This window comes from Acinetobacter sp. CY05, assembly GCF_059515805.1.
The window spans coordinates 288,358-343,573 of sequence record NZ_JCAKMW010000001.1 but is presented as its reverse complement, the minus strand read 5'-3'; the positions used below and the strand labels follow the sequence as shown (position 1 = coordinate 343,573).

Genomic DNA, 55,216 nt, shown 5'->3' with positions numbered 1-55,216 from the left:
CTCAAACCAAAGATAATGTGTGTAGTATTATTGCAGTGGTGGATCAAGAATCTAACTTTGTGGCTGATCCACAAGTCGCAGGTTTAGGGGTGAAAGCAGTCAAGGAAGTTGAAGATCGTTTAGAAGAAAAGTTTACTGAAAAATTAGGTGAAAAGATTGGCGGTACAGTGGCAGGTTACTTCCAAGATGTGCTACGTAACCAACCTACCCCTGACAATAATTATTTAAGCCAAATGCGTAAAGTCAAAACTGAGCGTGAATTAGATGAATTATATCGTGAAATTTTTGACTATATGTCCAAGCATTACCATGTCAGTGCCTTAACCGGCGCCGCAAAATTGGTGGGTCAAGATATTGGCGAAAAAATGAATCCCATTACCACCTTAGGTTCTATGCAAGTGCATATTAGTTATGCCAAAGAGCATAAACGCCAAGGGGGCAATATGGCAGAGTTACGCACTGACCTGTATAGCCAATATGGCGGCTTATATTATGGTATTCACCGGTTGATGATGTATCCAACCGACTATGACCGTGCCATTTATCGCTTTGCCGACTATAACTCGGGCATGTATTCAAGTCGTAATGCCGCCTTTCAGAAAATGTTAAATAGCGTGGCCGAGATTGATCTTGATTTAGATGGCGACTTACTGCTTTACAGCAAAGATGGTTCTGAGCGCCCCCAAAAAAGTCAGTCTGAGACCGCTTTAATTAATCTATTTGCTGTGGAAAAAGTACTGATCACACCACGCCAAATTCGTTCTGACTTAAAGAAAGAAAAAGACAAGAAATTTGAAGACACAGCAACTTATAAGGAAATCACACGTTTGTATCAGGAAAAAACTGGTAAAGACCCAATGTATGCGGTGATGCCAGAAGTCGTGATTTCAGGGCCTAAACTGAGCCGTGATTATAATACCAATTGGTTTGCGAGCCGCGTAAATGGACGCTATGAAACATGTATGCAACGTGCCAAACGTATCAAAATTTAGCCCTGTTTGATTTTGATGGCACCTTATGCTGCCAAGACAGTTTTACCGGCTTTATTTTTTACGCCTTAAAAAAACGCCATATTGTGCGGCAAGGGATTAAAATTTTACCTAAAATTCAAGCTTATTATTTACAGTGTTACCCTGCCGATCAAATGCGGCAAACATTGTTTTATCATATGTTTAAAGATCAAGATGCGGCCTTTCTCCAGAAAATTGCCACTGAATACGCTGAGCAATTGATCAAACATTTAGATAGTCAAATGTTAATTCGTTTAAAAGCCCATCAGGCGCAGGGTGATCGCGTGGCGTTGGTTTCTGCTTCTTTGGATCTCTACCTAAAGCCCCTCTGTGATTATTTAGATATTGATTTAATCTGCACCCAACCACAGATTGTACAAGGCAAATTTACTGGGCATTATCAAACCCCTGATTGTAGCGGGGAACAAAAAAGCCTGCGCGTACAAGCAACTTATGATTTAACTCAGTTTGCGAATATTTATGCCTATGGCAATAGTCATGAAGACGAAGCTTTGCTGGCGCTTGCCGACTACCCGTTTATGCTTGGACGAGATCTAGATTTACCACCTTTAGGGTTAAAATCAGCATAAAAAACCACCCAATTGGGTGGTTTTTACTCGCAAGTCATAGCAAGCTTATTTTTTAAATGGGAACGCGTATTTCACAATACGTTTTAACACGCTGCCATATTGTTTCACTAAACTAGCATTGTTGTAGTTTAAGCCATATTTTTCACATACTGCTTCTACTTTTGGTGCCATTTGGCGATAACGACGTGCCGGTACATCAGGGAACAAATGATGTTCAATCTGATGACTTAAGTGACCTGTTAAAATATGGAACGCTTCTGAACCAGTGAGGTTTGATGAACCACGAATTTGGCGCATATACCAATGACCACGGCTTTCATTTTGCATCACACTTTTTGGGAACACTTCTACATCTTTGGTAAAGTGACCACAGAAAATAATACTAAATGTCCAAACGTTACGAATACCATTGGCCACCATATTTCCTGTCAGGACAGGCAATGCCGCTGGACCTGCAATCACTGGGAAGAAGACATAATCTTTAAACAATTGTTTAGAGATTTTCTTTTGCAGCGGACGCCATTCTTCTTTAAGTTGTTGTTTGCTCTTGCGTCCCATCCAGACTTTACCAATTTCTAAGTTCTGAATTGCCACGCCCCATTGGAACAAAGTACAAAATGGGATGCTATATAAAGGCTGTAATAAATGTCCTGGCTTCCACCGTTGTTCTGGAAACAAACGTACTAAACCATAACCAATATCATCATCCATCCCTTTAATATTGGTATAGGTATGGTGTTTATAGTTATGGGTTTGACGCCAGTTATCTGCGGTACCTACAATATCCCATTCATAAGTCTGACCATTGAACTTTGGATCATTCATCCAGTCGTATTGACCATGCATGACGTTATGACCCAGCTCCATGTTCTCTAGAATCTTGGCTACACCTAATAAGCCTGTGCCTAACACCCAAGCTGGTGGGAACCAACCTGCAAATAAGCAGGCACGTCCTGCAATTGAAGTATAACGAATGGTTGAGTAAACTTTACGGATGTATTTGGCATCTTTTTCACCAATATCATCCAACACTTCTTGTTTAATGGCATCGAGTTCACGCGCCAAGTTGTCCAATTCCGCCTGAGTTAATTCGCGGTTTTTCGGATTTTTAAAATATTCGATTTTAACGGGCATATTCATAATTTTTAGGCTCCATTACAGATCAATAATTAGATCCGACTGCGCGGAATTAACACAAATTTTTAATAAATTGCCAGGTTCGGCATTTTGACCACCATTGACAATATTTTTGGTGCTGCCTTCAACCTTGTTACATGCGCATTTATTACAAATACCCATGCGACAACCATGCTTTGGCTTAATATTTTGTTGCTCAAGACTCACTAAAATTGACTGACCTTTAGGAATCGTCACAACTTTATTCGATTGAGTGAGTGTCACATTAACAAAACCTGTTTCAGCGCTTGACTCAGTGCTCATACTAAATGCTTCAGTATGAATGGTATGCGCCTCTGCAAACATCTGTTGTGCTTGTTTGGCAAAACCAGATGGCCCACAGGCATACACAATGGCATGTTGAATCTCGCCAAGCGATGCTAAATGCTGTGTATTTAAGCGTTCAGCTTGTGGCGCCTCTTGGGTACATAACAGTTCAAAATTAAAGTTGACGTATTGCTGTGCCCACGTTTGAAATTGCTCAACAAAGGCCGCATCAGCTTGGGTTTTGACCCAATACAAGAGCGTTACCTTCTGATCGGTCATTTGCTGGGTATGTACTAAGCTTTGCACTAAGCTGTACATTGGCGTGATGCCACTGCCTGCTGCTAATAACACCAAAGGTGCAGTGCTTTTAGGCAAAGTCATTTCACCAAAAGGTTGACCTAACTCTAAAATATCGCCCACTTTTGCGTGTTGGGTTAACCATGTGCTGACCTTACCACCAGCGACTTTTTTTACCGTGAGCAGGACATGTCGATCATCAATTTTCGTTAGGCTATAGCTGCGTTCATAACGCACCCCATTGACCACCACAAACACAGGATGATGTTGACCTGCTTGACCCATATTAAAGTGTTTATTGACTTGTAATGTGAAACTTAAAGTATCTTGTGCTGTTTGATCTTTATGAACAATTTTACCCAAGGCCTGCTCTACCGACCAAAGTGGGTTAATTTTTTGTAGCCAAAAATCGGCATCACGTGGCTCTAACACCGCATTCAATAACAGATTAAGAGGAGATTTTTTTACTGTTGTATGCATATTGATGCACCAAAACCGACGAAACTTTAATTATTATACACATGTATATATATTTGTATATATATTAGATCAGATTTTATCCAATCGATAAACAAATCACAATCCAGCAGTAAAACTCGCTATAATGCAAAAGATGTCTTTATATTCCTCATTCTTATGAACCCGTCTTTGATTCATGCCAGTACCGATGTGCACACTGCTGAACCGCTGTCTACACAGCCGGTGATTACGCGTTCAGCAGGACGTAAAGCCACCATTACCAAAGAAGAATTATTCCAAGCAGCACTCAATTTAATTGGCCCAACCAAAAGCATTGCTGCTTTAAGTTTACGTGAAGTAGCACGTGAGGCAGGTATTGCGCCCAATAGCTTTTACCGTCATTTTAAAGATATTGATGAACTCGCAATTGAATTGATTGAACGTTCTGGGATTGTATTACGGCAAATTTTGCATCAAGCGCGTTTAAAAGCCTCTAGACAAAGCAGTATTATCCGTACTTCAGTTGAAGTGTTTATTGAACAGCTCGATGCCGATGAAGGCAACTTAAGCTTATTATTACGTGAAGGTTATACAGGTTCTAAATCTTATAAAGAAGCGGTAGAACGTCAGTTAAATTTTTTCCAACAAGAACTGCAAGAAGACCTGATTGTGTTAGAAAAAATTAACCGCAGTAAAATTGCGCATCCTGATTTAGTGGCCAAAGCCATTACCCAGTTGGTGTTTAATATGGGCGCTAAAGTGATTGATATGCCAAGTGAAGAACGTAAAGTGGTGGCTGAGCAAACCATGATTATGTTACGCATGATTTTAGAAGGCGCACGCCATTTAGATGAAGCCAAAATTCGTTAATATGTGCTTTATTAGGTAATAAAAAAAGCAGCTCGAAAGCTGCTTTTTTTGATGCTCGTTATGGTTTAACTACCACCATGACTTGAATCGCTTCAGGTGTTACGCCTAGGCCATCGAGTAAACTTAAACCTTCTTTTTGCAATTTTTGTAGACGTGTAATTTCATCTTCACGAATACTTGGGTTAAATTGTTTCAGGTAAGTTAAACGATCAATTTCGTATTGCCATTTACCACCATACACTTCTTTCGCTTGTTGCTTAAATTGAGGTAAAGCTGCTTTGGCTAGTTCTAAAGCTTGAGCATAACGTGCTTCAATCACATCACGACGGGCTTTCACCACTTGGCGGCAACTGTTGCTATCTAAATGATGTAAGTATGGCTTTAACACTTCAGGTGCAACCTTTTGTGATAAATCCTGACCTTTTTCACTTAATAATACACGTACCAATTGTTGCGGTAAGCTGGCTGGCAAGTTCAAGGCTTTTGGTGCCACCACATCGACTTTAAACCATACTTCGACCAATACAGAACCTTGTGGCAGTGCCGCTGATTTTAAAATCGCAACATTGGTACTCCCAAAGCCTTGTGTATTGATCATCTCCATCACGCTTTCGGTAAATGGATGCTCTAAAGTTAAATACTGTGCATCTTCGCGAATTTGGGCTTGATCACGGTAGAAGGTCGCGGTCATGCCTTCTTCATCAAGGGTTAAACCTTGCACTTGCATTTGATCAGTTGGCTTGATGATCACCGTACCATTACTTTGCTCATCAAAATCAATGTTGGTTGAGGCCATAAAGCGCTTCATAAACATTGGCAAGGTGGTGTTATCATCATAGTCTTCAAGTGCGTTCACAATCTCTTGCGCCACCATTGGACGGCATGAGTTGTACTCAAGCAAACGGTCACGACCGGCTTGTAATTCACGCTCTAAGGCTTCACGCTGTACAGACACTTCCTCAAGCAAATCTTCAAAACGCTGACCTTGATCACTCAATAAGCAATCTTTTAAGTCCACAATAAAGTTTTCTTGTAGGGTTTGCGCCGTTGGTGAAATATTACTAAAGATATTTAAACCTTCGTTATACCAACGGAACATGCGCTCTTGTGCAGTCCCCATCAGGTATGGCACATGAATTTGAATACGATTTTCTTGACCAATACGGTCTAAACGACCAATACGCTGTTCTAACACATCTGGGTTAGCAGGCAAGTCAAATAAAATTAAGTCAGAGGCAAACTGGAAGTTACGCCCTTCTGAACCAATTTCTGAACAGAGTAAAATTTGTGCACCATATGAGTCTTCCGCGAAATAAGCCGCAGCTTGGTCACGTTCTAATAAACTCATGCCCTCATGGAACATGGCTGTACGAATACCAGCATGTAAACGTAATACGTTTTCTAAAGCTTCAACCACAGGGCCACTACGGGCAATTAAAAGCACTTTTTTGTGTTTTAAATCGACACGAAGTTTTTCCATCAGCCACATGACGCGTGGATCATGTTCCATCCAAGCACCGTCAAGCTGTGCTTCTTCTGGCCACATTTGTTCACGTAATTTACCATCTTTTGACCAGTTTTCCGGTGCAATCAGTGGCGCAGGCTGACAATCACGACCTGGGAAACCTTGAATCGCTTCACGCGTATTACGGAATAAAATACGCCCTGTACCATGACGGTCGAGTAATTCATGAATCGCACGGAAACGTTGCTCAGGCTGATCTTCAATACGATGACCGAGTAAAGCTTCAAGTGCGCTTAAATGCTGCTCTTCAAGCGGCAAATCCGACATCAACACTTCAGCAATTTTAGCGGTATGTTGATATTGTTCTTCTTCATCTAAGAAGCGATCAAGCGAGCTAAAGCGCTGTGGATCAAGTAAGCGTAAACGGGCAAAGTGACTTTCGACACCCAATTGTTCAGGGGTTGCTGTTAATAGTAAAACGCCAGCGGTTTGCTGTGCTAGTTCTTCAACAAGATCGTAACGGTCGTTACCACCTTCGTCTTCACTCCACATTAAGTGATGCGCTTCATCCACCACCAATAAGTCAAAACCTGCTTCTAAGGCTTGTTCACGCAAATCATCATGGTCAATCATCAGATCGACAGAGGCAATAATGCGTTGTTCAGTTAAAAACGGGTTTTGTTCTGGGTCGTGTTCTTTGATCGATGCCGTGCGGGTTAAGTCAAACAGCGAGAACTCAAGATTAAAACGACGACGCATTTCAATCATCCACTGATATTGCAGTGAATCAGGCACCAAAATCAAAATACGTTCAGAGCGACCGGTTTTGAGTTGTTGATGGATAATTAAACCAGCTTCAATGGTCTTACCTAAACCCACTTCATCGGCCAGTAACACACGCGGTGCAAAACGCTGACCAACTTCGTGTGCAATATACAATTGATGTGGAATTAAACCGACACGTGAGCCGACTAAACCACGTAAACGGCTGCTTTGCATATTGGCTTGCATCAGCATCGCTTCAATACGTAAGTCATACCATTCTTTATAGTCAATTTGGCTGGCCAAAAGACGCTCTAAGGGTTTAGACAGCTGAATAGTCGCGCCAATACGGGTTTCGTTTAACGATTTACGTTCATCTGTACCATCTTCTAATGTACGAATCACGTTGTAACGCAATACGCCACCACGATCTTCAAACGACTCAACTCGCCATGTGATGCCTTCTTGGTCATGCAGTTCATCACCCGCATTAAACACAATACGAGATAAAGGCGCATTACTACGTGCGTAGACACGGGTTTCATCGCTCTTTGGGAATAAAATGCTGACCGATCGCTCATCTACATCAATAAGAACACCTAGACCGAGTTCTGTTTCTGTGTCTGACAACCAACGTTGACCAATAGCAAACTGCTGCAATTTTTCCACCTTTATCTGTAAAATTATGACGGCGCTCAACACTTTATTGGAGCAGAAAACGCCATCTTATCGCAATATATTGTGACATAAAGCCCACCAAAAAGTGAGCTTTGTTGAGGTTATTTGTTTGGGTGTTTAAAACGGGACTGGGCAATCAAATGCCACAGGTTTATCACGAAATGGATGCATAAAACTTAAATGTGCCGCATGTAAACATAAACGCGGCATTAAGCATTGTTGTTCTGGGCTGGCATATAAAGTATCACCGACTATCGGGTGTCCTAAATATTGCATATGCACACGAAGTTGATGCGAACGACCCGTAATCGGTTTAAGTTTAACGCGTGTGACTGGCTGGCCTTGAATCTCAAAATGCTCTAGCGCCTGCCAATGGGTTAAGGCTGGTTTGTCATGTTCAGGCGCAGCAATATGCAGTGGCGGACGACTTGGATCATAAATCACTGGCACATACACAATGCCTTCGCCTTGTAGCGTACCTGCCACCAAGGCTTGATAGACTTTTTCGGTTTGGCGTTCTTGGAACTGACGTGCAATGGATTTTTGCCCCATTTTATTTAAGGCAAAGACTAAAATGCCTGAAGTATCCCGATCTAAACGGTGAATCAGTAAGGTATTTGGTTCAATGACTAATAAGCGATTGATTAAGCAATCTTGTAAATCCTCGGTTTTACCGGGAACCGTGAGTAGGCCTGCGGGTTTATGAATGACCATAAAATCCCGATCACGATGAATCAGGTGTTCAGTTAGAAAATTACTCAAGATTCCAATCCAAGCTGATCACAAAAATAAGGCGGCAATGATAAAAAGCTTAAGGCATAATTACAATGCAGAATTACATAATTGCTGGGCTTTTTTTCGCTTTTCAGCGAAAAAGCAGCATTAACGCGAATTTAACAAAAACTGCATTAATGCTTGTACGCTGTTATGCTCGTAAAAATCCTCATAAACAATCTCAGCACCATTGGCACGCCATAAACCAATCAAGCTCACAATGGCCACAGAATCTAAACCATAAGCACGTAGATCTTGTGTGGGATCAATTTCTAAAGCTTCTAAGTCAAGCTGTTCCGCAATGGCCAATAAAATTCCTTTGGGTGACAAAATCTGTTCACTTGGCGCACTTAATGACCATAAGCGTTTTAAGCTATAGCTATTGATATGCTGAAAACCTTGTGCAGTTAAACTATCTAACCCTTGAATATGTTGTTCTTGGTTGCCCAATAAAATCGCATCTTCAATCAGGCAAATTTGCTCGGTCACGCTATATAAATGCGGCAGAATTTGTTTCAGCATTGGGGTAATTTGTCCCGCAATCATTAACTGCGGATAGTGTGACAATAACTCACCTAAACGTTGCATGCCTTGAGTTAAATCATCACCATAAATATCGACTATAGGAATATCTAAAGCTTTGGCCTTTTTGACTAAAGCCCTGAGGTTTAGCAATAACTCATGCTGTTGATTGTCTTGCTGACGTAAATCATGTAAACCCACCAACAATAAAACCGCTTTTGTCGAATCAATAGCCCATTTGGCGTGAGAAGGACGCAATTGGATTTTTTTGGGCATGGGGTACAACATCAATTTTCTCAGCAAACAAAAACGCCATTATAGCAAGCTTGAGCTAAAAAGATTTTTAAATGACTGGACAAGTTAGTTTAAACCAATAAAAAGGCCCGACGTCCTGTCGGGCCTTTTGTGGGTATGGGGTTACTTGAGGTATAACTCCTGTCGTACCTAACTTTCCATGTGTTGTAGAACTTATCATTGTTGTTTTTGGTTCTGGAAACTTCCTGTTCCCTATGGGTTTAAGATAATAAAAATCTAAGCTCAGATATATAGGCAATTATCGCTTTATTTTGTACGCTCAGGCTTACAATACTTAAGCACCTTGTTGGCCTAAAAACTGCTGAATTGCATGCTGGGCAATTTGTGCATCTTCATAAGATTTAACTCCAGAAACACCCATCGCACCCACCAATTGACCTTGATAGATAATCGGCTCACCACCTTCTAACATGCCTGAAAAGCTCTGCATGGTTAAAAAGCCCATTTGCCCCGCTTTAATGATATCTTCAAATAATTTTGATGGACGACGACTCATCGCGGAGCATTTGGCTTTTTCTAGACATAAGTTGGCCGTCATAGGTGATGCGCCATCCATACGCTTCATGGCAAGTACACTGCCCGTTTCATCCACCACCGCAATACTGACATTAAAATTATGCTGTTGAGCATATTGATAGGCTTGTTCTAATAAAAATTCGGCATCTGTGAGAGTTAAATAATGTTTAGTTTGCATAAGCTTTCTCAGCATAAAAATGTATAAAAAAGCCCGTTGATACAACGGGCCTTTGACAATAGTAAAAAGTTAAGCTGACGCTTTCATGGCAGCAAAGGTTTCACGTGCGGCTTGAATGGTAAATTCAATATCTTCATCCGAATGCGCGCTTGAGAAAAAGCCTGCTTCAAAAGCTGAAGGAGCTAAGTTTACACCGCGTTCTAACATGCCATGGAAGAATTGACGGAATGCCGCCACATCACATTTCAGCATTGAATCAAAGCTGGTGATGTCATCTTGATCAGTAAAGTACAGACCAAACATACCGCCTACTTGTTGCGTTTTAAAGGCAATACCGGCTTCATCAGCAGCAGCTTGTAAACCTACCAGTAACTTAGCCAGTTTGGCCGTTAAGTTTTCATAAAAACCCTCGGCACGTAAATGTTTAAACATTTCAATACCCGCACGCATTGCCAATGGATTACCTGACAATGTGCCTGCTTGATAGACAGAACCGAGTGGTGCGATACATTCCATCACTTCGCGTTTACCACCAAAAGCACCCACAGGTAAGCCAGCACCAATGATTTTACCTAAAGTGGTAAGATCAGGTTTTACGCCATAATGCGCCTGTGCACCGCCTAAGCCAACGCGGAAGCCAGTCATCACCTCATCAATAATAAAGACCGAGCCATGCTCGTCACACACTTCACGAATCGCTTGTAAGAAACCTTGAATTGGTGCGACCAAATTCATGTTACCTGCGACAGGTTCCACAATCACACCGGCAATTTCAGAACCAAATTTAGCAAAACATTCTTTTAAAGTTTCAATGTCGTTATACGGCAGAGTTAAAGTATGTTTGGCAAAATCGGCTGGTACGCCTGCTGATGTCGCCTCGCCTTCACCTTTAGTTAAAAGGCCTGAACCTGCTTTAACCAGTAATGAATCTGAATGACCGTGGTAGCAGCCTTCGAATTTAACGATTTTGTCACGCCCTGTATAACCACGCGCTAAGCGAATCGCGGTCATGGTCGCTTCTGTACCTGAGTTGGTCATACGTACCAATTCAATCGATGGCATGATTTCACAGATAATATCGGCCAATGTGGTTTCATGTACGGTTGGAGCACCAAAGCTTAAACCATCAACCGCAGCCGTTTGTACAGCTCGAATAATATCAGGATGGGCATGACCTAAAATCATTGGCCCCCAAGAACCCACATAGTCGACATAACGTTTACCGTCGACATCAAATAAATAAGCACCTTGGGCTTTTTCAATAAATACAGGTGTCCCACCAACGCCATTAAAAGCGCGTACAGGTGAGTTCACCCCACCTGGAATATGTTTGCTGGCTTGTTTAAATAATTGTTCTTGCTTTGCAGATAAACGCATGTTGTATTCTCAAATAAAAATTAAATAAAAATTTAAGCTTGGTCGGCAAATAGTTCTGACCAATCATAGACACGTTGGCCAACCACAGACATCGAGCGACCCAATACATCACTCACCACAGCACACAGATCAGCACCCGCAGCAATGACTTCTTTTGAATTTTCAACAGTTAAACCACCAATCGCACAAATCGGCACATTCAACTCAGCTTTGGCTTGTTTTAAGGTGTCTAGACCAATATTGCCCGCTTCTGGTTTAGTGTCTGTGGCAAAAATCGCACCAAATGCCACGTAATTCGCGCCATCTGCGACAGCTTGTTTGGCAAGTTCTAGCGAGTTATTGCAACTACGCCCAATAAGGACGTTTTTAGGTAAACGTGCCACTGCTTCTACAATCGAACCATCATCTTGACCCAAATGTACGCCTACACCGTAATGCACCGCTGCTTCTAAATCATCATTAATCACAAAGGGTACTTTGTATTGGGCACATAAATGTTTCATGTACTCAATTTCATAAGCTTGCTGGTCTTTTGGCACTTTTTTGCGACGATATTGCAATACAGCCACTTCATAAGTTGCCATTGCGCCTTCTAACTTAGCAAGCAATAGCTCAATTGGATCATCATTGGTAATTAAATATAAACCGCGCATGTGCCAAATACTCTAAATTTAAACAATGCCGCATTATGGCACTGTTCTGTTATAAGCAAAAGATCGTGGCTGAAGTGGTGGCTTTATTCGCAGTTAATTTTATCTAAACTCTGATTTTTTAGACTAATCTTGCCGCGTAGCACATCGGCCAACATGCGCCAATCCGAGATAAAACTGTATACAGGCTGTTTAAAACTGGCAGGACGATTACGTTCATATTTAAAATGTCCAAGCCATGCACAGGCATAGCCTGCGGCAATACCATACAATATATAACGTGGCTTTGCTTGGATGATGGCTGCCGTTACACTCACCAAAGCTAAACTACTGCCTAAAACATGTAAACGACGGCTGCTGATATTGCGATGCTCGCTTAAATAAAAACGATAAAACTGCTGATAATTTTGAATGGGCAACTGCGCTTGTAGCAAAGCGTTCATGTTTAAATCCTTTTGTTATTGTATATCGTGCTATCTAACATGCGATAAGCTGTGCTCAAAAGCAACACAGCCGACCTGTTCTTGATCTGCTTTTTGGTTACAATGAGGCATCCATTTTTATAAAAGTGATTGATATGCTTGAAGTCGAACTTAAATTTCAGATTCCTGAGGGGCGTCGTACTGCGTTAATGAAAGCCTTAGATCCGAAAAAATCTGAACAGCTTCAACTTCAAGCCAAGTATTACGACACTCAAGATAAAAAATTAGCTCAAGCACGCGCTGCGATTCGGCAGCGTTTAGAAGGCGACAGATGGGTACAAACCTTTAAAGCCAGCCGCAGTCATTTGGCCCGTTTTGAACATAATCATGATTTAGGCATATTAGAGCACTCGCCAGCATTGGATTTAAGTATTTACCGTGCTGTGCCCGAAGCCGAACAATTACTGAAAGACGCCTTAGCGGATAATCTTGATCAATTGCAACTGATCTTTGAAACCGATATTGAGCGTACTTTACGCGTCATGCCCTATGGCGAGAGTCACATTGAAGTCAGTCTAGATATTGGTGAAATTCGTGCTCAAGGGCGCATCATGCCCATTCATGAGGTCGAATTTGAATTAAAAGCGGGCTCAGTACAAGATTTATTGACTTTTAGTTTTGAATGGGTAAAAAAATATCAACTTTGGCTCGATGTACGCAGTAAAGCTGAATTTGGCAATTTGTTAGCAGACGACCTACAAGTGAGCCCGGCTCAGCTGGGTAAAGCCCTGCAATTTTCTAAAAAAGAAACTGCCGATCGTAATGTACGTCAATTAATTTCCCAACAAATGCAGCACTTATTGCCCAATATTGCTGCTATGTCAGCAGGTGTTGCCAATGCTGAACATATTCAGCAAGCCCATCAAGCGTTGCATCAATTACATTTAAGCGTGTTATTGTTTAAAGATTGGAGTGCCGATATCTCTGACAAATGGGCGCATCAATTAGCTGCATTTAAAGGTCAATTTGAACAGCTGAAGCATTTACAACATATGCAAAGCACCTTAGAACAATTGCTGCAAAGTCCCACGACGAGTGCCAGTCTCGCACAAGACTTGCTCTATGCAACGGAAAAGCTCAATAACTTAGTTCGCTCAACGCAAAATGTGCATCACTTCTTAGAGTTGCTGACCTTTAGTTTAGGACATGCCGAGCCAAACTCTTTATTTGATTTAAAAACCACCGCGCAGCACACCTTACAGCAACACTACAAACAATTGGCTGATGCCTTACATCAGGCAAGCCCTGAAAACTTAAACTCCATTGATGTGCTTATTACAGCCTTGCAGCAACTTAAGTTTAGCTTTCCCTTACTCACGCAAATTTATGATGTGAAGAATTTGCAAAAATATGCCAAAGCGTTGAATGATGCCGACATTGCTGCTGAGGAATATCATTTACTTCATTTAGCCAGTCAATATTTACAAGACACTGAACTGGCCGCCAGTGACTGGTTTGCTTTAGGTTGGCTCACGGCTAAACAAGAAGTGTATGCTGAACGCGTGCTAGAGGTGACAGGGCAATTTTTACTCAGTCGTAAATTTTTAAAATAAGACCACTTTTGCTTACATGCAGTGGCTCAATTTTTGTATATAGTGATACATATACTAAAAAAGAGCCGCTAAAATGTCTGAGATAGAACTAAAATTTCAAATTCCTACCGCACAAACAAAAGCATTAACCAAGGCCATTTTACAGCTAAAGCCTACTCTTTTAAGCTTAGTCGCACATTATTATGACACCCCCGAGCTTGAATTAGCCCAAGCCAATATCTCATTGAGGCAACGTCTGGAAAATCAAGTCTGGAAGCAAACCTTAAAAGCTCCAAGTTCACAAGCCGCCACCCGTATTGAAATTGATATTGCCTTAAAACAAGCACCTGAAAATCTTGATCTAAAGCTTTATCAACAACATCCTCAAGCACAAGCATTATTAAAACCAATTCTGCATAGACAAAAATCTCTGGTACGACAACTCAGTACCGAGGTGCAGCGGCAAATACTCGAGCAACAACAGCCAAATAGCACAATTGAAATTGCTCTAGATCAAGGTTGGTTGATCACAAAAGATAAAAAGGTCAAGATTTCAGAAATTGAGTTTGAGCTTAAAAGCGGTCCAATCACTGAGCTCATTAAGGTAATACGTCCTTGGGTGCAGAAATATAGCTTATATTTAGATACGCAAAGTAAAGCAGAACGCGGTTATGCGCTGCTAGACGCAGATCAACAGCCAGCGACTTATCAAAGCAATTTTCTCTTACAGAAAAAGCAATCTACTGAACAAGCTCTACGTCGTATGGTCAATCACTGTCTACAACATCTATTGCCCAATGCCAGTGCCATTGCCCGCAATGATTACCATGCAGAACATGTACATCAAGTAAGGGTTGCTATTCGACGCTTAAGAAGTGCCTTTAAAACCTTCCAACACTGGACCATAACTGACTTAGCGCCATGGCAACAACAATTAAGGCAAATCTTTCAACAGTTAGGTACGACACGCGATCAAGATGCGTTAAATGAAAGCTTAATCCCACTCCTCCAACAAGCAGGCTCACCGCTGGATCAATTGCCTCAGACACCTACAAAAAGCGTGAACTTAAGCCACTTGTTTCGTGAATCAACCACGACCTTGCTTTGGTTAGATTTAATTGCTTTTAGTCAAAGCCAAGTTGCCCAGCCACCAACTTCACTGCAAACACAGGTTAATCAACGTATTGGCAAGTTACATCACAAAGTTGTGGCGCAACAGCATGTCTTTATGGATTTATCGATTGAAGAAAAGCATCAATTACGCAAACAGGTTAAACAATTACGGTATAGCTTAGAGTTAACACGTGGCGTGTTAAAACCTAAAGTGGTTAAAGCGTATTTAAAGGCGTTAAAACCGCTGCAAGAAGTGCTAGGAGAGTTTAATGATCTAAGCGTGGCTGAAACCTTAATTGTGCCTGCACTTCAACAAGAGCCGCGTTATTGGTTTATGTTGGGTTGGATTAGGGCACAGCAAATGCATGTCTTAACACAGGCAGACCTTGCCTTAAAACGCTTTGCCCAACAGGCAAAACTTTAAGGCAGACGAATCAGCTGCGAAAATAGAGGCTGTGCCTGATCTGGGCCTTGTGTTAAGTGTGCAGTCTTGGGATTGACATGGGCACGCTTTTTCCATTCGTCAAGACTGATGCTTTGATCCAATTGACCATGAACATACAGATAATCAGGTAATAACCCCGGTAATAAAACACGGTAATCACGCGGCACGTTGCCCATAGCATATTCAATCAAGTCAAATAAAATCGTAGTGCAATTACTGACTAAGGTATTGTACCAACGTGGCTGATGATTGAGGCGATTGGCTTGATTGAGATATTCTAAAAATAACATCTGCATTTCAGTGGGCTGCATACGTATAGGATAAATATAGACCTCCTCATCACGAATATTACTGCGCGCATAAATGACATCGTTCTCATCGCCTACCACTAAAGCCAATTCGTATTGCCGAAAAAAGCCACCCAAGACTGAAAAGCCTTCATGTTGTTCTTGGCGTACTTCTAAAGAAAATGCCAAATGTTGACCATCTTGAAACCCAAAGCTGATAAACGCGTGTGCCACTAGACCTTGAATAAAATGTGAAACAATTAAATCCACACGCTCAATATTTTCTAAAGCATAGCGCCGAGTTTCCCATTGGGTGGTGTATTGCTCATCACTGTGCCAAATAAAATTACGTACGTTTTGAATCTCGACTTGGCCATCGACAAAACGATAATTGGCTATACGTTCAACATTGGCTTGCCATTGGCGGTCATTTTGCGGTTTAAGTAAGAAAAAATAGCCCACCACTACAGTAAAACTAATGAAATATAGGGCTTGTACATATTTTAAATGCGCTTGGCGAGGCGCACGTAAGTAAAAACATAAGCTGGCAAAAATCAGCCATATCGCTATGAGTAAATAACTGAGTGCTGCTGAAATGGGTTGTTGCACCCAAATCAACAGCATCACCCACAGGCTGGTGGCCATTAAAAAAACAGCATAGCAAAACGCGATCCATGGTGGCATATGTAGTCTTTGTTGTTGTTTTATTGCCTTTAGCCTAGCATGCGGAGCTCGGCTCAAGTGTTATGATTTTAGCGATTTTTGGCAAAAATCTTCCATGTGCCGTTATCGGCAATGGGGTCACTATAACTGTCATTGCGTTGTTTACGTGGTTTGTCTCGTGCATCCACCAATTTAAAATGCGGCTCTACACTTAATACAATGCCATTGACGTAAAAGCGCGTGCGGGTATAGTCACTTTGCCCATGCTGAAACACATAGGTACGTAAATCAATAAATTCACGGTGTGCCACCAATGCTGCGGTGCTATCGGTTGCCAGCCAATCTTGCATGGCAAAAATTTGATCTTGCTCAAACTGACCACATTTTTCAATGAGGCTGGCTACCCCACGAAAAGTTTTAGACTCTTTGGCCCGGGTTTTGTTAATCCGAATCCGATCCACATGAAAATAAAATAACGGTAGATTTAAGTGACTCGGCAGATGAATAGCATCCATGACCTCGCCTTCTTCTGCCATAAAGGGTTGGAATAAATCTTGTGCCCGACTAATGAGGTCTTGCCACTGTGCAGCATAGCGCTCTACCTCTTGCGCTGTCCCATAATAAATTGGCAAGCCTTCGACATGTGCCAAGTCTTGCGGTGGCCAAATGTGTTGACGTAATAGCGCAATGTCGTTTTTTAAACTTTGTATAGCAATTGCATTGTCCTTCATCGTATCCCTCTTTTTAAAATACTTAGGCTATTTTTAGATTAAGGCAAAGGTTTAGTTTCTGCAAGGCTTTGCCTATAATGGCGCTTTAGATATTGATGTTTAGGAACAGTTCATGGTTCAAAAGATTGAAGCAACCGATGTAACCGAAGAAGAAGCGTTAAATGCGGCTTTTTTTGAACGGGCTGATGCGTTTATTAAACAAGCCAACGAATTTTGCCATATTGAAAAAGGCTCAACTGTTAAACCGCATGACCTCCGTGGTCAAGTCAGCTCTGCAATGCTGTTTGCTGCATCACGCTTTAATACTTGGGTGGCTGCCAACAACTTTAAAGATGGCGAAGAAATGCGCGCCGCTAAAGAACAAGTGATGTCATATTTATTGCAACAATTCCAATTGATGCTAGAAGATAACTATGACGAATATTGCGACCAATTTGAAAATTACTTACGTTTCCGTCGCACCGAAGAACATCATGCGCATAAACATGAACATAAACCACATGATTAACTAAAAAAGCCCCGTATGGGGCTTTTTTAATGGGCTATTCAACTTCAAGCTTGGCTTGCATAAAAAGACGCGCATAACCTGAAATTTCAATGCGATCATGTTCTAACATTTTGCAATACAACGTCCCGCCACGGCTTGAAGCCTGATAAGCGATCAGTTCGGTTTTGGCTAATTTTTCTGCCCAGATTGGAATAATACCTGTATGAATCGAACCTGTGACTGGGTCTTCAGGAATACCATTGGCGGGTGCAAAATAACGTGATACACAGTCATATTGCTGATCAAAACTGCTAATGGCAACATCCAGTTGGCTCGCATCTGCGGTAATCGCAGTACGGATTTTGCCAAGCGTTTTGAGCAGTTCCATATTTGGGCGTTCATCACATACATCTTGTACCGATTCGTAGATGACAATGTACGCCTGCTGGTTTAAATACACCGCTTTAAAGGGTTTGGTTAAAGCTTGGCGTAGCACTTCAGGCACATCTGTCACCAACTCAGCACGGCGTACTGGAAAATTCATGCTCATTTTGCCATCTAGATGTTGATGAACAATAAAGATGCCCAAATTTTTAACATGAAAATAAATGGTTTTTTGTTCAGTAAAATCTTTAAATAAGACAAAGCTGCTGGCTAAAGTGGCATGGCCGCAAAAATCGACTTCAGTGGTTGGCGTAAACCAACGAATCTCAAAATTTGTTGCATCAATCTGTTTCACAAACGCTGTTTCTGATAAATTGTTTTCTAGCGCAATCTGTTGCATTAATGCATCATCCAGCCACTCATCGCGCACAATCACCGCAGCAGGGTTACCTTTAAACAATTTTGTTGTGAACGCATCTACTTGATACATCTGCATATTATGCTTCCTAATTGATGATGCTATATTTTAGCGGTTTTTCTTGTTAGGCTCAGAAAAATTACTTTTAAATGAGTCAATATCATGCTTCATCATTTACAAGCTGTTCCTTTAGAAAAGGCTTATCGTTTGCTTAATCATGGCCCAACTGTGTTGGTTTCTAGTCAAGACCAATACACCACAGGCGTGATGAGTGCGGCTTGGGCCTGTGCTTTAGAGTTTAGCCCAGCTAAGGTCAGCGTTGTACTGGATAAAAGCACCAAAACCCGTGAAATTATCGAAAATTCAGGATTTTTTGCCTTACAAGTCCCCACCGTGAAGCAACTAGATTTGGTTTATGCACTGGGTATGATGAGTCAACGTGACGCACCAGAAAAATTACGTCAATGTGGGGTGGAGTTATTTCATTTTAAGGGCCATGAGCATCTACCTGTAGTTCAAGGCTGTAGCGCATGGTTGTTGTGTGAGTTAATTCCTGAACCACATCACCAAGCTGAGCATGATTTATTTATTGGTCGGGTGGTGGCTGCCTATGCCGATGATCGAGTTTTTTGGGATGGCCACTGGCATTATCAAGATGCAGACCCAAGCTTTAAGAGTTTACATCATGTGGCAGGTGGCCATTTTTACACTATTGGCGATGCAGTATCGGTACATCAAGCAGATCAAGCTTGACCTACTGTCTGACAAGACTAGGCAAATTCTAGTAAATGCGCTTAAATTTAACCAAATAATAAAAAATTAAGGAACAGGATGTTCTCTACAACTCAACGTTTAAGTGTGTTTTTAATGTTAAGCACCGCGCTTGCCGTCGGGATTTTACGTTTTTCGTATACTGCGCTTTTACCAAGCACCCGATTGGCCTTTGAATGGACAAGCCAATTTGCCAGCCTATTGGGTAGTGCCAATTTACTTGGTTATTTAATGGGGGCTTTTTGGGCGATGCGTTTGGCGCAAAATGTCAAAATGTTGCACTATTTAAGTACTGCGGGTTTGATGGGCAGCATCAGCCTGCTCTGCTGTGCTTTTTCAGGCTTCGATGAGTTTTGGTATATCGCTTGGCGGATTGTTTCTGGCATTTGCGGTGGCTTAATGATGATTTTAGCACCTACTATAGTGGCACAGTGCTGTGATGCGGCAAAACGCCTACAAATTAATTTTATTGGCTTTAGTGGTGTCGGTATTGGGGTGCTGGCTGCCACCTTATTTTTACCCTACTTAGATCGTTTGAGTATTACCACCGCATGGCTAATTTTATTTGGCTTTGCATTAAGTTTTAGCGTGCTTATTGCCGCGATTATTTATCCCTTTAAAGCGCAGTTAGATCACAACACCCAAACTGTTGCGCCCAACACGCCTGCTGATGGCTTATATAAAAGTTTAATTTTGGTGTATGGCTGTAGTGCCTTTGCCTATATTCCACATTCCTTGTTTTGGATTGATTATTTAACTCAAAGTCTAGGCTTGTCTTTGTTTTGGATAAATTTTAATTGGATTTTATACGGTTTAGGCAGTGCCTTAGGGGCTGTCACTGCATATATGTTGGCTTTACAATTTGGTAATTTTAAAGCCTTAAAAATTTTATACAGTTGTTATATTGCGGCGATTTTATTTGCTATTTTTAGTCAAATTCCCTTCTTAACCTTTTTATCTTCGTTTTTAACTGGTTTACTCAATCCTGCTGTGGTGTTTTTAACGTCTTATACAATTTTACAAGTGTATGGTTTGGCCTATAAAAAACTCTGGGGTCTGGCCACAATTACTTTTGCGACAATACAACTGATTGGTGGTTTAAGCTTTAGTGCCTTGCAAAGTCTACAGGTTTCTTATAATCAACAATTTATTTTAGCAGCCTTAGTCTTATTGGCGGGCTTAATCTACTTTTTAGTCTCTTTAAAACGTGCGCATCGTCAGCAGCAACAAGCGCTTACTCAAGGTGCTTCATCATTTAAGTAAGGATAAGGATTGACTACACCTTGTCCTTTTAAGTAAATTCCATAATGTAAATGTGGCGGTGTATTTTTTGCATTGCCACTGTTGCCCACATAGCCAAGTAATGTGCCAATTTCAACCCAATCCCCTGCCTGAATATCTTCCGCATAATCATCTAAATGCGCATAATAATGCGAACTCAACGCAGGTCCTGTCACCCATACCACCTTACCTCCCAAATTATTAGTGCCTACTTCACGTACAATGCCTTGAGTTGTGCTGAGTACTGGCGTACCGCGTTTAGCAAAAATATCTACTCCTTGATGCTGCCGTCCAGCACTTCGTGCTGCGCCCCATGTATCGCTAATTTGGCGTACTTGCACCCCTTCTACCGGCACGATAAGTGACGCTTTTAATTGCTGGCGTTGCAATTGCCAATACCAATAAGGGCTTTGCCAACCTACAGATTCTGTGGCAGGCGGTGGTTGACACGCTGAAATTAAGACACTTAACACACTCACTACAAGCAGTTTTGGCATATCTACTCCAAACAATAAAACCCTCAAACTGAGGGTTTTATTGGTATTGGGTTTAGAGGTTATTTCGCTTTTTTACGCGCTTTTTGCGGTTGTTGTTGCTGCTGCTGTTGATCATTTTTATTTTGCTCTTGATCTTTTTGCTGCAGCTTCTGCTGATGTTGCTTTTTCTTATGTGCCATGTTCACTCACTCCTAGATTGATCTTGAGAGATTTATACGGACGAGTTCACTGTAACGGATTTTTGCAAAGCACCAAGTCCAACAATATTGCAATTTATTGCAATGTAAATTAAACATTCTTAATGGTGATTAAAATCATCATTTTAGGTTTTTATCTCTTACAATAAATACCTAATTGATTCATTTATTCACTCAATGTAACAGCCCTATTTATTTCTTTAAAATAAAAATAATTGGCAACAAGCAATACTTTCTTGGCATCTTGACGCATAATATCAACATCGAATTTTTTGCTTTATTTTGGACTGCGGTTTGAGGCCACAGCAAAATAGCGCAGTTTTTATATGTTTAACATTATTGAAGAAGCTTTTTTATGAAAATCGTCATTCTTAACAATTATGACAATTTCGATCTTATATAGTTCGTTATAGTTCGAAAACTTCTATATCATATTAAATTATAAAAATAAGTTAGTTCGTTATAGTTCGATTCATATTCTTTCAATTCGCACATAAAACGGGTATTTTAACGGGTAACGCTTCAAGTTACCCGTGTTACCCGTATGCTATCAGACACAAAAGTTAAAACATTAAAACCCAAAGATAAGGTTTATCGCATTCTTGATGCTGAACGACTTTATATAGAAGTGCGTCCAACGGGCACCAAAGTGTGGCGTTTTAAATTCACGCTTAACGGAAAAGAAGGCACAGTAAGTTTTGGTGAGTATCCTGCAGTATCACTTCAAGAAGCTCGCAGACTAAAAGATGAAGCTAAAATAAAATTAGCCAAAGGCCTAAATCCATCGCTTGAAAAAAAGAAGCAGAGACTAGAGCAACGAGTTATTGCGAATAATACTTTTAAGAGTATTGCTGAAGAATATGTTGTTGAACAGATGCAACATAAATCAGAAAGCTATATATCTAGATTTAAGCACTGCATGGAAACCGACATTTATAAAGAAATTGGCAATATGCCGATCACAGAAATTACGTCAGCTCACATTTTAAGTATTATGCGAAACACGGTTCAGCGTGTAAAAAATTCAGAAAAATTTGGTACGGGTGAAGCAGCTGCAAATCTAAATAGAAGATTTATTGGCTTGGTGCTGCGCTATGCAATTATGACATCAAGACTTGATAACGATCCGACGTACGCTCTCAAGAATGCTATGCCGACACCTGAAGTTGAGCATGCACGTCCACTTGATGAGAATGAGAAAAAAGAACTCAGAAGAAAAATTGATACTTACAATGGGACATCTACGGTTAGAAATGCGGGACTTGCCCTGCTCTACTCTATGTTGCGAACTGTAGAAATTAGAAAAATGGAATGGGCCCATGTGGACTTTGAGAAGAAGTTGATCACTTTACCAAGAGCAACAAGGCAGACTAAACAAGAACGCATTATGAAAAAAAATAGAACTCATATTGTGCCTATGTCTAAGCAGCTCTACGATCTATTACTTGATCAACGTCAAATTACTGCCGATCAAACTTACGTGTTTGCATCACCGCAAAAGCGCAATTGCATGATCTCGAGAACAACATTAAATCGAATGCTTGAATATATGGGTCTGCTTGGTGTGACTGCTCATGACTTCCGAGCTACTGCATCAACTTCACTTTATGAAAAAGGCTATGAAGAAGATCATATTGAACTGCAGTTAGCCCATGCTGAAGATAATAAAACGAAAGCCTCCTACAACCACGCCAAATATTTGGAAGATCGGAAGAAGATGTTGCAGGATTGGGCTGATATTGTTGATAGGTGGAAGGGGTAAAATGAAAACATATATCTACTTTTACATAGAGCACACGATAAAGAATTGGGATATGTTTGGGAAGGAACCTGTGTTGATGTTTAAATTAAAAAGTTTTTTTAAAGTAGAGAAGTGATGAGCAATAATATTATTCAATTTAAAAAACCTAAGCTAGAACGTGGCATAGTTGCACCTGCTGGTATTATGTCTATATCTGGTACCAGAATGCATATTGAAAGAACGTATTCAAATGAAGATATTTTTTATTATGTAATGTACTGGGATAAGATTGCCATTCCATCATCATCAGCTTTTCACTGCGGTCTACCATTGGAAAGGGAGTTGGCATCTTTAGGTATATTAGAACGCCCACAATTACCCGTTATCGGGATAGTGGATGTAGCTCAGCATACTCACTGGACTTTTGGTGAAATTGCCAAACAAAAACTTAAAGAGGATAAGTCGGATTGGATGATACACCACATGTCTGGTGATCCAATTTATTTACCTCAACACTCAACTAAACAAGATTCTATAAGATTAAAAATTACAAAGGCATTGCCTATACCATCTAATGATGGAAATTTTTCTTTAGATGATCTATTAGATTTTAAACTTCGTAGAGCCTCTGAGTTAGAGGGGTTGCACACAACAATGGATAATTTGCTTAAAAAAATTCATTATGAAGAAATTACTGTTATTCAAAAAACAGAATTAAAAAGATTTGAAAATGCAATTAATGAGTTAGATAAAACCATATTTGAACGCTTTAAAATTTATAAAAAAAGTGATTTTGAAGTAAATATTGATCTTAAAGGTGATGCACTTGTTGCCTTAGCACTTAATGCGCCAGTTATTGGATCAGATTTACTGACTGGCGAGATACCTGTTGCAACTTTAGCAACCTCGATATTTTCAGTTTTTTCGTTATCCAAAAAGTATGGCGTAACTTTTAATCAATACAATCATGGCGACTATAATTTGGAATACATTTCTAGCGCGCGTTCTGAAAATATAATTTTCTAATAAGTAATGACGAATAGCCCTCACTTGAGGGCTTTTCCAATTTCAATCCATGCGTCATTTTGCGCTGCACACTCATTATATTTTGCTACAGTGTCCACCCCCCACAACATAAAGTCTTTACCTGTTGTGCCTTGTACTTCTTGAAGTTGTGAACATGGCTGCATCAAGTTAGCCGGTATCTCGACTTTTGATAAGCGAGTTGAGTTCTGACATGCCGTCAGCATCAGCACAGTTGTTAATGTAAACAGGCCGATCAACGATTTTTTGTACTTCACGTATGCGATATTCGACTTCTGTTTTTCGATCGGCTTTGGCTTGCTCATAGTCTGCGCTCAATTGATTGATTGTTTGTTGTTTTTTAAGCAATGCTTCTTGATATGCTTTCTCTGCTGCTGTTGCTTCAGATTGATATTTAGTGTTAATAGCATCTTTCTCTTGCTTACACTTAAGCTCAGCATTCTCAAACTGCGTTTTATAATGTTTTGCTTGCCAGGCCTTAAACCCGCCAAATAAACATGCGACCAATAAAAAAGCCATCAGTACAAGAATGATGGCTTCATAAAACTTTGCGATAAATGCACTCATAAGTTCGCTCCCATACATTTGTCATAACGTGCAACTTGACGCGTCCAAACGCCATAGCAGTTATTGGAGCGGATTGAACAGTTTTTGCCGCCAGCATTACGCCACTTTAATAATGATTTACATGCAGCTACATATTCACCTTGTTTTAGATTTTTCAGCATTGAGCTTTTAAGCCAATTGCCTGTACCGAAGTTGTATGTAAAGTCCATGTACAAGTCATATTCAGTCTGCGAAAGCGGCACACCCAATAATGATTTATTAAAGATTTTTGCATCTTTATTCATATGAACTTTTAGTAGTTCTGCTGCACGTTCTTTAGTAATCGGCTTATCAGTCATTTTTACTTTAGTGCCGTCTTCATAGACTGTAGATCCAGTGCCAATTGTTGCAACACCAACACTATCGCGATACGGCTTCAACACCGTACCTTCTTGCTGCTGAGTAAAGGCCACACCACCCGCACTAATAACGGTAGCCATTGTCACCACTTTTTTGTGATTCATGCACCAGTTGATAAAATTACTTGTCTTTGACATCACAATCACCGTTTAGTTTTTTCAATGTAAGTTCGTGGATCTCTTTTTCACGCCTGTTGCGCTGCCAAGAAAAATAACCATTAATGATTAAGCCAAGCACCATGCCACCAATACCCGCCCACCCCATCCAGTCAATACCCATAAAAAAACCGGCAAAACTTGTTGCTCCGCCGGTTAATGTTGCTTTTGATCCAATCGCTGCTGCTGATGCTTCAGCAACGTGTGTTGCAGTTTCAGACATCACGCCCCCTTTTAACATGCAATAAAAAGCACCCCGAAAGGTGCTAAAAACAAATTTTTACTTAAGGACTAACAGGTGCAATCAAATCTTTGATTGGTGCATTCCATGTATTACCAAGCTGATCAACGCCCACACAATAAACTTTCTCAGTTGCAGGAATTGGAAGACTGAAGGAAAATGCGCCTATTACGCTTGCCAAAGTTTCCCCCAACAGATATCCGCTTTCTCGGTGATAGCAACGAACCATATATCCATCCGCAGGCGAACCATCTGGCTTTAAAAGCGTTCCCGCGACAACTCTATTTCCACCAGGAAAAGACATTGGCGCAGGATCTCCGTTAGTACCTACTGAAAAAAAAGGAACCACATAAGCCGCTCCGCGCCCTAAGCTTAAGAAAACGTCACCCGGTCCCGTAAATAAATTATTGGTTGTGGAAAGCATCCAAGAGGAAGGCTCTGTCTCACTTTCTTTCCAAGCCTTCGCCATTAAATTTGTTCCTTGGACCTTCACGCGAAAATAAAAAAATTCGCCGAACATTTTTAGCGGTGAAATCGGTGCGCCCATTAACGAGGCACCTTCAAAATTAAGCGTTCCGTAATTTCCGTTTTCGTAACTATGAACCCTCAGCGTTCGTGAGTGATTCGATAAAGTTGCAGAACCATTCAAACAAAAATAATATCCGTTTTTTGCACGACCTGCAGTCCATTCCGAATTTTGCGCTCTTAAAAACAGCGCAGGTCCTGCGCTGTTGGTATAGTCTGTGCCGTAATTGTAAAAGCTAATAGAAGATTTTAGCAAAACTTCAACATCAGTAGCAGATATACCCGCAGCTAAACCTGGTTCCGAATCGACACCTGCTGTTGTAAAACCCAATTGAGCAAACATCCCTTTCACTTTGCCTACTTTTGCATTTGCTGAAGTCCAACCTGGAGAACGCGGCCCTTTCGGCATAACAGGAACACCACTTTTGTCAACAATGCTTAAATCATAAAAATACTGTGCCATAAAAAACCTTATTCAATAAATTGAAGAACAACTGCATTTCCATTGTCTGGTGCATAAGCACCATCAAACATCATTAAGTTTTCACCAGATGACCATTCCATGATGTGCCTTTGTGGTTGATATGAAGAATGTCCGTCACGAACTGAAAAAACCTCAAGACGAACGGTTGAAATACCCAGTAATGCAGTAACACCTATTACATGTGTAGGCGTTGTTATATCCGTTGCACTGTATTTCAATTCACCTGTTGTATTGTTATAAGCATAAACACTGTATGTCGTGCCTTCTTCTGGCGTAACAGAACCATCTTGAAACCCTAGTGGCTCACCACCTGTTTGCTGCAACCGATTACGAGACGCCCAAGATAGGGAAATAGGTCCTGTAATACCTAGAGGAAAATATTGATTATTTATCTTAAAATTACCTGGTACATACGGCCTAATTGCTCGTGCTGAACAAGTTAAGTCATATTTAGTCGCCTCATTTAATTCAAGAACATCAGATCCGGTTAGAGTAAGCGCTTTGAGTGATAAAACTTCGCCACTCAAATATTCAATATCATCAATCCCCGAATAATTATCCCATCCAAAAACCCTTGAACCTGCATCATGCTTTTGTGGCACCGTGTCAAAGCATCCTCGCTTCACAGTCAGCATATTGGTTGCTGTGTTAAAACTCACAAATGACATAATTTCATCATTGACTTGGATTCGATGATTTACTTCAAGTAACTCAAACTCAGCAACATTTTCAATTTCAAAGCTCGAATCCATATAGCCGATGTCATTTTTCAAAGAAGCGCTAGGACAAAAGTCTAAAGTCGTTCTTTCATCGTAACCTGCACCTGCATCCACATATAAACTTGCATTGACATGCTGGTTATTTGGGCGTATTGCTGCCATGCCGACATAGCCAAGCTCTGGATAATTCGCAAGTTTTGAATCAACCTCATCCTGACCATACTGCTCAACAAGTTCAATGTAGGGCACTTCAAAAGCAATCGCATCAGCATCTTGAGCAGTGCTATCAGCTCCAGTTACTGGCGGTACATATTCAATAACTGACTGCATTGGACTACTGAATGAATCTTCAATCGCTTCGACATAAACCGTATTATTGATGCCATCCCCACGTTTAATTGTTCGAATACGCATCACTGCTTCAGATAAGCCATAACTTGAATCTGACAGCTTAAACGGCATACCCTCATGCCATGATTCTGAGAAACGCTCATCTACATCAAATGATACTGATGCCAAAGTACTGGAAAGTGTTTTCAAATCACGTAAAGCGATACGCCCAGCAATATTGCTATTAGTGAATCCCTTATAGTCGATAGACTGAGAAATCACACCGCCTTGTTGTGCAATCCTCGCAATATCTTGAACAGTGACAGTAGAATCTTTTGCACGTTCACGATCATAATAAGTCACAGTAACCGCATTCACACATTCAGCTAAAGTACGACGTTCGAAGTCAAGATTACGAATATTACTTTCATCTAAAGAAATTAGAGCATTAAAATCATAATCATCACGAATTAAATAAAGCTTCCACTTATTTGTCGTACGATCTAAATAAAGCTGTGCATTGATATGCTCTTTAATGTTATCAATGAACTCGTTGATCGATGTTGAATCTGTCCACTTAATAGAGATTCCCATTTCTTCACGAAATAGAATATCTGCAGCATTTCTAAAAGAAACATCATCAATACTTGATTCAGAAACACCAATTCCCCAAATCTGATTGGTTAGGCATTCACGAATAATATGTGCTGGGTTTATATCAAATACGTTAATTTCTGCTTTAGTGTCGTACCATTGTTGAATCCCATCATGTCGCGTATGAATCCGCTTCACCCGCCACTTTGAGTCTGGCAAACTTGGAGATGTACCAATGTACAAATTGTCAAATACAACTGAACATACACCGCGATATGCAGAAATTAAACCATCAAATTCATTTGAAATCTTTGCACAAATTCTTTGTAAGGTACTGCTTTTCTGTTGATTAGCATGCCCGAACAAGAGTTCAATATTGCCTCGAATACCACCCTGCTGTTCATCCCCGCCAAATAAGCTTGGCTTATTGATATAGATTGTTTTATTAGTATTTTCTTCATTCAAGTACGCATCTTTGTCTTGAAATGAAATTTTAGTGATTGCATCAATCGGGCCATGGCATAAAACAAAATGACCACTGGCAAAGTACTTATAGCCAATCGTTTGCTTTTTCTTTTTAGCCATCTTCTTTAGCCCTCATAATCACTTGCTGCGCCATCGCATCATGGCCAAACAGTTCTTCAAAACGTGCTACTGGCATTCCGTTATCAAAAAAATCTTTTATTTCAGCGTTGGTTAAGCCTTGATTCAAAAAAAAGCGTCTTGCTTTGATCGTACACATGCTGCAAGCACGTATATGATGGACAAAAATAAAGCCCGCTTTGTGCGGGCTATTTTGTGATTTCATGACTCACCTATTTTTTTATGGCTTGTGGCGTACCGGCTAAAAATGCTGTGACGTTTGGAGCAACATCGCACGTTCCAAAAATGACAGGAATTGATTTACCCTCATCTGCAGAGGTCACATCAAGTTCACCAGGTGTCAAGCTGGATTTTTGACCTTTACGCATCTGAATATATGAAAAGAGAGCAACTGCAACCGCAACGACTGCAGCAATAATGGCAAACATTACACAATCCTCGTTGTTGTTGGGTTATCTTCTGGCATATATGGGGCTCCGAGAAAATTATCTGTATTATTGAATTGATGGCAGGCTTTTAAAGACTTCATGCAACCCGGATAGAGTTTGATTTTCTTGCCTACAAACTCACTCAATGAATCTAATCGTCGTATCAGCGTCACTGAATTTTCTGAATTTGATTCAATACCAACATAAACCCCGTTCACTTCCACCATACCCAACCGAAAATAGTTTTCTCCTGCATTTAAATCATCAAAAGTGATTTTCAATCTATCAACAACACTAATTGTTGCTTCAACCTCAAAATTACTTTTATCGAGCTGACATCCAATTCCGTACAGATCATGACAACAAGTTCGCTGATACTTATAACGTGCACCAGCACGCCCCAAACTTGTATAGTCCGTCTCACATTTCAGTGTAATTTCTACACCATCCGGCTTAACTGCAGTAACACGCCCTTGCCACAACGTTGAAATATTTCCAAATTGCAACTTGCTCACTTTGACCAGGATATTTTCTTCAAGTGCTGAACGTAGGCAGTCTTGTGCAAATTTGCTGTTCAGTGCAAAGGTAATATCAATCGAGTTTTTTTCTAAATCTGAACTTGAATCAATTGCCGATCTCGTTAATGTGATCGCCTCATAGATTATTTCTCCGTCTTGAACAGACTTATCGCCAGATGTGTAATAAAACTTTGTATCGCCACGAGTGAACTCATATAGTTCGCGGCGAACAGGCGAACTAACAAGTGATTGAAAGAAGTTTATGATTCCCATATCAAACTCCTATTTCTAAAATCGGTACACTTGCTTCAACAAATCCCGCACCCAAGTAATGTAAATCCACTGAATCTGCATCAAGTCGATGCAGTCCTAAATAAGAAATAAGCTCGATATCCGAAGCATTCTTATTCAGTGGGGGTGCAACAGTAATCTGGACGGTCGTTGCGGAAGTGATTACTGACGCTGTAATTGTGTGTGCTGACCATACGCCATTGCTCTTGATAGCAATATGTTTGCGATTACTTAATTGCTTGTATTGATCCGACTCAATCAACATGACTGATGAAATAAACCCTGTGCTTTTACAGCGCATATTTGCTTCGTATGTTGGCAACCAAAATGGATGGTATTTCCCTTTTCGTCTAAAAAGAAAACGTCGATAGTTGTAAAGATCTTCGTGGCCTTTAATAATTGCTCGATACTGTTTTGAGTATCGTGCAAAATCCCAATCTGAGTTTTGGAAAATAACCCCAACTTCATTATCAATAATGTTTTGCTGTTGAGAGAGCGTAGCGCCCATACCACTTCCCGCATAAGTCAAGCAGAAGAAATACAAATCTTTACCTAGGAATTTAGTTTGAAATTCTGAAAATAAAAAATTAAGCGCTGCGACAATTCCGTCAGCATCAACAACTTGAACTGGGTTTCCCGTGTTGTCGAAATCATTCAAACTACCGACAGTTCCCATGCCCAAGCCTATGAATTTTGCATTTTCAAATGCAGTTTCAATCATATTCTTAGCTAGATTAACATCTTGCATTTCACCATCAGATAGTGTCACAACTATCGCATTTTTAAAATTTCCGTCAAAAAAACTATTAATATTTTCGTATGAATCAATTGCCGAAGTACCCCCTGATGCAGTCAAATTATTTACAAATTGCTTTGCTGAAACATTCGAATTTTCATCAAAATTTTGATAAATAACATGACCTGTATTCATCGCCTGGATCATAACACTGTAGTTTTCACCAGCTAAATTATCGAGTATTGCGCTTACCCCTGCTTTCATATTTGACATATTCGCAGTTGACATTGAGCCCGAATCATCAAGCACAAATACTATTCGACTTGAACTCATCTCGATTTCAGGCTCATCAATCACAACAAAGTTAATCGATGCTTGGGCATGAACACCGCTTATTTGTCGTGAAATATCACCGCTAATGAAGCAAAAGCGCACAGGGTAAAGCTTAGCGTTTGAAATATTGACTACATCAGCAAATAACAAACGATCACTTTCAACTGTTTCAACTTCAACTAAAACCTGCTCTGTATCATTTTTCAATAGTGCTAAACAGCCGTCATAAAACGAATAAATGTCCGTTCTACACAACACAAAATCGGCTGATACATTGCCGACAAATTGAGATTCTTGAAACAGTGGAACCGCCCAATTTTGACGAATACCACCCCACTGAGCATTAAAGTACTGTGCAATCTCATTTCTAAGTGCAACAGAAGAAAAGCTCAGCGTTTGCCGAGCTTTATCCTTAAGTGGTATGCGGGTTTCACTCCCATTTTTCGACTCAAATACATCCGTCTTGAATGCGATACTTTCAATAGCACCAACCAAAGCTGGCGAAGTCAACAAAATAACCTCACCAAATTTTGCAGTCATTAATTTCATGCAATCATCGCCTTAATCGAAGATCGATTATTTTTAATAAAGTTCATGAATATTTTGGTACCTGATGATGTCCCCATATAATCACCAACAATCGAAGGATCTAGGATATTGTTGATCTGAAGATTTTGAGGTGTGCTTGATTGCTGTGATTGCTGCGCTTGGCTCAAATAATTCGTCAAATCCTGATTTTGTTTCGGATTAAGCACACGTTCACCACCATCTAACAACCAAGTGCCCTCTTTGGGAATGTTATCAATACCATCATGCGCCATACCCACAGGACTTAATGCTGATACTGCAGCTTGCAGTAAGCCTGTTTCCACTGTCACCATACCAACGGCAGGCAAGTTATAAGGAAATGGCGCAGAATTCCAAGCTTTACCAATCGCATCAATACTCGACATTGCTACAGAATAAAGCGTAAAACCCTTTTGAATACCGCCAAGAATTGCATAAGCAGAGCTTGATTGATCAACCAAACCCATCAACATGCCAGCAAATTCACCACCATATTGAGCACCGTATGCTGTCTGAAGAGCTAAGCGTTTCTGCTGAAACTCCTCTTCAGTGATAAGCATTTGATCGCGAGCAGATTGAAGCAATTCAACATCGCTTTGATATGGTGATTCTTTGGGCTCAAATCGACTTTGATAATCACCCCAAATATCCTCTCGCTCTGAGTTTTCTTCCATCCCCTGATTAAAGTTCGCTTCTTTAACCAAGCCATGTTTCATTTCAGGCGAGTAACTTGGTGTATTTAAGATTTCTTGGCGTACAAGTGCATAATACTGACGAGCATACTCACCAGCCGTCATCCAGTTACGCTGCATCTCTAACAATTGCTTGTTTTGAGCAATCTTAAGCACACCAAACTCTTGTGCAAATTGCTCATTTAGAGATTTTAGCTTCTGTTTTTTCTGATCTTCGTTGAATTGTGTAGATGCTTTAAGTTCTTGCTCTTTAATGTTGTAGCTATAGCGAAATTTCTGCTCTTCAGTTAATTGATGTTCACTCAACTCCCAAGCAAATTGCATATCAGCAAGTTTTTGAGCTTCTGCATAAATTTTATTTTGAATGCTGACATACTTTTCAATTGCAGTAGTATCTCCCACATAAGCTTCTTGAATCTCCTTTTTTGCATCTTCATGCTCAACCAATGATCTTTCATTTTCAGAAAGATATAAACGATCTACATTTTTTTGACGCTCAAGAGATTCTTTTTTTAACTGCTCCGCATTTTCATAATACTCACCCAAATCTTTAATACTTGTAACAGCTTCTTTTCCAACCACACCTGAATCTCTTAGAGATGAGCCGTTAAGTGCAGCAAATATCTTGTCCACCTTTGGTACAAAGTTAGCGACTTCCTTATTACGTGCAGCAGAACCATTCACTCGCCCATTTTTCTCAAACTGACGAGAACCCTCAAGACCAGCATTATGAGATCGGATCGCAGCTTCCCATGATCCCAATTCTTCATAAGCTTTTGCTAAATTCTTTGCTACAACTTCAGCAATCACTGGTAAGTTTTTAGAGTCTTCAATCGAGATTTTATTATCTTGACGATAACGACTTGTTGTTTGGAAATAACCAATCGCACCTGTAGCACTTACAGCATTAGGATCACCGCCTGATTCATGTGCCATTAATGCAGCAAGCATGTTTTTAGGTACACCATGTTGAGCACCGATTTCATTTAAATTATTTTCAGCAGCAAGTTTAGCGATGCGCTGATATAACGCTAACTCCGATTTTGTATAAGAATAATTTTTCTCTGCAAAATCAGCTCTCTTTTTCTGCTCTTCTACAATTTTTTTCTCAGTTTCTTGTCGCTGCTCAATTTGTTGCTGAAGCTTATAACCTTGCTCAAACTGAAGATACATTTCTTTGGTTAGAAGCTTTGAATAAGGGATACCCGCCTCAGCTCGCTTGTCAGCGAAATATTCAGCCTTATCTCGAGACATAAAACCTTGAGATACATTGGCATTAATATAGCTTTCACGCTCTAATTCTTGCCCAATTGAATTATAAACCTCACGTTCTTTCTGACTTAATTTAAGTAATGCAGCACCTCGACGATCAATTGAGCTTGTAACATCATCATTTATCTTAATGAATTGTTTATCGCGCTCAATCATTTGACCGACCAAGTTTTTATGTTTGTTGACTTCATTAGAAGCATCACGAACACTTGCCGCTTTTTTAACAAAAGCATTCTTTTCTTCATTGCTTAATGCTGTGCTTTTAGAAAGAGCATCAGAAAGTTCTTCCAAAGTAATCTTGCCAGATTTGTAATCCATAACAAGACTAGAGAATGCTTGTGCCTGATCCGAAGTCATATCGGCATTACGCACCACATTTAGCGTATATGAGATGAGTTTAGAATTTGCTGTTTCATAAGAATCAGAAAGTTCTTCTAATTTTTCTTGTTCTCCAATCAATTGTGCAGCACGTTTAATCTTATCTAAATCACTATATTTCCGAATGGCTTGCTCAACAGTTTCATTGTTTTCTCGCAAAGAAATTGTAGATTTATCAGTATTATCACGAAATAAAAGATAACTACCTGCAACCGTTGCCACAGTTAAAGCTAAACCTACTGGTCCACCCAAAATACCAATCATGCTCGTACTTGCAAGTGCGGCTGTTCTTGTTGCTGCTGCCTGTTTATAGGCTGCATTGGCATTTGTAATCATGGCTGCGGTTTGAGCGTTGGCAACCCCCATTGCTCTAACCATGGCAACAGTTGCCGCTAAATTTGATTTGGCAATCTCATAATCAGCAACCGCCTTTTGTCTTGTTGCAATAGTGTTTGATACTTTTAATGCTGTATCCGCAATAAATGCTGGTGCAGCCTTTACAGTCATTACTGCCGCTAAAGCTCCAACAGACACAGCGACAACATCTAAATTATTGGCAACGGTTTGAATTACAGGAGTAAATCCATTAATTAAACTAACCTGCATACCCTCAAATTCAAGATTAAGCAGCTGTATATTTTCTTTAGCTAATGCCAATTCACCTATAAGCTCATCAGACATAATTGCGCCTGCATCACTTGCCGCTTGCCCCCATTTTTCAAAACCCTCACCACCATTTTCCAATAAAGGAATCAAGAGCGATGAGTCAGAGATAATAGATTCCATATAGAATTTAATATCATTTTTGGTCGCACCCACTTTTTCCAAAGAACTATAGAAAAGCTGCAAAGCATCTGGACCAGATAGTTTTTGAAACTGATCAATAGTCACACCAACCAATGGTGCAATATTTGCAAAAAAATCTGCTAATGGGCCACCACCGGTCTGCTGAAAATCACCAATACGGTCCTGCATGTCTTTCATTTGTTGAGCAAATGAATCCATGCTGATACCCGCTGTCTCAGCACCCTTAGCATAAAATTGAAAATCAAAAGTTGATGCATTTGAAAGTTGAGATAATTTTTTAATTTCATTACCAGCGCTGATTACCTGATTGGTAAATGCAGCTAACCCACCTACGGTTACACCAGAAAAAGCAGCACCTAAGGCATTTACAGCAAGTGTGGATACATTAAAATTCTCTGCAATAACCTGACTCAAGCTTTTTGTCTTTTTTTCAGCTTGATTTATAGGCTCAACAAAATTAGAAATTTTTGCAACCAAATCAAGTGTTAATGTTCCAAGTTTAGTACTCATATAAACCTCTAGGCGTAAAAAAACCGCCTAGTGGCGGTTTATGAAGCTAACTTACTATGCAATCTAATTACTAGAAATATCAAATGCTTCCATACATGCTAAATAATACTTAGCAGAATATTCATTGATTGACTCATCTTGATATTTTTTGGTTGAGAATTTAGGTTTGCTATAAGCATCTCTTAAAATCATTTTTACTAAATTATATTCCCATTCTGACATACCATTGTTTTTATACATTTCATCAATATTTTGCAAAGCTTTAAATAATGGCAACCCTTCCTGTCTAACAGACATGGCGGCTTGTGCCATTGCCATCGCATTTAAGCACTTAGCTTCCTGCTCTACACTTATAGCTGCTGTAATATTTGATGAGCTAAATACCACTACAAAACATAAAAATAAAATTTTATTCATGATTATTTACTCTTAATCCATTAAGTCAGCATAACCCCTTAAATTATCCTCACAAAACTTTTTTTCACCAAAAACTTTATATCTATCTCTTGAATCAAGTAATACTTCTTTTGCTAAATTATCAACTGTCGTTTGTGGGACTACTGATCTACAATTCCCTGAGTCATAAATATTTTTTAGTTTATCTTTTACGCCACCCTCAAATCCACAAACTTCTTCCAATACTTTATTGAATAGAGCAGCCCCTAAAATTTCCTCACAAAATTCCCGTTTAATTTTCACATTCTTTTTTTCTACTTCTGCATAGGAATAAGTAGCTTGTAAACACAATAAAATACACAACCCTAATATTTTTTTCATTCTTCACCCCAAATATTAATTATTCAGGACAAGATACCTATTTGACTATAAAAAAACCACTCCGAAGAGTGGTTTTATTTTTATTCAATCGCCAATTGTTCGATAAAATTCAAATGCCAAGCGTGTTGTTTAGATTTTTCTTGAACCCTTAGCACAGTAGGCCGATCGACAAAATGATATGCAAAACTAGCACCATCTATAAAATGATCATGAATAGAGCTTGCCATTTTAGGACTCAAAGAACGCATTGCTGGGCCAAAAGTATCCCACCACTGATGCAACCAAAGCATGTGCAAAGCTAAAGCCTTAGCACTGGTTTCATCATTTGGCTTATTAACCCCATTAGCTTCTTGTTTTTTTGCTGCCTTGAATTCCATGGTTTCTAAATAATGCACTGCTTCAGAAAAATGGATTGCTAAAAGCTCTGCATAACGTGGAATCTTAAAGTGTCGGTTATGGCGACTCCACATTTCAGCGTAAATTTTACGGTTCCCTTGTGAACGACGATCTACAATTTCATGCAATAAAGCCTGCTGCTCTGGTGAAATAGATTCACGGTCATTAATTTTCCATTGCATCACCATCGCATCATAGGCACGAATAACAGTTAAATGAAATTTTGCAGAAATCCACATTGCATAGTAGTAAACCAATTCCTTAACCACAAATGTACCTTGCTCTAAACTCCTTCCTTTAATTGAGCTAACTGCTTTCTTTGATCTGCAAATTTGCAGATCATCATTTTCAGCTTCAATAACTTCAATTAAGTCTTGAGTTTGTTTGTTACGGATAAAATAAGCGGGTTGGTGTTTTTTATCATTACCACTCGCTTTATGTAAATCATTTAGGCAATAGCGACCATCTTCGTCCTGACGAATTGAAAATTCACCAATCACTAAAGCTTGATTGTTTGGGTTTACGAAATTTTGTGTTAAATTAGACATAGGTTTAATTCCTTTGGTTAGGGTTGAACATAAGCAGATTGATCTTGGCGGACATCTGCTTTTTTATTGTCTAGATTTTCTAAAAGCCCCTCTTGTTGAAGAATTAATTTTAAATAGTGATTGAATTGACCGCGATAAGTGCGATTTTCACGTTTTGCAGCAGCCTTGACAATATCTGCTAATTCGTCATCATATGAACATGTATACATAACCTCTCCTTTCATACTATCAAACTTTACAAATGATAACTTATGATAGGTTTTGATAATTGTCAAGGATTATTATGACTAAAGATTTTTCTGAACGCCTTAAGTTTTTCAGATCACAACAAGGGCTTTCGCAACAAGGGTTAGCTAACGCTGTTGGTATCTCAAGAAAACAAGTTTCAGACTATGAGGTTGGGTCTGCAAAACCACGCCAAGCTACTTACTTAAGAATTCTTCATGCGCTAAATCTAACTAATGATGAGTTTTACGGAAATCAAATAAGTGTTCAGGGCGAATCTCCATTAATCCTCAAAATCCCTATATACAACTGGGTTAATGTTGTAGGTATTAATTCTATTGATATCAGCCCCGACTCCCATATCTATATGGATTCCAATATTTTAAAACGAACATCTACGAATGGCTTGTTTGCAATGAATATTGGTGGCGTATCAATGTATCCACACTACAAAGATGGTGACTTTATAATTGTTGATGCCAACCTGAATAACATTAAGGATGGTTTTCTATATATTCTAGCAATGAATGATGAACCTACGATAAAGCAGTGTTTTAAACAACCAAATGGAAAAATTAATTTATCTGCATTCAATAATACATTCCCTTCATTTGAGGTGGATCTAAGCGAAATTAATGTTATTGGTGAAGTCATCTTTAAGATGGGTTTTGCTTGATGCTCATATATGAGAAGCATAAAAAAAGCACCCTAAGGTGCTTCCCCGTTCAGGTTTTACTTTATTTGGACTGATTGTCATAAGCCAGCCAAACAATTTCTTAACAGGCAAGCATGTCATTAAGCGCTCTTTACCATCGTTTGCAACCATTGTGATTTCCACAATAGTTGAAGAAAAGCGTTGTTTTAGCTTTACAAACTGCGCAGCCCAATCCAAACCCATACCATCAACAATAGGCTTCATTGGTGTGTATGGCTGCCCGTCAAATTCCACAATATAAAGTTCAGCATTGTGGAAAGGTACGGTGATTTGTTGTAAACTCATAGTTGTCATAACTATTTTCCTTTTAGTTGGTAGACACTCAAAACCTTGTTTATTCTTGGCGGAAGGCAAGGTTTTTTTGTACCTGTTGGTTTCATGCTTTCGCACTCTCTTTTTGGTTTTTAAGCCACTCTTCAACAATCATGTTCAATTGGGCTGTCATTGAACGATGGTTGTTTACTGCTGCCTTTTTTAACTTATCTACAATTTCGTGAGGCATTCTCACATTCACCTGCGTATCATTCATTGCTATTTTAACTCCAATTAAAGCAAAATGCTTTATAGCGTTTTAATTTATAGCAAAATACTTTATTGAAGTAAAGCATTTTGCTATATATGATTACATGAATTTTATAGATCGGCATTACTCCCATGGCGCAAAATTACTCACAGGTCAACTTTAGAATACCTACGCAACTAAAAGAAAAGATCGAAGAAGCATCTATTGTCAATAATCGCTCAATAACATCCGAGCTTGTAAGTAGATTAGAGGACTCATTTCAAATTGATGGTAAACAACCTGTCTACTTACCAGAAAGCAATGCCAAAGAATTAAACGCTCTTATAACTCTTTCTCTTGGCTCTATTGTTAAAAATTTATTGTTAAATGGTGTACCCGTTGAGGTTGTTCGAAAATCTTTTCCATCAGATGATGTTTTTCAAGAATTGGTTGATGTTTTTATAGATATAAAAACATCAGATAAAAAAGCACCCTAAGGTGCTTCTCCATCCCCGAATTTCTGCATCATATAGTCTTCAAGCGACATTTCTTGAGCTTGTGGCTTCTGCTCATGTGGCATAAAGCTATATGTATCAACATCCTTAACACCCTTACCAGACATATAAAGCGCAGAAAAACCACCAATGGCTTGCTCAAGCCGTCTACCAAAAAAAAGTGAACCACGCTTAAGTCGATATGCTTTCCATATCAAATACTCAGCTTGACTCATATTCCTTTTAGCTTCAGCTATTGTTCTTCCGCCAATTCCATTGATGACGAGCTCACACCAGAATTCTTCTTCTTCAATTTTTGCATCAGATACTTTCCCGAGAAATCATTAACCTCATCAGATACTTTATGTAAGGCATCAAAAAGTTGAGGAAGTACAACACCAACTGTTTTTTCTGTAAATAAAGGTTTTTTGGTTTCTTTATTAAAGATTGTTGCAACAATGCGAGCCTTAGATAAGTCAGCCATAAGAACCTTTTGAGGGTCTTTACCACGCATTAAATTAACAACCTCATCATATGAAAGGACTTTCACACCCACATTAACCACATATTCCTTATCGCCAATAAAGAATAAAGCCTCTTTATCAATAAGGTTTACAACGGTGTCTTGTGATAGCTTTAAAAGTTCATCCACACCTAAATTAACAGGCTCTTTAATCTGATCAACCTCTTTTTTCTTCGCCATTATGCAGTTACTCGCGGTGTAGTTGTGACCTTGGATGTACGAACCAATGTAAAGGTGTATCCAATCAATGCATCGGACTCAATGCTTGGTGTTGCTGGGTTAATGTAGCCCTCAAAAGACCACCAAATCCGATCTTCAGGCAATTCAATACCTGTAGTGGGTTGATATGTTGGTGGTGTTTTTGAGTGGCTTGAACCGACATGCCACTCGACTTTTTCGCCCGAATCAGCCAATTCAATCAGTTTTAAGTGACTTGCATTTTCATCATCTAAATCAATTTGCAATGAACCTTCACCCGGATCACGCATTCCACGTTCATAGTCTTTTGTATCGGAATCCAAGCAAGTTGTATCAATTTTTGAAAACGAATCATCACCAAATGAAAATGCTTTTGGGCATGAAAAACGCACCACTTCGTCATTTACCACTGCAAATACTTGCGTACCTTGCGATTTAATACGTGACATGAGTAGCTACTCCTTTTTTTGGCATAAAAAAAGCGCCCTTTCGGACGCTATATAAAAAAATAAGTTTTAAGGATGAACATTGAATATTAGTGCGGCATCACAAGCAATAGCATCTAAAGAACACCATGTATCATAATCACTGAAGCCAAGCTTCTGACAACACTCAATAATTTTTTCAAGTTTCTCGTGTGCACTTAATGGCTTTAAATCAAATATATTTACGCCAGCAGGCTTAAACACTTCATTGTTTACAGCATCAACACCGTTAAAGTTATCCGGTGCTTGCATCACATACCAAACATCAAAACGTTCAGCAACAGTAAGATAAATATCTTGTTTTTGCTCTTCAGATAACTGCATATCAATCCCACCAATTCATATCAAAGCCACGACTACGCAGCTTGGTTTCTGAGTCTTCACCATCAGGATGTTTACCAACATAATAAAGACCAGCATCTTCTAATGTTTGCCGAGCCAATTTACGCAAAGCATTCAGCTGCGGTATTTGAGTCTCATGCCCCCAAATCACGAACTGATAACCACCATTTTCATTGATGGTACCACAGTCGAGCGTATTCTCAGGCGTGGATCCAATGCCCTGCCATACCAAATATGGTGTCTTAGTTCCAATTGGTGCAGAGCTATTAAAAATACGATCAACCAAAGCTTTTTTAAGCTCAGGTTGGGCTGATAAGATTTTAAAAACCGCAGGTTCACTCATAGTTTTGCTAGTTCCTTATCAATTTCCGCCATGACTACTTGAGCAAATTTATCTGTCACAGCCTGTACATTTTGAGCAAAAGCAGGACGCATAAACGGTACCGCAGGCATGTGTGCTGTACCAAACTCTAAAAACCGCCAATAAAAATGATGACCATCCGTTTTATACGTCTTGCCTACACGGCCTAAGCGTCGATTCTGAGCATTGTTTGTATAAGGCACTCTCGCACCACCTTTAACACCCACACGCATTGCAATCTCGTTTTTATTACGAGATTTACCTGCTTGCACAACGATCTGTTTCCAAATCTTATTGCTCGTGTTTGGGTTATCAAGCGTCTTGGCTTTTTCTCTTGCTGCATTGCGTACAATGTTCATTGCTTGACGGGCCGCTTTACGGGAAATGCGCTTAGTAACTTTGACATCACCAAGTTTTTTCAACTTTTCTTGCAACTCATCTAAGCCATGCATTTGCATTTCTACAGACATAGTGCACCTACTCGTCAGTGTGTTTCTCGGTACCATTACTCAGCAAAAAAGTAACGTACTCATAAGAACTATTCGGATCGTCAAGCGGTGGTCCATCTATCGCATAGATTCGACCTTTATGAATCACACGCATGGTGGTATCAATATCTTCACGATATCGAATCTTCATACGTGCAACCGTCTTTGCCTGCCCGGCCTGTGCTGCAAGCAAGTCTTTAGCAGACAATGGCGTGACTTTTGCCCAGAGCTTGGCGTAATCAATCCAAACCTCAGGCAGCGGATAGTTATTTTCGTCGCGACCTGATTGTTTGCATTGAATCGTGACACGATGACGGAGTTCACCAACTCTCATAAGTTCACCCAACGATGGCGTTTCCAAAACCAATCTGTAGATTGTGGAATATTTACTGCTATAGCACCTAATGCAACAGACTCTCGATTTGCATACAAGTGACCTATCAGCATATGAGCACCTTGGATAATAGATGGTGAAATGTGTATCCCATTTTTTACATCATCGGGAATCTTCACATCTTGTGCATACAATTTTCTATTTGTGGTTTGTTCAAAAGTTTCAAAAGCTACAGCTATAAGATCCTCAATCAATCGGTCTTCATCATCATGATCAATACGTAAATTAAGTTTGACTTGATCCTTGGTTAGAAACTGCGTCATTTTTTACACCCTTTCCGCGTGTCCGCTTTGGTTTTTCTGCTTGCTTTAATGTAGCATCGGCATCGGCATCGGCATCGGCATCGGCATCGGCATCGGCATCGGCATCGGCATCGGCATCGGCATCGGCATCGGCATCGGCATCGGCATCGGCAGATGGTTGCACAGGAAATGCTACTTGCAACTGTTCGATCGCAATCTTAGCCACCCGTTCATCTACCTCATGCGTACCTGGTTCAATTTCAATCACCCGATTACCATTATCAACAGCCACTTTAAAAGTCTTTATCACATCAATAATTGGTGGCAATTTAAAATACTCCAAAAAAACAAAGCCCCATATTTGGGGCTTTATTAATATTTAGACTAAGCAGCAGAAAGAGTTAACACTTTGATAGCATTTGAATCCAACAGCATGCCACCTACACGTTTTGTTGTATAAAACTCAATAAATGGTTTAGATGAGTACGGATCTCGTAATACATTCGTACCTAGACGATCAACCACAGCGTAACCACGTTTAAAGTTACCAAACATGATTGCATTCGCATCTGCTGCAACATCCGGCATATCTTCATTTTCAGCAATGCCATAACCGAGCAATGTAGACGGCTGATCCAATTGCGTACTAGGCTGCCAGATATAATTACCATCTTGGTCTTTAATTTTGCGGACACGAGCAATCGTTAGACCATTCATCATCCATTTAGCGCCATTACGGTAACCCTTACGCGTCCCATAAATTAGATCAATTAAATTATCGTAATTGAAGTCACCAGCAATGCCTGAGTTGAATTTTTGTAATTGACCAAAGGTACGAGTCTTATCACCTGCTGCTGAAAGTGTATGTGCCAAAATACCTTTTGGTTTTTTGCTGCCATTACCTGTTAAGAATGCTGCTGCTTCCTGTTCAGCAAATTCCATTGCTACTTCACTTGCAATCCACTGCTCAACATCAAAAAACATATCGTCAAGTGCTTGCTGTGTAGATTTTGGTTTAGCATAAACCTCACCCATAGTAGCAATGATTTCTTTAAGTTTTGGTGAGTTCGTCTCTGAGCGCTCATCAGTTTCGCCTACCCACCCAGAGCTTGCACCACCAACATTGACCATTTTTTTATAACCAGATGCACTAATAATAATTGAACCACACTCTTCACGCATCACGTTGTCTTTACGCAAGATTTCAAGAAGCGATTGATCGAGTTCAGGAGGTGCAGCATAACCACCATCTTCTGACACACCCACTTGAACCGCCTTTTGCTGTAGTTCTGCAAGCCCATCTTCACGACCTTTGCGAATAAACTGACCAAAAGCTGCCTTATGCTCATCCGCCTCTTTACGATCAACACCACCTGGACGTTTAGCGGCCTTAAGTTCTTTTTCAAGTTCGCTTTTCAACTTATCCAACTCACCGAGCTTTTCATTCAGTGAGTCAACTTGACCAGATAGTTTACTTTTTTCAGCTTTAATCGCTTCAAGTTCTTTATCGTTTGCTTTTTTGAAGTCGTCAAATGCACCTTTGATGTCGTTTGCAACTTCTTCAATATCTTTCTTTTCAATCGTCATGATTTATTTACCTGCAAAAATAGATGTTAAGTTTTTCAGTGCCTCAAGCGCATCTTCACCTGTTTCAGCATCTCGCTGATGCAGTGCGCTATAGCCTTTAGCCATGAAGCATTTGGCCTGTGTACGTGAAAAACCCAATGCCTCTCGCAGGGCTCTTTCAACATTTGATGGTGATGGAACTTCACCCGCTTCAAGCTGCGATTTCACTTCTGAAATGCGTGCTTCATCATTTGCAGGAAATGTCACTAAAGACACTTCCCACAAATCAATATCTTTTAATTTATAAATACCAAGTTGTTTATCATATTCATAATCACGCAGAATATAACCAATCGACAAACCACCAAGTGATCCAGCTTTCAAATGAGCGTAAGCACGTTTTGCCAACTGATCATCATCAATTAGCAATTTCCCTTTCACCCATAATCCATGCTCATCTTCTTTCATTTCGGTATAGATACCAATTGGTTCAGATGTTTTGTGCTGCCAAAGCAATGCAGGAAGACGACCTTTCTTTGACCACTCTTCTAATGTGCGTTTAAACGCCCCTGGCATTACTGCATCACCATAACTGTCTTCAACTCCAAATACGGAGCCATAACCAGTAAATTCACCTGATTCAGAAACAGTTACGTCTTTTAATTGAATATTAAGATGCTTTAGTTGCATCGCCATCCCCCTCAGGTTTTGTGGTCATATTAAGTGGCGTTAAATAAATATCACCGCCCTCGCGTGGGTTTAAATCTTCTAATTCACGACAATCATTTGGGCTTAAAATCCCCCACTGAATACCCTTACCATAAGATTCGTAACGACCCTTTAAGTCACCTCGAAGCAAGGCACCAGCATTAAATTTTGCATAATGATTTTTACGATCTTTTTCACTAAGCAAACCAACCTTGATGCGCGATTCAATTCGAGTCATATAAGGTACAAGTGAATAATTCACAAAGCTCATACCCATGTGCTCAATATTGTTAAGCGTCATTTTTTCCATATTTGCTACAAGATGAGGTGGTACGCGAAATAATCCACAAATTTCCGTTGCCTGATACTGACGTGTTTCCAAAAACTGGGAATCTTCAAGATTAAGTGCAGTTGGTTTCCACTTTAAGCCTTGTTCTAGAATCATAGGCTTATAAACATTGGCCAAGCCTGTGTGATTTTCGGTAAATTCTTCTTTTAAGCGACTAAATGCAGCATCCGAAAGCTGTTCATCTGTTTCTAAAACACCTGAAGTTACAGCACCATTTTTGAATAAATTGGCACCGTGATCTTCTGTGTCCATACCTAAACCAATACATTTTCGTGCATATGTAATCGGGTTAAGCCCAAGTAATCCATCAAGAGTAAAAAGACGCACATGCCAAATTTCATCTTGACTCAATACTTTAGTTCCATCACCTTTAAAATTAACCGAATATTCAACAGTCCAATCATCTTTTAACTTTGGTGTAACGCTTGCTGGATCAATTGGCAGTAACTCAACAACATTACCTAGTGCATACACCTTGTAGGCATAGAAATTTCCACGCAAACATAGGCACACCATTAACAACTCCCAAAATTCTTGAGCTGTCATATAGTCATTTGGTGCTACATATAGCAAATCATGTAGTTTGTGATTTTCAGCAGGCTCTTTATTACGACCATTTTTCTTATACAATCGACAAGGAAGCATACCTATTGATTCAGAGAGAACCCGAACACATGTAAAAACAGTTGACAGTTGCATCGCAGTTAGAGGGGTTACCGACCGACCACCTACAACTGCGTTTGCTCCAAACATTTTTGCTAAATCATCTGGGCTGGAAATTGGATTGGACTTCATGTTAAGCCCAAGCACATCCATTAATTTTGTCTTGAAACTCATTACAATCTTCTAATCCCGTATTTTTCCAAGTGACTTGAAAGTGTTGTTTTACTATCTTGATCAGCACACATCGTCATTAGCGCAACTGCGTTAAACAATGCAATCAATGGATCAATCTTGCCCACGCCCGACTCTTGTTTACTGATCATCATGCCGTTGCCCTTCACGACTGCACGCGCATTACCCACACACCAAGTCATCAGCTCAAGGCCCTCATGAAAGAGATTACCTTCCGCCAATTTGCGTTCAGTAGTCATGATGTAGCCCATTAACTTAAAGCCCTGCGGTACTGCAACCAACTTTTCTTCAGGAATGCCCGCATCGAGTAAACCATCGAGTAAACCGCCCAAGCCAAGCGGATCAAGCCCAACTTTGTCGAGTTTTCCGCTGTCATAAACTTGCTTGGCCAATATCGCTAGTTGGTCAATATCATCACCAACTCGCTCAACGATTGTTAAGCTTTCCTCTTTTTCATAGTCGGCATACTTGGGTGCATTTTCCTTACGTCTTTCGACGGCAGTTTTATTGCACCAAGCTCTTGACCATGTAAGCCAAATACGTGGGTTTGTTTTTAATCGACCAACAGCGCTAAACCCGAGCAAGTCATCAAGACCGCCGCCATCAATTCCAAGCGTGATGACATCGCACACTTCAATCATGTGTTCAAGTGTGATGTTTTTATCTGCTTGTTGAAGCCAATACTCAGCACCTGCCCAACGATTTGCCCTAAGATTTAACCCAATTGGTACGTTTAAATGCTTGGCTAAGAAGTCACGCAATGACTCTTCACCTGCGTCACGTACTTTTTCAAACTCATTGATTAAATAATCAAGATCAACCGATGCGCCCAAGTTGGGATTAGTCACATAAAAGTTTTCAGGCTTTAAATGCTCACCAGCTTCAAGCATCCACTCGGGAAACTCATAAATCAGCGGTAAAAACTGCGGATTGACTTTGATGCCATCTCGAATGTCACGGGCATAATCAAGCAGCTGCTTAAACACACCACATGGCACTTCATCCGACATGGTAGACAGATAAATTACGCATCCCTCAGGACGTGATGCCAAACCACCTTTTGCTTCACGAAACATGGATTCAGCATTGGCACGTTTACCAAACAACCAAATCTCATCGATCAAGATGATCGTGGCCTTTTTACCTGCAGCAGCATTACTTTCAGCAGCAATCACCTTAAGCACAGCACCGGTACCCAAATGGGTTACTGTTTTAGTGTGCTCAGAAATATTAAACATTTCTGAAAGTTCAGGATCAGCACGAATAAAGTCACGAATCGGTACGAATGAGTTGTCAGCAACTTCTTTTGTGGGTGCTAATAAAATCAATTCTGCTGACATACGATCATTCAAGATCAATGCCGTCATCATGACACCGGCAGCAATCGTTGATTTCGTATTTTTTTTACTGATCAACAAGAAGAATTCACGAATGAGTCGCTTCTTCTGCACTGGATCGTAGGCACCAAAGATGGCACGAACAAACTCAATCACCCAATCAAGTGTAATATCACCCATCTTGGGGCTACCAATTACATCAACTAGAATTAATTCTTTAAAGATTCTTTCTGCTACGTCCGCAACTTCAGGGAAAAGTGGCTTACATGGCATTAAAGATTGTTTAGCAACAATACGCTCCTCCCAGTCTGGGCAAGCTGTTGTCCATTCTGGAAGTTGTGCTGACATTATTTAATCTCTCTTTAAGTTATCTTCACTTAAAAATATTTCGCAATTTTCAATGAATGCCTTATTCCCGCAGTAAGCGATCTCACCGAAATAAAACATGAATTCATGCATTTGCAATTTGACATACCCATCCGATTCAACCCTTAAATCTTTCAGGATATCTAAGGTTTTTATACCTTTTTGCATTTCTAGGCGTTTTTTACGATAGTGATCGTTACCGAATTGAGTGGGTTTGAAGCGAACATAATAATTAATATTAAAAGATACTTGAGACATGAGATTAACTCCGCATTTGTGAACCAAGTGTTCCAAATTTCCCACCACCATTGGTTTTGTTTTTGGCTTCCTCTGCTTTTTTCTCTTTCTTGCCTTGTTCAGCAACTTTGCCGTGCACATAAGGCAATGCAGCACGGGCAGCATTCACCCGAAGCATCATTTCGTTACCGCCGTTTTTCATCACAGCAATTAAAAACTCAAGCGGGTCATCAGATGTAAACTCATCTTCAAGTGGGTCATCATCTTCATGACTTGATGTATTTTGAGCTTTAACTTTTGGTTTTTCAGAAGTTAAACTTTTACCCTCTTTATCTGCCTTTAACTTTTCAATATAAACACAGACTTCAGGGTCTTTTCTTAATTTCGAACCTGCTTGTGATGCTGTTTTTTCCGCATAACCCGCTGAAATTGCTGCGTCTTTATTGGTCATACCGTCAACCACGGCATGAGCAAATTTTCTCATTTTTTCACTTAATGCCATGACTAACCTTTAACTTTTAACCTTTAACTTTTTAACTTTTCGCTTTAACTTTTGCTGAAAAGGGAAATTTTTTTATAAATGAGATGGGGTGCGGTGTCCGACAAGCAAAAGCTGTGAACTTTTTACCTCCCCCCTCGGGATTCTTGGTGAGTTTTCTTTTTATGGCATGGTACGCACAAACTTTGCAGATTAGATTCATCATCCGTGCCACCTTGGGCCACATTCACAATGTGATCAAGCTCAAGCTCTGTCGTCACACGACCACAGCACTTGCATGTCCAATCATCACGTTTATGGATCTCAGCCTTAAGCCTGCGCCAAGGTCTACCACCACGACCTTTTCCCCAGCTCTTCTTTAATGGAGTATATAAAGGCTTTGGTGTCTTAGCTTGCAGCTTGGTCTGTAGTCTTAGCAACTTCATTCAATGTCACCCGAACATCAACACCATCTTTCAGATCGATAGCGATATAACTAATATCAAGACCCTGACTAGCATACTGCTCAACAGTGGTTAGCAATGCCAACTCAAGCTCTTTACGTTGTTTTGATTTGCTGGCAACAACAGAAGCACCAGCATTCTTAAGACCAAACATATTAGTCATCCAAAGATTTATATTTAGGTGAAGCATCTTCATCATCTTCACCACCATCTAAGTGGATCAGTAGCTCATTGATCTGAGCGTTCTGCTCATTGTTAATCTGAATCAGATGGTTGTTTTGTTCGATTAGCTTGTTGTTCTGCTCGATGAGTTGCACTAACAAGCTGTGCGATTCGCAGTTTGAGTTTTGCTTTGGCATCTTCAGTCCACTTTATGATTTTGCGTTGACGTTCTTTACAGGATTTACAAGCCACTTCAAAGCCTCCTCCAAATCATCTAAGCGATAGTAGTTATGTGGATTATCACGACCGACATAAAACTTGTCTGATGTGTAACCATGTAGACCGCCGAAGCTATCTGTCCACTCATCCACGTAATAAACAGCTTCAGGATGTCGATTATCTATTTGCCATTGAGCTGCTTCTACGCCAATCTTCTCAATCAGATCCAAACACTTTTGCTTTGGCATATCACTTACCCAACTGTTCTTCTAAAACACGCACACGATCTTTCATCGTACGAATTTCATCATTACAAGCACGAATAAAAATCGCACTTGAGTAAGTGTGATTGTATTGCTGCAGGTAACGAATCTTGCTTTTATACAAATCGATGTTGCTTTGCGCTTCTACACGATCCATAACCACTCCAACCTCAACCGAGGAAACGTTGCTAAATGACTAAGCAAACGTAGCGAAAGCCATTTGAGAATAAGAAAAGAAAAACCCTGCTGAGTATCTAGAATCAGCAGGGTTTTATGTGCCGTAATCCGTTCGGCAAAAAGCTCTTATTTCTAAGAACTCAGGGAAAATCACTTGGGCGAAGTAATGCGCAGGTAAGCACTCTAATCATTAAATCTGCAAAAGATTAAAGTTACTTAAACAGATTAAATCATAAATACGTTACTCCCCAGATTGACCAATAAAAAAAGGGCATGATTATTAGCCACACCCTTAACATATAGATTTTATATCTGGTAAAAATTAATCTTCTATTTTTTCCTGCAAACTTGCAATGCTAACTATCACTGCATCTTTGTAATTATTGCCAAATTTATTTACATTCATGTTCACACGAATAGGTAATCTAAGATTGGCTACACTAGTAAGCAAATCAATATTTTCATTATTTGATGTTAAATCTTCAAAGATGGCAGATATTTCAAAATCACTAGTATGATCTTTTAGTTTTATACGGTAAGCCTCTGTATTAGAGTAATCAATATTAATAATTTGATAAACACCATCTAGGCGAGAAGGTAACCATTTATTTTTCGGGGTTGTTACAATTTCCTTCGCTACAGAAGCATCTAAACATATGCCCTGAATCTCTACTGTTTCCGCACCAGAGTTTGCCATGGCCCGAACCATTGTTTCTTTAGATTCATTAACAACCTCAGATATCTCTTTAAGCTTAGGATGCATTGCTATAGCTTGCGTGAAAATTTTCATATTTTCTTGATTGATTTTAGAGTGCTCTAATGCATTAGAGTTAGCTTCTTTTAAAACCTCAAGTTGGTGAAGCATATTTTGCTTTTGTTCATCAAGCTTTACAGCACCTTCGAGCTCTGTAATTTTTTCATTACTTTTTGCTTGGACATAAGTAGCCCAGGCTTTATTACCAGCCCATCCCACACCGAATAAGATAAAAACAGCTAATATATATTCACTAGGCATTTTATCCACCGTAGATGCAATAAACTTTCCACCTAATTCTTGAAGATCAATTCCTAAAATCGAACTACCTTCACTTACCTCAATATCAATTTCAAGATCTGAACGTTCTTGATAACTTAAGAATCTTGTTGATTCCATATCTTTCGCTATTGCATAAGATTGGTAGATACCATCTTGTAACGCCAGCAAACCCTTCATTACCGTAGCATTAATACTTGAATGAAAGTCATCACCAGTTAAGCGAATTTTTAGTTTCGCCCAATCACCAAATTCGATATTAGCAATATCAAATTTATCTTCCCCCCGAAGTACTCGGCTTAACAGCTCTAAAGCTTCATCTTCACTATTAATTATTAGTTTATCAACCGCCATGATAATTCCGATAGTTTTTACCGTACAAAAATTGTCACAATTATAAGCTTTTAATATATTAAATCATTAATTTTTCAGAAAATACTTCTACCAAAATAGAAAAGCCCACTACTAGTGTAGTGAGCTCTTCTGAATTTGGTGCGGCGGGCAGGATTTGAACCTGCTCATGAATGTTGGGCTTCTCACTTATGAATCAAAACTTATTAGTTAACATTATCATTCAGGTTCGCCGCAATACCCAACAACAAACCGCCTGAATGCTTTTTAAATTCATTCCTTTCTCCACTCTTAAAGTATCATTTACTAGACCACGACATGTTTGAACAAGCGAAGCGAATTGGATCCCGAATGTAATGCACACAAAAATAAATCTCTGATCCACCTCTCCCGACCATTGATCGACTGGACTTACAATAATGCCAACTTTCATAGCCAAGAACGCGAAACTTTTTTGGTTGTCGTAGATTTAACCACTATACGACCAGTATAGTGAAACTATATATCATTCAGGAAAATATTCCTAGAACTTTTTCTAAGCATCTTTATAAGTCTGTTTTTTGTATTCTTTAATCCATTTTGCAGCCTTATCAATAGCCGACTCAATGGCAATGACCATAAGTTTCTCATATTGCTTCCAAGTACATTCGTAAGCCTTCAAAGTCATTTGATTTGATCCGATACCTGCATAATACAATCGACCATGTTCAGTGAAGTTTCGTTCTAACGCAGGATTCAAAGCAAAATCAATCACCATACGAGCAATCAAGAAAGATAGATGAACACTATTGATATTCTTTGGTTCACGCTTTCCGTCAGCCTTCGCATTAGTCAGCATAATATTCATAAGGTGGTTTCGCACACATTCATAGTCACCTTGACTATTGCCACTAAAAACAATCAATGCCGTAATAGATTTCTCTAACTGATTTTCCATTTTACCAATTACCCCCAAGCGATCCTGGTAATCAATTGGCTTTTCGCCGGTACTATGCCCCTCATTACCAAACTGTGGTGACTTAGCAGTAATCCCCTTTGTTAACCATTCAAATTCCGCAAATTTCTCTGAAAAAACTACATTTGTCATACTTTCATTGACTGCTACATTCATACCCTATACACCCTAAACCTATTAAATTTTAAAGAATCGCCCGACTACCAACATTGCTGCATCACGGGCATGTTCACTTGTTCGTTTTGTCCAACCAGTACGCTTTGCAAATTGATCCACTTTAAGCTTTGTTGTATTTGCCTTTGGATGGACCATCAAATAATGAAACTCTTGCTCTTTGCACCAATCTTCCCAGATCAGCGCATCACGCTTGACTGAGCCGACCCCTTGCAGCTTTTCACGTCCACCTGTAACAAAAGTGCGCTTTCGTGCATCTTCGATATACAGCTTCATATTTTCTTTGCCGTACTGCTCGGCTAGTTGTTTGACACGATCCATTGCCTTGGTAATCGAAAGTGTCTGCACTTCTTCTAATTGGCCGCCGTTACCCAAGTCATGAGCAACGGCGTAACCTGTTTTAACGCCTGTATCGATGCCAATTAGTATCTTCAAAGATCACCTTCTGTTAGTTCAGCACTAAGAATCTTGTAAGCGCTTGTCCATTCATCTAACTGATTCATTGCCGACTGCATTGTGTCTTTTAAATTAGCAATTTGGTCTTGTTGTTCTTGCAACTTCCCTTTGTAGACTGCGAGTTGTGTCTGCCACTGCTGCCAAGTCTGATAAATCATTTGAACTGGTAAAACTCGGTACTGATTCTTCTCATTAATAAAAAGCGCATCACCATGGATGTAACGCATTTTTGGATAGAATTCCTGTTGCTCAAACCACTGTTCAAAATCACCCATGGTTAGCTCCACACTTACGTTCGGCATCCAAAATGGCTTGTGGAAAAAAACTCTCTTGCAGAAAATTAGGTGAAATATTTTTAGTAATTGGCTTATTGCTCATTGGTCCAACAAACCAATCTATAAAGGATTTAATGCGCTCAATTGTGAGTGGACCGTCATAATCACGATTGTGAATGCAAATCAAATCAGAGCATGGCTCATCTTCATCAGCACAAAGAAACACCATCTCATTACCCGTGCCAACACAGATCGCTTTTAGATAACGATTTCGGCCTAAATCAAAGCGCATCGTATTACCTAATGTGAATAATGCTGAGAACTTAAAAAAACCTATTTTTGCAAGATCATCATTATTTAGATCTGCTCGATGTGTTTCAGGATAAAGCTGCTCATCGCTATAGCCCGACTGCATCACATCCCAATCGTTTTCAATTTGATTTGTCATTTACCTATCCACCTAAATTTGTTTTCAAAATTCTTATTTATTGGTCCTACGTACGGTGCCCATACAAAGTGATACCAGTAGAACCATTGGCCGCCTTGGTTTTTCCAAAGCGTGCCGTCATCTTCAATATGTGTGGCTTCGGACTGCATTGCATTTGCCCACGTTTAGTTACCTGTTATTTGGGTATCTGTAGCACCAAATAGCTGTTTAGCTTTACCGGTTAAGAAGTAGCGATACTCAAGCTCATCTTCTTCACGCACTAAATACACAAAACCAACTTCACGCAGTGATGTTAGATAGCGCTGTACTGTCCTGCGGCTCGCTTCAGGCATTGCTTGTTTCCAAATTTCACCTGTTGTTGAGGCTTTGGTATTTTTAATTGCAAGCAATACATCAATACCTTGACTTAGAACGATAGCCCGATTGCATTTACGCACTTCGTTCACGCTGCACCACCTACACGCTTACCAACTTTTCCAAGCTTGGCCGCCAACTCAGGCGGACATGGCACACCGTTACGTGGCGCATTCGAATAACCAAGCTGCTTAACAGGTACAGGCGCTACCCACATTTCTTGCTCATAGCCCTTTTCTGTTGCTTTGCGTAGGTAATCCTCATAAATATCTTTAAAAGCTCTGTGTGCGGCTTTTTGACCCTCTACATTCATGATGTGACGTACTTCGTCGAGTGCAGCTTTGGTTAATTTAGTGATCTTGGCGGTTGGATCTGCTTCAAACTGTAGCGCCTTAGCCCAAGCCTGCTCTGCTGTCCACCAATCTGATGCCAAACACATATTTCGCAGCTCAGGTAAAGATGGACACCATTTTTCACTTAGCATGCGATTTAGACCGCGCTCCAGCTGCTTAGGTGTAATCCCGTTCAGCACCAAGCAAGTGGTTTGTTGAAGTTGCTCAGGATCAATTGCAGCAAACTTTTTGTCGAACTCAGCACCGTAAAGCTGTTGCATACGACCCAAGACTTGATCAGCAATCTCAATAGGGAAATTAGAAGCCAATGCGTTTTGAAATGCTTGAAGATTACTCATTAGTTCACATCCTTAAATTGTTGCACTGGTGCTTGTTGACCAAAGCGATGGCGTTGCATTGGCTGTTGGTTTTGAACTGATGTTTGTTGTTTGGGTGGGTAAACACTTTGATAGCTTCCAATGATTGAAGCTTCCAATGACTGGTTTGCCTGATCACCAAAGCCAATCAATTTTTTAATCAAAAGATTTACGGCGTTTTCAGTGAGTGGTTTTCTGATGCTGTTGCGCATATCAACAAATTGAATCCATAGATCACGATTTACGTTCAGTGGTAACTCAATTTGTTTTGCATCGAATGCATTTGGTTTTTCAGCCTTAGGTTTCTCAGATTCACTCTTACTTTTTTTATTTATTTTTTTATTTTGTAGAGTGTCTTTTGATAGTGTCTTTTGTGTGTAAAGATTTTTTACTAGTACTAGTAAAGATTTTTTACTAGCGTGGTTAAATTTCTTTACTAGTAAAGATTTTTTACTAGGCACTTTTAGCATCCAACCAACGGCACAATCGTCATTCAATTTGAATGAATTTCCATGCACAGTAGACTCGCACTCAATAACCAAACCAACCTGAATTAACTCAGCAAGTGCCTTGGTAATTGTTGGTCGGCTTTTACCAGAAATCTTCTGAAATTGACTCAGGGAAATTGAATCAACCTCTTTGTACCAGCCGCGTGTTTTACGGCAGATAATCAGGTATAACTTTGCAGCAACGTCACTGATCTGACACAACACTTCATCAACAAATGCATTCGGCACCTGGAAGCTATTAGGAATAAAACTGCTCATGCCGCTTCTCCTTTCTCTAACCAAGCAGAAATGCGAGTAATCAGCTTTTGAGTCAGCTTAACTTGCGTGAATACCTTTTCGCCCGACTCAAACAAACGTGGTGCAGAAGTCACAACACGTACAAGTTTGCTATCAATTGATTTTTGATAAGCTTGGATTTTCCCAAACTGATCTCTGTAAACAACTTTGTGATCAAGGAGATATTGAGTCAGTTTGTTCTGCCCGATCTGTAGCGCTTTGGCCGCTTCACGAATACCTAAAACATTGGTGCTATTGGCAATGCGATCTAGGCCTTTAGCCTTTGGCTCTAATACAGCAACCTTTTCACTCAATTCGATATTGAGTTTGGCTTGAACTTCGATTGCTTGTAGTAAGTGCGCAGGATTTGTAATGTCAAAAGCCGTGCGTTGTTCTAGTTCTTGCCAACGATCCACAAGACGTGCAGTAAATTCAGGATAAAGTTGAGCAACAACAATAATGCTGTCTCGCTTACCCTGCTCACCAGTGAAGACATAAACTTTTGGGATAATGCCATTGGCAGATTTAATCCCGTCCTCAATTTGAGGATGGGCAATAACGCCATGCTCAACAAGCATTTCAATTTTGCGTTTTACATTGTCATGACGTTTTTGACATAGCTCTGAAATTTCAAAACTTGTCATACGCTTTTGATTATGATTAAATTGTGTCATCAT

The 55,216-nt window shown here is 39.9% G+C and carries 70 protein-coding genes and 1 pseudogene (2 of these 71 running past the window's edge); 12 read left to right on the top strand and 59 right to left on the bottom strand.

Annotated elements, in window-relative coordinates; genetic code table 11:
• Positions 1-992 carry the 3' portion of a DUF1615 family protein gene (locus tag AC5YCD_RS01865; RefSeq protein WP_496128421.1) on the top strand. It extends 205 nt beyond the left edge of the window, so 992 of the gene's 1,197 nt are visible here — the last part of the coding sequence; the start codon falls outside the window, past its left edge; the stop codon is at positions 990-992.
• Positions 959-1,600, top strand: coding sequence for an HAD-IB family phosphatase (locus tag AC5YCD_RS01860; RefSeq protein WP_496128420.1), 642 nt, complete (start codon positions 959-961; stop codon positions 1,598-1,600). Before AC5YCD_RS01865 ends, AC5YCD_RS01860 begins: the two co-directional genes overlap by 34 nt.
• Before the next feature lie 45 nt (positions 1,601-1,645).
• Here the strand turns inward: AC5YCD_RS01860 and AC5YCD_RS01855 are convergent, their stop codons facing one another.
• Both AC5YCD_RS01855 and AC5YCD_RS01850 read right to left on the bottom strand, forming a co-directional pair.
• Positions 1,646-2,740, bottom strand: coding sequence for a fatty acid desaturase family protein (locus AC5YCD_RS01855; RefSeq protein WP_496128419.1), 1,095 nt, complete (start codon positions 2,738-2,740; stop codon positions 1,646-1,648).
• 15 nt (positions 2,741-2,755) lie between these two features.
• Positions 2,756-3,820 (bottom strand): ferredoxin reductase, encoded by a 1,065-nt coding sequence (locus tag AC5YCD_RS01850; RefSeq protein ID WP_496128418.1) that lies wholly within the window; start codon positions 3,818-3,820, stop codon positions 2,756-2,758.
• A 156-nt stretch (positions 3,821-3,976) separates the two neighbouring features.
• On the opposite strand from AC5YCD_RS01850, the gene fabR reads away from it, so the two are divergent.
• Positions 3,977-4,669, top strand: a complete 693-nt coding sequence (gene fabR / locus AC5YCD_RS01845; RefSeq protein ID WP_496128417.1) for an HTH-type transcriptional repressor FabR — start codon at positions 3,977-3,979, stop codon at positions 4,667-4,669.
• Between the two features lie 58 nt (positions 4,670-4,727).
• On the opposite strand, the gene rapA is transcribed toward fabR, so the two are convergent.
• The 7 genes from rapA to AC5YCD_RS01810 all read right to left on the bottom strand — a co-directional run bounded on the left by rapA (position 4,728) and on the right by AC5YCD_RS01810 (position 12,349).
• Entirely contained in the window at positions 4,728-7,565 is a 2,838-nt protein-coding gene (gene rapA / locus AC5YCD_RS01840; protein ID WP_496128416.1) for an RNA polymerase-associated protein RapA, read from the bottom strand.
• 126 nt (positions 7,566-7,691) lie between these two features.
• Positions 7,692-8,336: an RluA family pseudouridine synthase gene (locus tag AC5YCD_RS01835; protein WP_496128415.1), complete on the bottom strand. Its 645-nt coding sequence runs from the start codon at positions 8,334-8,336 to the stop codon at positions 7,692-7,694.
• Positions 8,337-8,456: 120 nt separating this feature from the next.
• The gene (locus AC5YCD_RS01830) at positions 8,457-9,158 is read right to left on the bottom strand and encodes a phosphopantetheine-binding protein (RefSeq protein ID WP_496128414.1); all 702 of its coding nucleotides are present in this window, start codon (positions 9,156-9,158) and stop codon (positions 8,457-8,459) included.
• A gap of 301 nt (positions 9,159-9,459) precedes the next feature.
• Positions 9,460-9,879: a GlcG/HbpS family heme-binding protein gene (locus AC5YCD_RS01825; RefSeq protein ID WP_496128413.1), complete on the bottom strand. Its 420-nt coding sequence runs from the start codon at positions 9,877-9,879 to the stop codon at positions 9,460-9,462.
• Between the two features lie 69 nt (positions 9,880-9,948).
• Positions 9,949-11,256, bottom strand: coding sequence for a glutamate-1-semialdehyde 2,1-aminomutase (gene hemL, locus AC5YCD_RS01820; RefSeq protein WP_496128412.1), 1,308 nt, complete (start codon positions 11,254-11,256; stop codon positions 9,949-9,951).
• 32 nt (positions 11,257-11,288) lie between these two features.
• On the bottom strand, positions 11,289-11,909 hold the full coding sequence (gene thiE / locus AC5YCD_RS01815) for a thiamine phosphate synthase (RefSeq protein WP_496128411.1): 621 nt from the start codon (positions 11,907-11,909) through the stop codon (positions 11,289-11,291).
• A gap of 83 nt (positions 11,910-11,992) precedes the next feature.
• On the bottom strand, positions 11,993-12,349 hold the full coding sequence (locus tag AC5YCD_RS01810) for an Mpo1-like protein (RefSeq protein WP_496128410.1): 357 nt from the start codon (positions 12,347-12,349) through the stop codon (positions 11,993-11,995).
• Between the two features lie 134 nt (positions 12,350-12,483).
• Here AC5YCD_RS01810 and AC5YCD_RS01805 point away from each other — a divergent pair, with 134 nt between their 5' ends.
• Both AC5YCD_RS01805 and AC5YCD_RS01800 read left to right on the top strand, forming a co-directional pair.
• Positions 12,484-13,941, top strand: coding sequence for a CYTH domain-containing protein (locus tag AC5YCD_RS01805; RefSeq protein ID WP_496128409.1), 1,458 nt, complete (start codon positions 12,484-12,486; stop codon positions 13,939-13,941).
• 73 nt (positions 13,942-14,014) lie between these two features.
• On the top strand, positions 14,015-15,457 hold the full coding sequence (locus AC5YCD_RS01800) for a CYTH and CHAD domain-containing protein (RefSeq protein WP_496128408.1): 1,443 nt from the start codon (positions 14,015-14,017) through the stop codon (positions 15,455-15,457).
• Here AC5YCD_RS01800 and AC5YCD_RS01795 read toward each other — a convergent pair.
• Both AC5YCD_RS01795 and AC5YCD_RS01790 read right to left on the bottom strand, forming a co-directional pair.
• Positions 15,454-16,410 carry an Lnb N-terminal periplasmic domain-containing protein gene (locus tag AC5YCD_RS01795; RefSeq protein ID WP_496128407.1) on the bottom strand — a complete coding sequence of 319 codons (957 nt, stop codon included), beginning with the start codon at positions 16,408-16,410 and terminating at the stop codon, positions 15,454-15,456. The genes AC5YCD_RS01800 and AC5YCD_RS01795 overlap by 4 nt on opposite strands.
• 107 nt (positions 16,411-16,517) lie before the next feature.
• On the bottom strand, positions 16,518-17,159 hold the full coding sequence (locus tag AC5YCD_RS01790) for a hypothetical protein (protein WP_496128406.1): 642 nt from the start codon (positions 17,157-17,159) through the stop codon (positions 16,518-16,520).
• A gap of 112 nt (positions 17,160-17,271) precedes the next feature.
• On the opposite strand from AC5YCD_RS01790, the gene AC5YCD_RS01785 reads away from it, so the two are divergent.
• The gene (locus AC5YCD_RS01785) at positions 17,272-17,667 is read left to right on the top strand and encodes a DUF3144 domain-containing protein (RefSeq protein ID WP_496128405.1); all 396 of its coding nucleotides are present in this window, start codon (positions 17,272-17,274) and stop codon (positions 17,665-17,667) included.
• A gap of 34 nt (positions 17,668-17,701) precedes the next feature.
• Here AC5YCD_RS01785 and AC5YCD_RS01780 read toward each other — a convergent pair whose 3' ends face one another.
• Positions 17,702-18,526: a PhzF family phenazine biosynthesis protein gene (locus tag AC5YCD_RS01780; protein WP_496128404.1), complete on the bottom strand. Its 825-nt coding sequence runs from the start codon at positions 18,524-18,526 to the stop codon at positions 17,702-17,704.
• An 84-nt stretch (positions 18,527-18,610) separates the two neighbouring features.
• Here AC5YCD_RS01780 and AC5YCD_RS01775 point away from each other — a divergent pair, with 84 nt between their 5' ends.
• Entirely contained in the window at positions 18,611-19,201 is a 591-nt protein-coding gene (locus tag AC5YCD_RS01775) for a flavin reductase family protein (protein ID WP_496128403.1), read from the top strand.
• Between the two features lie 78 nt (positions 19,202-19,279).
• Complete coding sequence (locus AC5YCD_RS01770) at positions 19,280-20,482, top strand: YbfB/YjiJ family MFS transporter (protein ID WP_496128402.1); 1,203 nt, start codon at positions 19,280-19,282, stop codon at positions 20,480-20,482.
• On the opposite strand, the gene AC5YCD_RS01765 is transcribed toward AC5YCD_RS01770, so the two are convergent.
• Entirely contained in the window at positions 20,458-20,997 is a 540-nt protein-coding gene (locus AC5YCD_RS01765; protein ID WP_496128401.1) for a M23 family metallopeptidase, read from the bottom strand. The two genes, AC5YCD_RS01770 and AC5YCD_RS01765, sit on opposite strands and share 25 nt — an antisense overlap.
• A gap of 741 nt (positions 20,998-21,738) precedes the next feature.
• Here AC5YCD_RS01765 and AC5YCD_RS01760 point away from each other — a divergent pair.
• Together AC5YCD_RS01760 and AC5YCD_RS01755 are read left to right on the top strand one after the other, a co-directional pair.
• Positions 21,739-22,956: a tyrosine-type recombinase/integrase gene (locus AC5YCD_RS01760; protein ID WP_496128400.1), complete on the top strand. Its 1,218-nt coding sequence runs from the start codon at positions 21,739-21,741 to the stop codon at positions 22,954-22,956.
• A gap of 114 nt (positions 22,957-23,070) precedes the next feature.
• A complete protein-coding gene (locus AC5YCD_RS01755; RefSeq protein WP_496128399.1) occupies positions 23,071-23,961 on the top strand; it encodes a DUF6236 family protein in 891 nt (296 codons plus the stop codon).
• 20 nt (positions 23,962-23,981) lie between these two features.
• On the opposite strand, the gene lysC is transcribed toward AC5YCD_RS01755, so the two are convergent.
• The 15 genes from lysC to AC5YCD_RS01680 all read right to left on the bottom strand — a co-directional run bounded on the left by lysC (position 23,982) and on the right by AC5YCD_RS01680 (position 37,058).
• The gene (lysC, locus tag AC5YCD_RS01750) at positions 23,982-24,185 is read right to left on the bottom strand and encodes an Rz1-like lysis system protein LysC (RefSeq protein WP_496128398.1); all 204 of its coding nucleotides are present in this window, start codon (positions 24,183-24,185) and stop codon (positions 23,982-23,984) included.
• Complete coding sequence (locus tag AC5YCD_RS01745) at positions 24,130-24,546, bottom strand: hypothetical protein (RefSeq protein ID WP_496128397.1); 417 nt, start codon at positions 24,544-24,546, stop codon at positions 24,130-24,132. The genes lysC and AC5YCD_RS01745 overlap by 56 nt, the downstream gene beginning before the upstream one ends.
• A complete protein-coding gene (locus tag AC5YCD_RS01740) occupies positions 24,543-25,049 on the bottom strand; it encodes a lysozyme (protein WP_496128396.1) in 507 nt (168 codons plus the stop codon). Before AC5YCD_RS01740 ends, AC5YCD_RS01745 begins: the two co-directional genes overlap by 4 nt.
• A 16-nt stretch (positions 25,050-25,065) precedes the next feature.
• Positions 25,066-25,323 carry a holin gene (locus AC5YCD_RS01735; RefSeq protein ID WP_496128395.1) on the bottom strand — a complete coding sequence of 86 codons (258 nt, stop codon included), beginning with the start codon at positions 25,321-25,323 and terminating at the stop codon, positions 25,066-25,068.
• A gap of 61 nt (positions 25,324-25,384) precedes the next feature.
• Positions 25,385-26,329 carry a hypothetical protein gene (locus AC5YCD_RS01730; protein WP_496128394.1) on the bottom strand — a complete coding sequence of 315 codons (945 nt, stop codon included), beginning with the start codon at positions 26,327-26,329 and terminating at the stop codon, positions 25,385-25,387.
• Between the two features lie 8 nt (positions 26,330-26,337).
• Positions 26,338-28,578, bottom strand: coding sequence for a phage tail protein (locus AC5YCD_RS01725; RefSeq protein ID WP_496128393.1), 2,241 nt, complete (start codon positions 28,576-28,578; stop codon positions 26,338-26,340).
• Complete coding sequence (locus AC5YCD_RS01720; protein ID WP_496128392.1) at positions 28,571-28,801, bottom strand: hypothetical protein; 231 nt, start codon at positions 28,799-28,801, stop codon at positions 28,571-28,573. The genes AC5YCD_RS01725 and AC5YCD_RS01720 overlap by 8 nt, the downstream gene beginning before the upstream one ends.
• Positions 28,802-28,808: 7 nt before the next feature.
• Positions 28,809-29,024 carry a hypothetical protein gene (locus AC5YCD_RS01715; RefSeq protein WP_496128391.1) on the bottom strand — a complete coding sequence of 72 codons (216 nt, stop codon included), beginning with the start codon at positions 29,022-29,024 and terminating at the stop codon, positions 28,809-28,811.
• On the bottom strand, positions 29,024-29,815 hold the full coding sequence (locus AC5YCD_RS01710) for a baseplate hub domain-containing protein (protein ID WP_496128390.1): 792 nt from the start codon (positions 29,813-29,815) through the stop codon (positions 29,024-29,026). Before AC5YCD_RS01710 ends, AC5YCD_RS01715 begins: the two co-directional genes overlap by 1 nt.
• A 1-nt stretch (position 29,816) precedes the next feature.
• Positions 29,817-31,451: a vWA domain-containing protein gene (locus AC5YCD_RS01705; RefSeq protein ID WP_496128389.1), complete on the bottom strand. Its 1,635-nt coding sequence runs from the start codon at positions 31,449-31,451 to the stop codon at positions 29,817-29,819.
• Complete coding sequence (locus AC5YCD_RS01700) at positions 31,448-35,128, bottom strand: transglycosylase SLT domain-containing protein (RefSeq protein WP_496128388.1); 3,681 nt, start codon at positions 35,126-35,128, stop codon at positions 31,448-31,450. The genes AC5YCD_RS01705 and AC5YCD_RS01700 overlap by 4 nt, the downstream gene beginning before the upstream one ends.
• 63 nt (positions 35,129-35,191) lie before the next feature.
• Positions 35,192-35,545, bottom strand: a complete 354-nt coding sequence (locus AC5YCD_RS01695) for a hypothetical protein (RefSeq protein WP_496128387.1) — start codon at positions 35,543-35,545, stop codon at positions 35,192-35,194.
• Between the two features lie 12 nt (positions 35,546-35,557).
• Positions 35,558-35,905 (bottom strand): hypothetical protein, encoded by a 348-nt coding sequence (locus AC5YCD_RS01690; protein ID WP_496128386.1) that lies wholly within the window; start codon positions 35,903-35,905, stop codon positions 35,558-35,560.
• Between the two features lie 80 nt (positions 35,906-35,985).
• Entirely contained in the window at positions 35,986-36,849 is an 864-nt protein-coding gene (locus AC5YCD_RS01685) for a KilA-N domain-containing protein (RefSeq protein WP_496128385.1), read from the bottom strand.
• A 17-nt stretch (positions 36,850-36,866) separates the two neighbouring features.
• The gene (locus AC5YCD_RS01680; protein ID WP_496128384.1) at positions 36,867-37,058 is read right to left on the bottom strand and encodes a hypothetical protein; all 192 of its coding nucleotides are present in this window, start codon (positions 37,056-37,058) and stop codon (positions 36,867-36,869) included.
• Between the two features lie 74 nt (positions 37,059-37,132).
• Between AC5YCD_RS01680 and AC5YCD_RS01675 the strand changes: the two genes are divergently transcribed.
• Positions 37,133-37,750 (top strand): S24 family peptidase, encoded by a 618-nt coding sequence (locus AC5YCD_RS01675; protein ID WP_496128383.1) that lies wholly within the window; start codon positions 37,133-37,135, stop codon positions 37,748-37,750.
• Between the two features lie 33 nt (positions 37,751-37,783).
• On the opposite strand, the pseudogene AC5YCD_RS01670 reads toward AC5YCD_RS01675, so the two are convergent.
• Together AC5YCD_RS01670 and AC5YCD_RS01665 are read right to left on the bottom strand one after the other, a co-directional pair.
• Positions 37,784-38,083 (bottom strand): annotated as a pseudogene (locus tag AC5YCD_RS01670) (phage antirepressor N-terminal domain-containing protein); the annotation flags it as partial.
• Positions 38,084-38,165: 82 nt separating this feature from the next.
• Positions 38,166-38,324 (bottom strand): Arc family DNA-binding protein, encoded by a 159-nt coding sequence (locus AC5YCD_RS01665; protein ID WP_496128532.1) that lies wholly within the window; start codon positions 38,322-38,324, stop codon positions 38,166-38,168.
• Between the two features lie 119 nt (positions 38,325-38,443).
• Between AC5YCD_RS01665 and AC5YCD_RS01660 the strand changes: the two genes are divergently transcribed.
• Positions 38,444-38,788 (top strand): Arc family DNA-binding protein, encoded by a 345-nt coding sequence (locus tag AC5YCD_RS01660; RefSeq protein ID WP_496128382.1) that lies wholly within the window; start codon positions 38,444-38,446, stop codon positions 38,786-38,788.
• On the opposite strand, the gene AC5YCD_RS01655 is transcribed toward AC5YCD_RS01660, so the two are convergent.
• From AC5YCD_RS01655 to AC5YCD_RS01515, 29 genes are all read right to left on the bottom strand, one after another.
• Positions 38,785-39,021, bottom strand: coding sequence for a phage tail assembly protein T (locus tag AC5YCD_RS01655; RefSeq protein ID WP_496128381.1), 237 nt, complete (start codon positions 39,019-39,021; stop codon positions 38,785-38,787). The two genes, AC5YCD_RS01660 and AC5YCD_RS01655, sit on opposite strands and share 4 nt — an antisense overlap.
• A 17-nt stretch (positions 39,022-39,038) precedes the next feature.
• Positions 39,039-39,488, bottom strand: coding sequence for a hypothetical protein (locus AC5YCD_RS01650; protein WP_496128380.1), 450 nt, complete (start codon positions 39,486-39,488; stop codon positions 39,039-39,041).
• On the bottom strand, positions 39,488-39,955 hold the full coding sequence (locus AC5YCD_RS01645; RefSeq protein WP_496128379.1) for a phage tail tube protein: 468 nt from the start codon (positions 39,953-39,955) through the stop codon (positions 39,488-39,490). The genes AC5YCD_RS01650 and AC5YCD_RS01645 overlap by 1 nt, the downstream gene beginning before the upstream one ends.
• 66 nt (positions 39,956-40,021) lie before the next feature.
• Entirely contained in the window at positions 40,022-40,315 is a 294-nt protein-coding gene (locus AC5YCD_RS01640; protein ID WP_496128378.1) for a hypothetical protein, read from the bottom strand.
• Position 40,316: 1 nt separating this feature from the next.
• On the bottom strand, positions 40,317-40,676 hold the full coding sequence (locus AC5YCD_RS01635; protein WP_496128377.1) for a DUF3168 domain-containing protein: 360 nt from the start codon (positions 40,674-40,676) through the stop codon (positions 40,317-40,319).
• Positions 40,673-41,164 carry an HK97-gp10 family putative phage morphogenesis protein gene (locus tag AC5YCD_RS01630; RefSeq protein ID WP_496128376.1) on the bottom strand — a complete coding sequence of 164 codons (492 nt, stop codon included), beginning with the start codon at positions 41,162-41,164 and terminating at the stop codon, positions 40,673-40,675. The genes AC5YCD_RS01635 and AC5YCD_RS01630 overlap by 4 nt, the downstream gene beginning before the upstream one ends.
• 7 nt (positions 41,165-41,171) lie before the next feature.
• On the bottom strand, positions 41,172-41,516 hold the full coding sequence (locus AC5YCD_RS01625) for a phage head closure protein (protein WP_496128375.1): 345 nt from the start codon (positions 41,514-41,516) through the stop codon (positions 41,172-41,174).
• The gene (locus AC5YCD_RS01620; RefSeq protein WP_496128374.1) at positions 41,513-41,839 is read right to left on the bottom strand and encodes a head-tail connector protein; all 327 of its coding nucleotides are present in this window, start codon (positions 41,837-41,839) and stop codon (positions 41,513-41,515) included. The genes AC5YCD_RS01625 and AC5YCD_RS01620 overlap by 4 nt, the downstream gene beginning before the upstream one ends.
• The gene (locus AC5YCD_RS01615; protein WP_496128373.1) at positions 41,802-42,110 is read right to left on the bottom strand and encodes a hypothetical protein; all 309 of its coding nucleotides are present in this window, start codon (positions 42,108-42,110) and stop codon (positions 41,802-41,804) included. Before AC5YCD_RS01615 ends, AC5YCD_RS01620 begins: the two co-directional genes overlap by 38 nt.
• A 92-nt stretch (positions 42,111-42,202) precedes the next feature.
• Positions 42,203-43,405, bottom strand: coding sequence for a phage major capsid protein (locus AC5YCD_RS01610; RefSeq protein ID WP_496128372.1), 1,203 nt, complete (start codon positions 43,403-43,405; stop codon positions 42,203-42,205).
• A 3-nt stretch (positions 43,406-43,408) separates the two neighbouring features.
• Entirely contained in the window at positions 43,409-44,080 is a 672-nt protein-coding gene (locus AC5YCD_RS01605) for an HK97 family phage prohead protease (protein WP_496128371.1), read from the bottom strand.
• Positions 44,055-45,278 (bottom strand): phage portal protein, encoded by a 1,224-nt coding sequence (locus tag AC5YCD_RS01600; protein WP_496128370.1) that lies wholly within the window; start codon positions 45,276-45,278, stop codon positions 44,055-44,057. Before AC5YCD_RS01600 ends, AC5YCD_RS01605 begins: the two co-directional genes overlap by 26 nt.
• Complete coding sequence (locus tag AC5YCD_RS01595) at positions 45,278-46,981, bottom strand: terminase large subunit (protein ID WP_496128369.1); 1,704 nt, start codon at positions 46,979-46,981, stop codon at positions 45,278-45,280. The genes AC5YCD_RS01600 and AC5YCD_RS01595 overlap by 1 nt, the downstream gene beginning before the upstream one ends.
• Positions 46,982-46,984: 3 nt before the next feature.
• Positions 46,985-47,257, bottom strand: coding sequence for a hypothetical protein (locus tag AC5YCD_RS01590; RefSeq protein ID WP_496128368.1), 273 nt, complete (start codon positions 47,255-47,257; stop codon positions 46,985-46,987).
• 4 nt (positions 47,258-47,261) lie between these two features.
• Positions 47,262-47,738 (bottom strand): terminase small subunit, encoded by a 477-nt coding sequence (locus AC5YCD_RS01585; RefSeq protein WP_496128367.1) that lies wholly within the window; start codon positions 47,736-47,738, stop codon positions 47,262-47,264.
• A gap of 122 nt (positions 47,739-47,860) precedes the next feature.
• On the bottom strand, positions 47,861-48,160 hold the full coding sequence (locus AC5YCD_RS01580; RefSeq protein WP_496128366.1) for an HNH endonuclease: 300 nt from the start codon (positions 48,158-48,160) through the stop codon (positions 47,861-47,863).
• Positions 48,123-48,332 carry a hypothetical protein gene (locus AC5YCD_RS01575; protein ID WP_407410739.1) on the bottom strand — a complete coding sequence of 70 codons (210 nt, stop codon included), beginning with the start codon at positions 48,330-48,332 and terminating at the stop codon, positions 48,123-48,125. Before AC5YCD_RS01575 ends, AC5YCD_RS01580 begins: the two co-directional genes overlap by 38 nt.
• Position 48,333: 1 nt before the next feature.
• Complete coding sequence (locus AC5YCD_RS01570) at positions 48,334-48,537, bottom strand: hypothetical protein (RefSeq protein ID WP_496128365.1); 204 nt, start codon at positions 48,535-48,537, stop codon at positions 48,334-48,336.
• Between the two features lie 12 nt (positions 48,538-48,549).
• On the bottom strand, positions 48,550-48,807 hold the full coding sequence (locus AC5YCD_RS01565) for a hypothetical protein (RefSeq protein ID WP_496128364.1): 258 nt from the start codon (positions 48,805-48,807) through the stop codon (positions 48,550-48,552).
• Between the two features lies 1 nt (position 48,808).
• The gene (locus AC5YCD_RS01560; RefSeq protein WP_496128363.1) at positions 48,809-48,979 is read right to left on the bottom strand and encodes a hypothetical protein; all 171 of its coding nucleotides are present in this window, start codon (positions 48,977-48,979) and stop codon (positions 48,809-48,811) included.
• Positions 48,980-49,321: 342 nt separating this feature from the next.
• Positions 49,322-50,386, bottom strand: a complete 1,065-nt coding sequence (locus AC5YCD_RS01555) for a hypothetical protein (RefSeq protein ID WP_496128362.1) — start codon at positions 50,384-50,386, stop codon at positions 49,322-49,324.
• Between the two features lie 532 nt (positions 50,387-50,918).
• Positions 50,919-51,494, bottom strand: coding sequence for a hypothetical protein (locus AC5YCD_RS01550; protein WP_496128361.1), 576 nt, complete (start codon positions 51,492-51,494; stop codon positions 50,919-50,921).
• A gap of 21 nt (positions 51,495-51,515) precedes the next feature.
• Positions 51,516-51,947, bottom strand: a complete 432-nt coding sequence (locus AC5YCD_RS01545; protein ID WP_496128360.1) for a hypothetical protein — start codon at positions 51,945-51,947, stop codon at positions 51,516-51,518.
• The gene (locus tag AC5YCD_RS01540; protein WP_496128359.1) at positions 51,944-52,243 is read right to left on the bottom strand and encodes a hypothetical protein; all 300 of its coding nucleotides are present in this window, start codon (positions 52,241-52,243) and stop codon (positions 51,944-51,946) included. Before AC5YCD_RS01540 ends, AC5YCD_RS01545 begins: the two co-directional genes overlap by 4 nt.
• Entirely contained in the window at positions 52,236-52,691 is a 456-nt protein-coding gene (locus tag AC5YCD_RS01535; protein ID WP_496128358.1) for a hypothetical protein, read from the bottom strand. The genes AC5YCD_RS01540 and AC5YCD_RS01535 overlap by 8 nt, the downstream gene beginning before the upstream one ends.
• 164 nt (positions 52,692-52,855) lie before the next feature.
• Positions 52,856-53,137, bottom strand: coding sequence for a hypothetical protein (locus AC5YCD_RS01530; RefSeq protein WP_496128357.1), 282 nt, complete (start codon positions 53,135-53,137; stop codon positions 52,856-52,858).
• Entirely contained in the window at positions 53,134-53,736 is a 603-nt protein-coding gene (locus AC5YCD_RS01525) for a restriction endonuclease (RefSeq protein WP_496128356.1), read from the bottom strand. Before AC5YCD_RS01525 ends, AC5YCD_RS01530 begins: the two co-directional genes overlap by 4 nt.
• Positions 53,736-54,521: a phage replication initiator YdaU family protein gene (locus tag AC5YCD_RS01520; protein WP_496128355.1), complete on the bottom strand. Its 786-nt coding sequence runs from the start codon at positions 54,519-54,521 to the stop codon at positions 53,736-53,738. The genes AC5YCD_RS01525 and AC5YCD_RS01520 overlap by 1 nt, the downstream gene beginning before the upstream one ends.
• Positions 54,518-55,216, bottom strand: partial view of a phage antirepressor KilAC domain-containing protein gene (locus AC5YCD_RS01515; protein ID WP_496128354.1) — the 3' portion only. It continues 6 nt past the right edge of the window; 699 of the gene's 705 nt are visible here — the last part of the coding sequence; its start codon lies beyond the right edge, outside the window; the stop codon is at positions 54,518-54,520. The genes AC5YCD_RS01520 and AC5YCD_RS01515 overlap by 4 nt, the downstream gene beginning before the upstream one ends.

Excerpts from the sequence above, each read along its gene's own strand:
- AC5YCD_RS01730 (WP_496128394.1), bottom strand. The coding sequence starts at position 26,329 with ATGGCACAGTATTTTTATGATTTAAGCATTGTTGACAAAAGTGGTGTT.
- AC5YCD_RS01790 (WP_496128406.1), bottom strand. The coding sequence starts at position 17,159 with ATGAAGGACAATGCAATTGCTATACAAAGTTTAAAAAACGACATTGCG.
- AC5YCD_RS01700 (WP_496128388.1), bottom strand. The coding sequence starts at position 35,128 with ATGAGTACTAAACTTGGAACATTAACACTTGATTTGGTTGCAAAAATT.
- AC5YCD_RS01715 (WP_496128391.1), bottom strand. The coding sequence starts at position 29,024 with ATGTTTGCCATTATTGCTGCAGTCGTTGCGGTTGCAGTTGCTCTCTTT.
- AC5YCD_RS01645 (WP_496128379.1), bottom strand. The coding sequence starts at position 39,955 with ATGTCACGTATTAAATCGCAAGGTACGCAAGTATTTGCAGTGGTAAAT.
- AC5YCD_RS01775 (WP_496128403.1), top strand. The coding sequence starts at position 18,611 with ATGCTTCATCATTTACAAGCTGTTCCTTTAGAAAAGGCTTATCGTTTG.
- AC5YCD_RS01710 (WP_496128390.1), bottom strand. The coding sequence starts at position 29,815 with ATGGGAATCATAAACTTCTTTCAATCACTTGTTAGTTCGCCTGTTCGC.
- AC5YCD_RS01735 (WP_496128395.1), bottom strand. The coding sequence starts at position 25,323 with ATGTCTGAAACTGCAACACACGTTGCTGAAGCATCAGCAGCAGCGATT.
- AC5YCD_RS01650 (WP_496128380.1), bottom strand. The coding sequence starts at position 39,488 with ATGGCGAAGAAAAAAGAGGTTGATCAGATTAAAGAGCCTGTTAATTTA.
- AC5YCD_RS01540 (WP_496128359.1), bottom strand. The coding sequence starts at position 52,243 with ATGGGTGATTTTGAACAGTGGTTTGAGCAACAGGAATTCTATCCAAAA.
- AC5YCD_RS01825 (WP_496128413.1), bottom strand. The coding sequence starts at position 9,879 with ATGCAAACTAAACATTATTTAACTCTCACAGATGCCGAATTTTTATTA.
- thiE (WP_496128411.1), bottom strand. The coding sequence starts at position 11,909 with ATGCGCGGTTTATATTTAATTACCAATGATGATCCAATTGAGCTATTG.
- AC5YCD_RS01535 (WP_496128358.1), bottom strand. The coding sequence starts at position 52,691 with ATGACAAATCAAATTGAAAACGATTGGGATGTGATGCAGTCGGGCTAT.
- AC5YCD_RS01795 (WP_496128407.1), bottom strand. The coding sequence starts at position 16,410 with ATGGCCACCAGCCTGTGGGTGATGCTGTTGATTTGGGTGCAACAACCC.
- lysC (WP_496128398.1), bottom strand. The coding sequence starts at position 24,185 with ATGCTGACGGCATGTCAGAACTCAACTCGCTTATCAAAAGTCGAGATA.
- AC5YCD_RS01595 (WP_496128369.1), bottom strand. The coding sequence starts at position 46,981 with ATGTCAGCACAACTTCCAGAATGGACAACAGCTTGCCCAGACTGGGAG.
- AC5YCD_RS01785 (WP_496128405.1), top strand. The coding sequence starts at position 17,272 with ATGGTTCAAAAGATTGAAGCAACCGATGTAACCGAAGAAGAAGCGTTA.
- AC5YCD_RS01585 (WP_496128367.1), bottom strand. The coding sequence starts at position 47,738 with ATGGCATTAAGTGAAAAAATGAGAAAATTTGCTCATGCCGTGGTTGAC.
- AC5YCD_RS01565 (WP_496128364.1), bottom strand. The coding sequence starts at position 48,807 with ATGCCAAAGCAAAAGTGTTTGGATCTGATTGAGAAGATTGGCGTAGAA.
- AC5YCD_RS01570 (WP_496128365.1), bottom strand. The coding sequence starts at position 48,537 with ATGCCAAAGCAAAACTCAAACTGCGAATCGCACAGCTTGTTAGTGCAA.
- AC5YCD_RS01685 (WP_496128385.1), bottom strand. The coding sequence starts at position 36,849 with ATGTCTAATTTAACACAAAATTTCGTAAACCCAAACAATCAAGCTTTA.
- AC5YCD_RS01610 (WP_496128372.1), bottom strand. The coding sequence starts at position 43,405 with ATGACGATTGAAAAGAAAGATATTGAAGAAGTTGCAAACGACATCAAA.
- AC5YCD_RS01550 (WP_496128361.1), bottom strand. The coding sequence starts at position 51,494 with ATGAATGTAGCAGTCAATGAAAGTATGACAAATGTAGTTTTTTCAGAG.
- AC5YCD_RS01555 (WP_496128362.1), bottom strand. The coding sequence starts at position 50,386 with ATGGCGGTTGATAAACTAATAATTAATAGTGAAGATGAAGCTTTAGAG.
- AC5YCD_RS01625 (WP_496128375.1), bottom strand. The coding sequence starts at position 41,516 with ATGAGAGTTGGTGAACTCCGTCATCGTGTCACGATTCAATGCAAACAA.
- AC5YCD_RS01705 (WP_496128389.1), bottom strand. The coding sequence starts at position 31,451 with ATGAAATTAATGACTGCAAAATTTGGTGAGGTTATTTTGTTGACTTCG.
- AC5YCD_RS01725 (WP_496128393.1), bottom strand. The coding sequence starts at position 28,578 with ATGGCTAAAAAGAAAAAGCAAACGATTGGCTATAAGTACTTTGCCAGT.
- AC5YCD_RS01805 (WP_496128409.1), top strand. The coding sequence starts at position 12,484 with ATGCTTGAAGTCGAACTTAAATTTCAGATTCCTGAGGGGCGTCGTACT.
- AC5YCD_RS01695 (WP_496128387.1), bottom strand. The coding sequence starts at position 35,545 with ATGAATAAAATTTTATTTTTATGTTTTGTAGTGGTATTTAGCTCATCA.
- hemL (WP_496128412.1), bottom strand. The coding sequence starts at position 11,256 with ATGCGTTTATCTGCAAAGCAAGAACAATTATTTAAACAAGCCAGCAAA.
- AC5YCD_RS01560 (WP_496128363.1), bottom strand. The coding sequence starts at position 48,979 with ATGGATCGTGTAGAAGCGCAAAGCAACATCGATTTGTATAAAAGCAAG.
- AC5YCD_RS01525 (WP_496128356.1), bottom strand. The coding sequence starts at position 53,736 with ATGAGTAATCTTCAAGCATTTCAAAACGCATTGGCTTCTAATTTCCCT.
- AC5YCD_RS01765 (WP_496128401.1), bottom strand. The coding sequence starts at position 20,997 with ATGCCAAAACTGCTTGTAGTGAGTGTGTTAAGTGTCTTAATTTCAGCG.
- AC5YCD_RS01760 (WP_496128400.1), top strand. The coding sequence starts at position 21,739 with ATGCTATCAGACACAAAAGTTAAAACATTAAAACCCAAAGATAAGGTT.
- AC5YCD_RS01780 (WP_496128404.1), bottom strand. The coding sequence starts at position 18,526 with ATGCAGATGTATCAAGTAGATGCGTTCACAACAAAATTGTTTAAAGGT.
- AC5YCD_RS01605 (WP_496128371.1), bottom strand. The coding sequence starts at position 44,080 with ATGGCGATGCAACTAAAGCATCTTAATATTCAATTAAAAGACGTAACT.
- AC5YCD_RS01770 (WP_496128402.1), top strand. The coding sequence starts at position 19,280 with ATGTTCTCTACAACTCAACGTTTAAGTGTGTTTTTAATGTTAAGCACC.
- AC5YCD_RS01800 (WP_496128408.1), top strand. The coding sequence starts at position 14,015 with ATGTCTGAGATAGAACTAAAATTTCAAATTCCTACCGCACAAACAAAA.
- fabR (WP_496128417.1), top strand. The coding sequence starts at position 3,977 with ATGAACCCGTCTTTGATTCATGCCAGTACCGATGTGCACACTGCTGAA.
- AC5YCD_RS01600 (WP_496128370.1), bottom strand. The coding sequence starts at position 45,278 with ATGAGTTTCAAGACAAAATTAATGGATGTGCTTGGGCTTAACATGAAG.
- AC5YCD_RS01860 (WP_496128420.1), top strand. The coding sequence starts at position 959 with ATGTATGCAACGTGCCAAACGTATCAAAATTTAGCCCTGTTTGATTTT.
- AC5YCD_RS01655 (WP_496128381.1), bottom strand. The coding sequence starts at position 39,021 with ATGAGTCAAGCTGAGTATTTGATATGGAAAGCATATCGACTTAAGCGT.
- AC5YCD_RS01755 (WP_496128399.1), top strand. The coding sequence starts at position 23,071 with ATGAGCAATAATATTATTCAATTTAAAAAACCTAAGCTAGAACGTGGC.
- AC5YCD_RS01635 (WP_496128377.1), bottom strand. The coding sequence starts at position 40,676 with ATGAGTGAACCTGCGGTTTTTAAAATCTTATCAGCCCAACCTGAGCTT.
- AC5YCD_RS01520 (WP_496128355.1), bottom strand. The coding sequence starts at position 54,521 with ATGAGCAGTTTTATTCCTAATAGCTTCCAGGTGCCGAATGCATTTGTT.
- AC5YCD_RS01675 (WP_496128383.1), top strand. The coding sequence starts at position 37,133 with ATGACTAAAGATTTTTCTGAACGCCTTAAGTTTTTCAGATCACAACAA.
- AC5YCD_RS01810 (WP_496128410.1), bottom strand. The coding sequence starts at position 12,349 with ATGAACGCTTTGCTACAAGCGCAGTTGCCCATTCAAAATTATCAGCAG.
- AC5YCD_RS01855 (WP_496128419.1), bottom strand. The coding sequence starts at position 2,740 with ATGAATATGCCCGTTAAAATCGAATATTTTAAAAATCCGAAAAACCGC.
- AC5YCD_RS01745 (WP_496128397.1), bottom strand. The coding sequence starts at position 24,546 with ATGAGTGCATTTATCGCAAAGTTTTATGAAGCCATCATTCTTGTACTG.
- AC5YCD_RS01630 (WP_496128376.1), bottom strand. The coding sequence starts at position 41,164 with ATGTCTGTAGAAATGCAAATGCATGGCTTAGATGAGTTGCAAGAAAAG.
- AC5YCD_RS01590 (WP_496128368.1), bottom strand. The coding sequence starts at position 47,257 with ATGTCTCAAGTATCTTTTAATATTAATTATTATGTTCGCTTCAAACCC.
- AC5YCD_RS01830 (WP_496128414.1), bottom strand. The coding sequence starts at position 9,158 with ATGTTGTACCCCATGCCCAAAAAAATCCAATTGCGTCCTTCTCACGCC.
- AC5YCD_RS01660 (WP_496128382.1), top strand. The coding sequence starts at position 38,444 with ATGGCGCAAAATTACTCACAGGTCAACTTTAGAATACCTACGCAACTA.
- AC5YCD_RS01640 (WP_496128378.1), bottom strand. The coding sequence starts at position 40,315 with ATGCAGTTATCTGAAGAGCAAAAACAAGATATTTATCTTACTGTTGCT.
- AC5YCD_RS01720 (WP_496128392.1), bottom strand. The coding sequence starts at position 28,801 with ATGAAATCACAAAATAGCCCGCACAAAGCGGGCTTTATTTTTGTCCAT.
- AC5YCD_RS01850 (WP_496128418.1), bottom strand. The coding sequence starts at position 3,820 with ATGCATACAACAGTAAAAAAATCTCCTCTTAATCTGTTATTGAATGCG.
- AC5YCD_RS01690 (WP_496128386.1), bottom strand. The coding sequence starts at position 35,905 with ATGAAAAAAATATTAGGGTTGTGTATTTTATTGTGTTTACAAGCTACT.
- AC5YCD_RS01575 (WP_407410739.1), bottom strand. The coding sequence starts at position 48,332 with ATGTTTGGTCTTAAGAATGCTGGTGCTTCTGTTGTTGCCAGCAAATCA.
- AC5YCD_RS01580 (WP_496128366.1), bottom strand. The coding sequence starts at position 48,160 with ATGAAGTTGCTAAGACTACAGACCAAGCTGCAAGCTAAGACACCAAAG.
- AC5YCD_RS01740 (WP_496128396.1), bottom strand. The coding sequence starts at position 25,049 with ATGAATCACAAAAAAGTGGTGACAATGGCTACCGTTATTAGTGCGGGT.
- AC5YCD_RS01680 (WP_496128384.1), bottom strand. The coding sequence starts at position 37,058 with ATGTATACATGTTCATATGATGACGAATTAGCAGATATTGTCAAGGCT.
- AC5YCD_RS01620 (WP_496128374.1), bottom strand. The coding sequence starts at position 41,839 with ATGACGCAGTTTCTAACCAAGGATCAAGTCAAACTTAATTTACGTATT.